At 40.5% G+C, this 57,671-nt stretch carries 66 protein-coding genes and 2 pseudogenes (2 of these 68 running past the window's edge); 25 read left to right on the forward strand and 43 right to left on the reverse strand.

The window, feature by feature from the left end; genetic code table 11:
• Window positions 1-2,700, reverse strand: the 5' portion of a protein-coding gene (locus NQ488_01020; GenBank protein UWN95922.1) for an acyl-CoA dehydratase activase. Its footprint begins 1,311 nt before the window's first position; only the first 2,700 of its 4,011 coding nucleotides appear in the window; it begins with the start codon at window positions 2,698-2,700; the stop codon falls past the left edge of the window.
• Between the two features lie 128 nt (window positions 2,701-2,828).
• On the opposite strand from NQ488_01020, the gene NQ488_01025 reads away from it, so the two are divergent.
• From NQ488_01025 to NQ488_01050, 6 genes are all read left to right on the forward strand, one after another.
• Window positions 2,829-3,542 carry a Crp/Fnr family transcriptional regulator gene (locus tag NQ488_01025; GenBank protein UWN95923.1) on the forward strand — a complete coding sequence of 238 codons (714 nt, stop codon included), beginning with the start codon at window positions 2,829-2,831 and terminating at the stop codon, window positions 3,540-3,542.
• A gap of 362 nt (window positions 3,543-3,904) precedes the next feature.
• Window positions 3,905-5,053, forward strand: coding sequence for an ABC transporter substrate-binding protein (locus NQ488_01030; GenBank protein ID UWN95924.1), 1,149 nt, complete (start codon window positions 3,905-3,907; stop codon window positions 5,051-5,053).
• Window positions 5,054-5,070: 17 nt separating this feature from the next.
• Window positions 5,071-6,099 carry an iron ABC transporter permease gene (locus NQ488_01035; protein ID UWN95925.1) on the forward strand — a complete coding sequence of 343 codons (1,029 nt, stop codon included), beginning with the start codon at window positions 5,071-5,073 and terminating at the stop codon, window positions 6,097-6,099.
• Window positions 6,096-6,884: an ABC transporter ATP-binding protein gene (locus tag NQ488_01040; GenBank protein UWN95926.1), complete on the forward strand. Its 789-nt coding sequence runs from the start codon at window positions 6,096-6,098 to the stop codon at window positions 6,882-6,884. The genes NQ488_01035 and NQ488_01040 overlap by 4 nt, the downstream gene beginning before the upstream one ends.
• A 12-nt stretch (window positions 6,885-6,896) precedes the next feature.
• Window positions 6,897-7,586 carry a cupin domain-containing protein gene (locus NQ488_01045; protein ID UWN95927.1) on the forward strand — a complete coding sequence of 230 codons (690 nt, stop codon included), beginning with the start codon at window positions 6,897-6,899 and terminating at the stop codon, window positions 7,584-7,586.
• Between the two features lie 412 nt (window positions 7,587-7,998).
• Window positions 7,999-9,792, forward strand: a complete 1,794-nt coding sequence (locus NQ488_01050) for a diguanylate cyclase (GenBank protein ID UWN95928.1) — start codon at window positions 7,999-8,001, stop codon at window positions 9,790-9,792.
• On the opposite strand, the gene NQ488_01055 is transcribed toward NQ488_01050, so the two are convergent.
• Window positions 9,771-10,097 (reverse strand): helix-turn-helix transcriptional regulator, encoded by a 327-nt coding sequence (locus NQ488_01055; protein ID UWN95929.1) that lies wholly within the window; start codon window positions 10,095-10,097, stop codon window positions 9,771-9,773. The two genes, NQ488_01050 and NQ488_01055, sit on opposite strands and share 22 nt — an antisense overlap.
• 290 nt (window positions 10,098-10,387) lie before the next feature.
• Between NQ488_01055 and acgA the strand changes: the two genes are divergently transcribed.
• The 10 genes from acgA to NQ488_01105 all read left to right on the forward strand — a co-directional run bounded on the left by acgA (window position 10,388) and on the right by NQ488_01105 (window position 19,848).
• Window positions 10,388-10,522 carry an ACGX-repeat peptide gene (gene acgA, locus NQ488_01060; GenBank protein ID UWN95930.1) on the forward strand — a complete coding sequence of 45 codons (135 nt, stop codon included), beginning with the start codon at window positions 10,388-10,390 and terminating at the stop codon, window positions 10,520-10,522.
• Between the two features lie 41 nt (window positions 10,523-10,563).
• On the forward strand, window positions 10,564-11,616 hold the full coding sequence (acgM, locus tag NQ488_01065) for a radical SAM/SPASM domain protein, ACGX system (GenBank protein UWN95931.1): 1,053 nt from the start codon (window positions 10,564-10,566) through the stop codon (window positions 11,614-11,616).
• Window positions 11,617-11,694: 78 nt separating this feature from the next.
• A complete protein-coding gene (locus NQ488_01070; protein UWN95932.1) occupies window positions 11,695-12,351 on the forward strand; it encodes a 4Fe-4S binding protein in 657 nt (218 codons plus the stop codon).
• A complete protein-coding gene (locus tag NQ488_01075; GenBank protein UWN95933.1) occupies window positions 12,338-13,153 on the forward strand; it encodes a protein-ADP-ribose hydrolase in 816 nt (271 codons plus the stop codon). Before NQ488_01070 ends, NQ488_01075 begins: the two co-directional genes overlap by 14 nt.
• Window position 13,154: 1 nt before the next feature.
• Complete coding sequence (locus tag NQ488_01080; GenBank protein UWN95934.1) at window positions 13,155-14,042, forward strand: Sir2 silent information regulator family NAD-dependent deacetylase; 888 nt, start codon at window positions 13,155-13,157, stop codon at window positions 14,040-14,042.
• Window positions 14,014-14,961 carry a DUF1848 domain-containing protein gene (locus NQ488_01085; protein UWN95935.1) on the forward strand — a complete coding sequence of 316 codons (948 nt, stop codon included), beginning with the start codon at window positions 14,014-14,016 and terminating at the stop codon, window positions 14,959-14,961. Before NQ488_01080 ends, NQ488_01085 begins: the two co-directional genes overlap by 29 nt.
• 22 nt (window positions 14,962-14,983) lie before the next feature.
• The gene (locus NQ488_01090; GenBank protein UWN95936.1) at window positions 14,984-15,757 is read left to right on the forward strand and encodes a hypothetical protein; all 774 of its coding nucleotides are present in this window, start codon (window positions 14,984-14,986) and stop codon (window positions 15,755-15,757) included.
• Between the two features lie 213 nt (window positions 15,758-15,970).
• Window positions 15,971-16,459 (forward strand): MarR family transcriptional regulator, encoded by a 489-nt coding sequence (locus tag NQ488_01095; protein ID UWN95937.1) that lies wholly within the window; start codon window positions 15,971-15,973, stop codon window positions 16,457-16,459.
• Window positions 16,431-18,215 carry an ABC transporter ATP-binding protein/permease gene (locus NQ488_01100; protein UWN95938.1) on the forward strand — a complete coding sequence of 595 codons (1,785 nt, stop codon included), beginning with the start codon at window positions 16,431-16,433 and terminating at the stop codon, window positions 18,213-18,215. Before NQ488_01095 ends, NQ488_01100 begins: the two co-directional genes overlap by 29 nt.
• On the forward strand, window positions 18,205-19,848 hold the full coding sequence (locus NQ488_01105; GenBank protein ID UWN95939.1) for an ABC transporter ATP-binding protein/permease: 1,644 nt from the start codon (window positions 18,205-18,207) through the stop codon (window positions 19,846-19,848). The genes NQ488_01100 and NQ488_01105 overlap by 11 nt, the downstream gene beginning before the upstream one ends.
• Here NQ488_01105 and NQ488_01110 read toward each other — a convergent pair.
• On the reverse strand, window positions 19,819-20,637 hold the full coding sequence (locus tag NQ488_01110) for a LytTR family transcriptional regulator (protein UWN95940.1): 819 nt from the start codon (window positions 20,635-20,637) through the stop codon (window positions 19,819-19,821). The genes NQ488_01105 and NQ488_01110 overlap by 30 nt on opposite strands.
• Before the next feature lie 201 nt (window positions 20,638-20,838).
• Here NQ488_01110 and NQ488_01115 point away from each other — a divergent pair, with 201 nt between their 5' ends.
• Entirely contained in the window at window positions 20,839-23,133 is a 2,295-nt protein-coding gene (locus NQ488_01115; GenBank protein UWN95941.1) for a chitobiase/beta-hexosaminidase C-terminal domain-containing protein, read from the forward strand.
• 5 nt (window positions 23,134-23,138) lie between these two features.
• Window positions 23,139-23,306, forward strand: coding sequence for a hypothetical protein (locus NQ488_01120; GenBank protein UWN95942.1), 168 nt, complete (start codon window positions 23,139-23,141; stop codon window positions 23,304-23,306).
• A gap of 92 nt (window positions 23,307-23,398) precedes the next feature.
• Here NQ488_01120 and NQ488_01125 read toward each other — a convergent pair whose 3' ends face one another.
• The 11 genes from NQ488_01125 to NQ488_01175 all read right to left on the reverse strand — a co-directional run bounded on the left by NQ488_01125 (window position 23,399) and on the right by NQ488_01175 (window position 31,852).
• Complete coding sequence (locus NQ488_01125; GenBank protein ID UWN95943.1) at window positions 23,399-23,647, reverse strand: flavodoxin; 249 nt, start codon at window positions 23,645-23,647, stop codon at window positions 23,399-23,401.
• Window positions 23,648-23,812: 165 nt separating this feature from the next.
• Window positions 23,813-25,393 (reverse strand): recombinase family protein, encoded by a 1,581-nt coding sequence (locus NQ488_01130; GenBank protein UWN95944.1) that lies wholly within the window; start codon window positions 25,391-25,393, stop codon window positions 23,813-23,815.
• Entirely contained in the window at window positions 25,393-27,036 is a 1,644-nt protein-coding gene (locus tag NQ488_01135; protein ID UWN95945.1) for a recombinase family protein, read from the reverse strand. The genes NQ488_01130 and NQ488_01135 overlap by 1 nt, the downstream gene beginning before the upstream one ends.
• Entirely contained in the window at window positions 27,037-28,698 is a 1,662-nt protein-coding gene (locus NQ488_01140) for a recombinase family protein (protein ID UWN95946.1), read from the reverse strand.
• A 159-nt stretch (window positions 28,699-28,857) separates the two neighbouring features.
• Complete coding sequence (locus NQ488_01145) at window positions 28,858-29,106, reverse strand: hypothetical protein (protein ID UWN95947.1); 249 nt, start codon at window positions 29,104-29,106, stop codon at window positions 28,858-28,860.
• Window positions 29,107-29,183: 77 nt separating this feature from the next.
• On the reverse strand, window positions 29,184-29,570 hold the full coding sequence (locus NQ488_01150) for a type II toxin-antitoxin system PemK/MazF family toxin (GenBank protein ID UWN95948.1): 387 nt from the start codon (window positions 29,568-29,570) through the stop codon (window positions 29,184-29,186).
• Window positions 29,563-29,730, reverse strand: coding sequence for a hypothetical protein (locus tag NQ488_01155; protein UWN95949.1), 168 nt, complete (start codon window positions 29,728-29,730; stop codon window positions 29,563-29,565). The genes NQ488_01150 and NQ488_01155 overlap by 8 nt, the downstream gene beginning before the upstream one ends.
• A complete protein-coding gene (locus NQ488_01160; protein ID UWN95950.1) occupies window positions 29,720-30,040 on the reverse strand; it encodes a polysaccharide deacetylase in 321 nt (106 codons plus the stop codon). The genes NQ488_01155 and NQ488_01160 overlap by 11 nt, the downstream gene beginning before the upstream one ends.
• Before the next feature lie 8 nt (window positions 30,041-30,048).
• Window positions 30,049-30,471, reverse strand: coding sequence for a hypothetical protein (locus NQ488_01165; protein UWN95951.1), 423 nt, complete (start codon window positions 30,469-30,471; stop codon window positions 30,049-30,051).
• Between the two features lie 652 nt (window positions 30,472-31,123).
• Entirely contained in the window at window positions 31,124-31,447 is a 324-nt protein-coding gene (locus NQ488_01170) for a helix-turn-helix domain-containing protein (GenBank protein ID UWN95952.1), read from the reverse strand.
• 192 nt (window positions 31,448-31,639) lie between these two features.
• The gene (locus tag NQ488_01175; GenBank protein ID UWN95953.1) at window positions 31,640-31,852 is read right to left on the reverse strand and encodes a helix-turn-helix transcriptional regulator; all 213 of its coding nucleotides are present in this window, start codon (window positions 31,850-31,852) and stop codon (window positions 31,640-31,642) included.
• A gap of 248 nt (window positions 31,853-32,100) precedes the next feature.
• Between NQ488_01175 and NQ488_01180 the strand changes: the two genes are divergently transcribed.
• On the forward strand, window positions 32,101-32,334 hold the full coding sequence (locus tag NQ488_01180; protein UWN95954.1) for a hypothetical protein: 234 nt from the start codon (window positions 32,101-32,103) through the stop codon (window positions 32,332-32,334).
• A 24-nt stretch (window positions 32,335-32,358) separates the two neighbouring features.
• Here NQ488_01180 and NQ488_01185 read toward each other — a convergent pair whose 3' ends face one another.
• The 19 genes and pseudogenes from NQ488_01185 to NQ488_01275 form a co-directional block, all read right to left on the reverse strand.
• On the reverse strand, window positions 32,359-32,703 hold the full coding sequence (locus tag NQ488_01185) for a helix-turn-helix domain-containing protein (GenBank protein ID UWN95955.1): 345 nt from the start codon (window positions 32,701-32,703) through the stop codon (window positions 32,359-32,361).
• A 260-nt stretch (window positions 32,704-32,963) separates the two neighbouring features.
• Entirely contained in the window at window positions 32,964-33,578 is a 615-nt protein-coding gene (locus tag NQ488_01190; GenBank protein UWN95956.1) for a hypothetical protein, read from the reverse strand.
• 6 nt (window positions 33,579-33,584) lie between these two features.
• Window positions 33,585-33,848, reverse strand: coding sequence for a hypothetical protein (locus tag NQ488_01195; protein ID UWN95957.1), 264 nt, complete (start codon window positions 33,846-33,848; stop codon window positions 33,585-33,587).
• Between the two features lie 488 nt (window positions 33,849-34,336).
• Window positions 34,337-35,023 (reverse strand): H-NS histone family protein, encoded by a 687-nt coding sequence (locus NQ488_01200; protein ID UWN95958.1) that lies wholly within the window; start codon window positions 35,021-35,023, stop codon window positions 34,337-34,339.
• Between the two features lie 139 nt (window positions 35,024-35,162).
• The gene (locus NQ488_01205) at window positions 35,163-35,660 is read right to left on the reverse strand and encodes a hypothetical protein (protein UWN97075.1); all 498 of its coding nucleotides are present in this window, start codon (window positions 35,658-35,660) and stop codon (window positions 35,163-35,165) included.
• 107 nt (window positions 35,661-35,767) lie between these two features.
• Window positions 35,768-36,295, reverse strand: coding sequence for a hypothetical protein (locus NQ488_01210; protein ID UWN95959.1), 528 nt, complete (start codon window positions 36,293-36,295; stop codon window positions 35,768-35,770).
• A gap of 52 nt (window positions 36,296-36,347) precedes the next feature.
• Complete coding sequence (locus NQ488_01215) at window positions 36,348-36,644, reverse strand: hypothetical protein (protein UWN95960.1); 297 nt, start codon at window positions 36,642-36,644, stop codon at window positions 36,348-36,350.
• Window positions 36,641-36,883 (reverse strand): hypothetical protein, encoded by a 243-nt coding sequence (locus NQ488_01220; GenBank protein UWN95961.1) that lies wholly within the window; start codon window positions 36,881-36,883, stop codon window positions 36,641-36,643. The genes NQ488_01215 and NQ488_01220 overlap by 4 nt, the downstream gene beginning before the upstream one ends.
• Window positions 36,884-36,980: 97 nt before the next feature.
• A complete protein-coding gene (locus NQ488_01225) occupies window positions 36,981-37,130 on the reverse strand; it encodes a cyclic lactone autoinducer peptide (GenBank protein ID UWN95962.1) in 150 nt (49 codons plus the stop codon).
• On the reverse strand, window positions 37,127-37,708 hold the full coding sequence (locus tag NQ488_01230) for an accessory gene regulator B family protein (GenBank protein ID UWN95963.1): 582 nt from the start codon (window positions 37,706-37,708) through the stop codon (window positions 37,127-37,129). Before NQ488_01230 ends, NQ488_01225 begins: the two co-directional genes overlap by 4 nt.
• A 136-nt stretch (window positions 37,709-37,844) precedes the next feature.
• The gene (locus NQ488_01235; GenBank protein ID UWN95964.1) at window positions 37,845-39,149 is read right to left on the reverse strand and encodes a GHKL domain-containing protein; all 1,305 of its coding nucleotides are present in this window, start codon (window positions 39,147-39,149) and stop codon (window positions 37,845-37,847) included.
• Entirely contained in the window at window positions 39,150-39,908 is a 759-nt protein-coding gene (locus tag NQ488_01240; GenBank protein ID UWN95965.1) for a LytTR family DNA-binding domain-containing protein, read from the reverse strand.
• A gap of 156 nt (window positions 39,909-40,064) precedes the next feature.
• Entirely contained in the window at window positions 40,065-40,649 is a 585-nt protein-coding gene (locus NQ488_01245; protein ID UWN95966.1) for an accessory gene regulator B family protein, read from the reverse strand.
• Window positions 40,650-40,663: 14 nt separating this feature from the next.
• Complete coding sequence (locus NQ488_01250; GenBank protein ID UWN95967.1) at window positions 40,664-40,828, reverse strand: cyclic lactone autoinducer peptide; 165 nt, start codon at window positions 40,826-40,828, stop codon at window positions 40,664-40,666.
• 103 nt (window positions 40,829-40,931) lie between these two features.
• Window positions 40,932-42,218, reverse strand: a complete 1,287-nt coding sequence (locus NQ488_01255; GenBank protein ID UWN95968.1) for a GHKL domain-containing protein — start codon at window positions 42,216-42,218, stop codon at window positions 40,932-40,934.
• Window positions 42,219-42,220: 2 nt separating this feature from the next.
• Window positions 42,221-42,928, reverse strand: a complete 708-nt coding sequence (locus tag NQ488_01260; GenBank protein ID UWN95969.1) for a LytTR family DNA-binding domain-containing protein — start codon at window positions 42,926-42,928, stop codon at window positions 42,221-42,223.
• A 44-nt stretch (window positions 42,929-42,972) separates the two neighbouring features.
• Window positions 42,973-43,242: a helix-turn-helix domain-containing protein gene (locus NQ488_01265; GenBank protein UWN95970.1), complete on the reverse strand. Its 270-nt coding sequence runs from the start codon at window positions 43,240-43,242 to the stop codon at window positions 42,973-42,975.
• Window positions 43,243-43,301: 59 nt separating this feature from the next.
• Window positions 43,302-43,991, reverse strand: a pseudogene (locus NQ488_01270) (MFS transporter).
• Between the two features lie 10 nt (window positions 43,992-44,001).
• Window positions 44,002-44,109: pseudogene (locus tag NQ488_01275) on the reverse strand (MmcQ/YjbR family DNA-binding protein).
• Between the two features lie 339 nt (window positions 44,110-44,448).
• Between NQ488_01275 and NQ488_01280 the strand changes: the two are divergent.
• Window positions 44,449-44,697, forward strand: coding sequence for a transposon-transfer assisting family protein (locus NQ488_01280; GenBank protein ID UWN95971.1), 249 nt, complete (start codon window positions 44,449-44,451; stop codon window positions 44,695-44,697).
• Window positions 44,698-44,779: 82 nt separating this feature from the next.
• Here the strand turns inward: NQ488_01280 and NQ488_01285 are convergent, their stop codons facing one another.
• Window positions 44,780-45,205 carry an ATP-binding protein gene (locus tag NQ488_01285; protein ID UWN95972.1) on the reverse strand — a complete coding sequence of 142 codons (426 nt, stop codon included), beginning with the start codon at window positions 45,203-45,205 and terminating at the stop codon, window positions 44,780-44,782.
• Between the two features lie 15 nt (window positions 45,206-45,220).
• Entirely contained in the window at window positions 45,221-46,330 is a 1,110-nt protein-coding gene (locus tag NQ488_01290) for a hypothetical protein (protein ID UWN95973.1), read from the reverse strand.
• Window positions 46,331-46,771: 441 nt separating this feature from the next.
• Between NQ488_01290 and NQ488_01295 the strand changes: the two genes are divergently transcribed.
• Window positions 46,772-47,305 (forward strand): sigma-70 family RNA polymerase sigma factor, encoded by a 534-nt coding sequence (locus NQ488_01295; protein UWN95974.1) that lies wholly within the window; start codon window positions 46,772-46,774, stop codon window positions 47,303-47,305.
• Between the two features lie 4 nt (window positions 47,306-47,309).
• Window positions 47,310-48,242 carry a DUF4367 domain-containing protein gene (locus NQ488_01300; protein UWN95975.1) on the forward strand — a complete coding sequence of 311 codons (933 nt, stop codon included), beginning with the start codon at window positions 47,310-47,312 and terminating at the stop codon, window positions 48,240-48,242.
• A gap of 288 nt (window positions 48,243-48,530) precedes the next feature.
• Here the strand turns inward: NQ488_01300 and NQ488_01305 are convergent, their stop codons facing one another.
• Window positions 48,531-49,706 carry an IS91 family transposase gene (locus NQ488_01305; protein UWN95976.1) on the reverse strand — a complete coding sequence of 392 codons (1,176 nt, stop codon included), beginning with the start codon at window positions 49,704-49,706 and terminating at the stop codon, window positions 48,531-48,533.
• Entirely contained in the window at window positions 49,703-50,551 is an 849-nt protein-coding gene (locus NQ488_01310) for a site-specific integrase (protein UWN95977.1), read from the reverse strand. The genes NQ488_01305 and NQ488_01310 overlap by 4 nt, the downstream gene beginning before the upstream one ends.
• A gap of 277 nt (window positions 50,552-50,828) precedes the next feature.
• Between NQ488_01310 and NQ488_01315 the strand changes: the two genes are divergently transcribed.
• The 3 genes from NQ488_01315 to NQ488_01325 all read left to right on the forward strand — a co-directional run bounded on the left by NQ488_01315 (window position 50,829) and on the right by NQ488_01325 (window position 52,817).
• Complete coding sequence (locus tag NQ488_01315; GenBank protein ID UWN95978.1) at window positions 50,829-51,440, forward strand: GNAT family N-acetyltransferase; 612 nt, start codon at window positions 50,829-50,831, stop codon at window positions 51,438-51,440.
• A gap of 137 nt (window positions 51,441-51,577) precedes the next feature.
• Window positions 51,578-52,009, forward strand: a complete 432-nt coding sequence (locus NQ488_01320; GenBank protein ID UWN95979.1) for a cell agglutination protein Mam3 — start codon at window positions 51,578-51,580, stop codon at window positions 52,007-52,009.
• 283 nt (window positions 52,010-52,292) lie between these two features.
• Window positions 52,293-52,817, forward strand: a complete 525-nt coding sequence (locus tag NQ488_01325) for a hypothetical protein (protein UWN95980.1) — start codon at window positions 52,293-52,295, stop codon at window positions 52,815-52,817.
• 437 nt (window positions 52,818-53,254) lie between these two features.
• Here the strand turns inward: NQ488_01325 and NQ488_01330 are convergent, their stop codons facing one another.
• The 6 genes from NQ488_01330 to NQ488_01355 all read right to left on the reverse strand — a co-directional run.
• The gene (locus NQ488_01330) at window positions 53,255-53,482 is read right to left on the reverse strand and encodes a DUF6483 family protein (protein UWN95981.1); all 228 of its coding nucleotides are present in this window, start codon (window positions 53,480-53,482) and stop codon (window positions 53,255-53,257) included.
• On the reverse strand, window positions 53,479-53,631 hold the full coding sequence (locus NQ488_01335) for a DUF6483 family protein (GenBank protein UWN95982.1): 153 nt from the start codon (window positions 53,629-53,631) through the stop codon (window positions 53,479-53,481). The genes NQ488_01330 and NQ488_01335 overlap by 4 nt, the downstream gene beginning before the upstream one ends.
• Window positions 53,632-53,719: 88 nt before the next feature.
• On the reverse strand, window positions 53,720-54,025 hold the full coding sequence (locus NQ488_01340; GenBank protein ID UWN95983.1) for a hypothetical protein: 306 nt from the start codon (window positions 54,023-54,025) through the stop codon (window positions 53,720-53,722).
• Window positions 54,026-54,062: 37 nt separating this feature from the next.
• The gene (locus NQ488_01345) at window positions 54,063-55,769 is read right to left on the reverse strand and encodes a methyl-accepting chemotaxis protein (GenBank protein ID UWN95984.1); all 1,707 of its coding nucleotides are present in this window, start codon (window positions 55,767-55,769) and stop codon (window positions 54,063-54,065) included.
• A 445-nt stretch (window positions 55,770-56,214) separates the two neighbouring features.
• Window positions 56,215-57,111 (reverse strand): hypothetical protein, encoded by an 897-nt coding sequence (locus tag NQ488_01350; GenBank protein UWN95985.1) that lies wholly within the window; start codon window positions 57,109-57,111, stop codon window positions 56,215-56,217.
• 51 nt (window positions 57,112-57,162) lie between these two features.
• Window positions 57,163-57,671 carry the 3' portion of a SpoVG family protein gene (locus NQ488_01355; protein UWN95986.1) on the reverse strand. It continues 175 nt past the right edge of the window, so 509 of the gene's 684 nt are visible here — the last part of the coding sequence; the start codon falls outside the window, past its right edge; the stop codon is at window positions 57,163-57,165.

A 57,671-nucleotide genomic window follows, 5' to 3' on the forward strand; every position in this document is an offset into this window, starting at 1 on the left:
CTCCTGTGCAAAGAGGTGGCTTATCACGCTGTCAGGGCCGCAGCCGTGATTGGTAAGGTATACGGCGTACAGGTTAGGATGATTGGCGATAAGCTTTGCACCTGATATTATGTGCTGTCCAAATGGCCAGTACAGGTTAGGATATTCATCGGATATATCCAGCGAATGTCCCGGCAGATGCGAGAGCGTTATGACCTTGTGGCCTCTTTCAAGCAGAAGCTCAGGTATTCCCATATTAAGCACAGGGTCGGATACGCCGTAATTACGTGTTACCAGTACAAGCACCTTATCATCAGGTCGGAGGCTGTCAAGCAAAAGCTTACCCTGCTTCTCAACGGCAGCAGTGTGCTTCCTGACAGCCATTGCACCGGCAAGGAGAGCCTTTGCACAGAAGGGTTTAGGAATGCCGAGAATCCTGCCAAGACCGACCATTGCACCTGCCATTGCTTCTTTTCCGAAATCAAGGTCGAATACCGGACTTAAGAGAGTTATTCCTTTCTCATCAAGCCCCATTGCGCGTCCTACGGATTCGGGAGCAGTCTGCATGTATACGCAGCCGTAATTGTGCTTCACATGGCTCTTTTCATGCTTCATTGTATGAATTGTCGGGAGGAATATATAATCAACCTTCTGGTCAATAAGCTGTTTCATGTGACCGTAAATAAGCTTTACAGGGTAGCATGTCTCGCCACGCGCATATTCCTGTGACAGACGGATTGTTTCCTCATCTGTCGGGTGCGTCAGTACGACATTAAAACCGAGGGATGTGAAAAATGCATTTGCCATAGGAAAGAATTTGTGTATCATGAGCACAAAAGGAACGCCTACAGTCTTTTTTGCAGGGTCACGCACGCCGGTATATCCGTCAAGCAGAAGCTTGTCGGCCTGCCTGTAGAATTCGATATTTTTGCGTACCTCGGCATTGGTAGTATCAATATGCATTGCTTCGCCTGAAAAATCAAAGCCTGCAAATGTACTTTCCCTGTTACCTATATTTTTAAGTGCAAGCAGGGCAACGCCGAAGGCACCGCTTATACCAAAGTACGGATTGACAGTTATCCTGTCACCGTAGAATGCCCTGAATGCGGCTACAACAGCGGGATTATAGGCTACGCCTCCCTGAAGCACGATTTTGCTGCCTACAGGCTTGCTGCCGACAACCTTGTGAAGATAGTTGCGGATTACAGAATAGCACAGACCGGCAGCAATATCAGCCTGTGCAGCGCCTTCAGCGCATGCGGACGCTATGGCTGTCTCGATAAATACCGTGCAGCGCTCACCAAGGTCAACCGGTGCTTCTGAGCTGAGTGCAGCCGTACCAAAATCACCAATCGGAATGCCCATCCTTGCAGCCTGCTCCTCAATAAAGCTTCCCGTTCCGGCGGCACATATCTTATTCATCTGGAAGTCGGTGACATTTCCGTTGCGTATGCTTATATATTTGCTGTCTTGTCCGCCAATCTCAAACACAGTGTCGGCATCGGGAACACAGTGTACGGCTCCCTCAGCCTGTGCGGTAATCTCATCTATTATCGAATCGGCACCAAGCATGCGTCCTACGCGCTCACGTCCGGATCCTGTCACGCCCACGGATGTAAATTTAATCTCGCCAAAACGCTCCCTGATAGAATTAAGTCCGTTGCGGACAGCCGCCTCAGGATTGCCGGCGGTGCGCAGATACTGGTAATCGAGCAGCTCACCGCTGTCAGATATTATTACAAGGTCAGTGCTTGTCGAACCGATATCAATGCCGAGTGAGCAGCGGGAAGAATTCATCCCGTATAAAGAAGAACTGCATGCAGCTGCTGGCGGATTCAGTGCGTAGCGGCTTAACGGTTCAAGCGTCTGAACTCTGTGAAGGTGGGACATTTTACAGGAATCCTTTATTTCTTCAAGTGTAAATGCTCCCGATGCGTTCAGTGCGGCACCGACAGCTCCGGCAAATGAAGCATGCGGCGGAACGATAAGCTCATCTGCTCCAAGGTCAAAGACATCGCGTATTGCCCTTATAACTCCGCTGTTATGCGTAACTCCGCCGCAGAAGGCAACCGGCTTGCTGATTGGAAGCGTGCGGACGATGGTTGCCTTGTAATTGCGGATCATCGCATAGCACAGACCAAGCAGAATGTCAGGCGTAGATACGCCCTCCTGTTGTCTGTGTATAATATCGGTCTTGGCGAATACCGCACATCTTCCGGAAAGGCGTGGTATTGACTCAGCCTTGTCTGCAAGTGCGGAATAGTCCTCAATTGCCAGACCAAGCCTCGACATCTGATCTTCAAAAAAGCTTCCGGTTCCTCCAGCGCAGTGTCCGTTGGTCGCAAACTGCGGAATCTCATGGATATTGGCTATATATCTTGAACCCTGACTGCCAATCTCTATTATGCTTCCGGCATCAGGTGCAATAAACAGCGTACCCTCAACGATTGCCGGGATATTCTCCATAAATACTGAGCCTGAGAGGGCATCATGCAAAAATGCCGCATCACTGCCGGTAATTCCGACAGCAAGGCGCTCTGCATTAATACAATCCGCATTAATACTTTTTATTGCAGAAGCTATTATATCGTTAAGACCATCTGTTAAAACCTCAGACGGGCGGTTATGGTGCGCACACTCCCACGAAGTGCATATTTCCCCGTTATTTATCAGAATTAATTTTACAGTTGACGTTCCCACATCAATACCTAACTGGAACATTTTGACTCTCCATTCCGCAGGCACCGGAGTGCCGCTAATAATTGACTTTAAATAAGAATAAATATATAATATTAGTTAGAAATAACTAACAAATATTATATGCATCTACTTAATGGAGGTCGGTTGCCATGGCAACAAAAAATATATCAAATCTGTCTTTTGACTGGATTCAATACAAAGATTATCTTCACAATTCATGTCTGTTCAGGGGAATACCTGAAGATAAATATACAAATGTCCTGTCATGCCTTCAGGCACGGATGGCTGTCTATAAGGCGGGCAACTCACTTGTGAATGCAGGTGACAGCAACTTCCGTGCAGGAATTTTGCTAGAGGGAAATCTTGAAGAATACATATATGACGAAAACGGAAATCAGGTTGTTATAAGACATCTTATCAGCGGGGGAGTATTTGGCGCGGAGCTTGCGTGCGGAAACTCACTTGCAAGCCAGTTCTATCTTGAAGCTGTTGAGGATTCCAAGGTGCTGCTGCTTGATTTTAAGGCACTTTTATCTGAGAGAACATTTACATGTCCACACAGAATACAGGTTACGGCGAATCTCCTACAGGAGCTGTCCAATCAGATAACATTTTTTAATACAAAGGTGAGAATACTCAGTCAGAAAAAGCTGCGCGATAAGCTTAAGGTATATTTGCAGACGCAGCATATATCTGATGAAGGAATAATAAATCTTCCATACACAAGAAATAAGCTCGCAGAGTTCCTCTATGTCGACAGAAGTGCGCTGTCACGCGAGCTCTGCCGGCTGCGCGATGAGGGAATACTCAGCTTCTCCGGTGCAAAGATAAGAGTGCTGGACAGGGGATTCCTTGCAGGGTAAGGGGAGATTTTTAAAACATATAATGACTAAGTGACGTTGAAAAATCAGCAAATCAACGCAGGGTGCTTCCGCTTGTTAGAGCTGGCAGCGGTACATAATGCGGCATATAACGCCGCATAAGTACCGGCCGCTCTAAAATCCTGCTAATGATTTTGCTGATTTTTCAACTGATATCCTGTGATTCTATAGATATATTATATTTTCCAAAAACTCCCCAATTAAAATATAATAAAAATTTTCAAAAACTTTAAATGTTGCCATAGCAACAGACATAATATGTTTTTGCGGATAGAATAAGCTATCGTAAGTTAGAACAAACTAACTCAAAACGATAACGCTGACACAAGGTAACAGGAGGAGATATGAAAAAATTTTTATCAGCGGTACTTACAGCATGCATGCTTACAGTATTGGTTACAGGCTGCGGAAGCAGCACGGGTACAGGAACAACATCACAGGGAGATGGTTCACAGGCACAGAACTCACAGGCAGCCGTAGACGAGAAGGGTACACATAAGGTAACTGACCAGGCCGGCAATACGGTAGAGGTTCCTAATAAGATAACAAGAGTTGTAATCGACCAGATTCCGATTCTTTCAACGTATATGTCATATTTTAAGGGCTCTGCACCTTATATCGTTGGATATTGCGGTTCATTCAAGGATACAATAACAAAGACGGTTCTTAAGGATATCGCACCAGAGCTTATGAAGTCATCAGATACGGTATATGCACAGAGCGACCTCAACATTGAAGAGATTATGAAGCTTAATCCTGACGTAATCCTTTACAATGCCAATAATGCCAGCCATGCGCAGATCCTTAAGGAAAGCGGAATACCGAGCATTGGCTTTGCGACGGTGGGAGCAAGCACAGATGCAGATCCGATTGACAGATATCAGCAGTGGCTTGAGCTTCTTGAGGATGTATTCAACGAGGACGGCAAGATGAACGATTTTAAGAGCGCCGGTAACGCAATCGTTGCAGATGTTGAGAAGAGAATTGCAGCTGTTCCTCAGGATAAGAGACCGAGTGCTATGATTCTCTGGAAATATTCGGATGGTGTTCCACAGGTATCAGGCAATGGAACATTCGGTACATTCTGGCTCAAGAGACTTGGAGTTAAGGATGTGGTAGTTGATGAGGCAAAGGGCTTTACACAGGTAAATATGGAGCAGGTATACAGATGGGATCCTGACATACTTTTCCTTGACGGACCGGGACTTCTCTCACTCAGGACAGCTGATGTCATTGAAAATAGGGTTCAGGGAACGGATTTTTCAACCTTAAGTGCGGTTAAGAATAAGAGAGTATATGATACAACACTCGGAATGTGGAACTGGTTTACACCTAATCCAGATGCACCGCTTGTATATGCATGGCTTGCATGTAAGACATATCCGGAAGTGTTTGCAGATTATCCCCTTGAGCAGACAATCAAGGATTATTACCAGAAGTGGTACAGCTACACGGTAACGGATGCAGATATGGCAGAGATGCTTCAGTATTAAATTGGAAGCAGGGAATAATGAAAGACAGTTTATTAATAAAAAAGGGGCATTTCACGGTACTTGCAATAGTTCTCATGATTGCACTGCCACTGGTTATAGGAATACTGTGTATGTGTGCGGGAAGAATGAAGGTGCCGGTAAGCGATGTCATTAATGCTCTGGCAAGCCTTATAACAGGCGAAAAAGGAAATATACAGAACTATTCAATAATAGTAAGGCTTCGTCTGCCACGTATTCTTATGGCTATTATCGTTGGTGCAGGGCTTACCTGCGCCGGCGACACATTTCAGGCGCTATTTTCCAATCCGCTTGCGACACCGGATATTCTCGGTGTAACGAGCGGAACGTGTGTGGGAGCAATCCTTGCGATAATTATGTCCTGCGGAATACTTGAGACACAGCTTATTGCGCTTGTATTCGGGCTTGTGTCTGTATTTTTTACAATAAAGGTTGCAGGCAGAAACCAGAGTGGCTCAATGGTATATCTTGTGCTCGCCGGTGTGATTGCATCATCGCTTTTTAATGCGATAGGCTCACTTCTTAAGTATACGGCAGACCCACAGGATAAGCTGCCTGAGATTACTTACTGGCTTATGGGAAGCTTTACAAGTGCAACATATGAGAAGATTCTTATAGGTTCTCCGCTTATAATTATCGGAATAGTTGTTATATACCTTCTGAGATGGAGGCTTAACATCCTTGCACTCAGTGAGGATGAGGCAAAGGCGAGCGGTATTGATATAAAAAAGACGAGAATGACATTTATTCTTGCATCAACGCTTATTACAGCGTCAGCAGTGTCGATGTGCGGTCAGGTAGGCTGGATAGGGCTCCTTATACCGCACTGCGCAAGAATGCTTGTGGGAAGCAACAACAGATATGTTGTTCCGGTCAGCATAAGCCTCGGAGCAAGCTTTATGATAATAATAGACACGTTATCAAGAACAATCAGTGTGATTGAGCTGCCGCTCTCGGTACTTACAGCGATTATCGGAGCACCGGTATTCATTTCACTGCTTAACAGAAACAGGAGTAATTTGCGATGATTCTTGAGGTTGAAAATGGCTGCTTTGGATATCCTAAGCAGGAAGAGATATTGACTGATATTAATATAAAGCTTGAAGAGGGACACATCCTGTCGGTGCTTGGACCTAACGGAATAGGCAAGACAACTCTACTTAAATGCATGATAGGGCTTATGCCGTGGAGCCGCGGACGTTCGCTGCTTACAGGAAAGGATATACGCACGCTTAAGTCTAAGGAGATATGGAACATGATTTCATATATTCCGCAGACACACGGCTTTTCATTCTCATATACCGGACTTGAGATGGTAATGCTCGGACGCAGTTCGCATCTGGGACTGTTCAGTCAGCCCGGTCACAGGGAGATAGAGATGGCTGAGGCAATGATGGAAAAGGTAGGAATTACCAGGCTTGCCGATAAGGACTGCAACCGCATGAGCGGAGGCGAGCTTCAGATGGTGCTTATTGCGAGGGCACTGATAAACGAACCGAAGCTTATAATCCTTGATGAGCCGGAGACAGGACTTGATTTTCATAATCAGATTCTTGTACTCAACATGGTTGAAAAATTAGCCCATGAGGAAAATATAGGAGCTATAATGAATACACATTATCCGACTAACGCAATGAGCATTGCGGACGAAGCACTTATGATGAACCGCAAGGGAGACAGATTCTATGGTCCTACCGGAGATATTTTGAATGAGAGTAATATATCTAAGTCATTTGATGTAAATGTTGTCGTTGACGAGATTATGTATCAGAACAGAACCATAAGAAGCGTTGTGCCGGTATCGCTGGCATAGCAGGGCAGGAGTGTGAGGCAGGAAGCTATGGGAACAGATGTAAGACTGGGTGCAATGGACGGAGTATTCACGGTTGCCGGGGTAAGACCGGCAAGAGACGGAATGACAATATCGAGGGATGCCGGACTTGGCTCGGAGAACACAGTAACATTTTTTGCGCTTGGCGCAGGAACTTCAATAAGCAGGGAACGTTATGACATGACATCCATGTATATTGGGGCATTGGGAGAAGCGGTATTTCTGACTGGAGACGATGCCGGGAGGCAAAGCTTCTTGGATGGGGATATGCTTATTGTACCCGGTGGAACGCTCTGCGGAGTGGAGAGCGGCAGCGGTGCAGTTTATACAGAAATTATTATTAAAAAGGAGATTAATATGAACAATTTAGTAAAAGCAGGAGAAGTAATGAAGCTTAAGAATCTTATCCAGTATGAGGAAGGAAGCATAAGCAACATTGATATTGTAAGCAACCCTACAATGAAGTTTGTGCTTATGGCATTTGACGAGGGTACAGGCCTTCAGCCACACCGCGCACCGGGTAATGCGATTATATTTGCACTTGAGGGCAAGGCTGTAATCGGTTACGAGGGCAAGGATTACACTATCTCGGCAGGCGAGAATTTCCGCTTTGAGAAGAACGGACTTCACAGCGTTACTGCTGCCGGTAAGTTCAAGATGGCATTACTGCTTGTGATTGAGTAACAGTAAGGCTATCGGAGCATGGAAGAATCCGGAAAATTAAAATATTAAAAGATACGCCATACGGTGCAGTGCCGGGGGGCGTATCTTTTTACTTTTTCTGAGATAATGGTTTTCGCATAAGCTGAACAATTACACTGTACCCAAACGATAGTTAAATGCTTGCGGTGTTCCGGCACAGCGGTAATAGAAAGTGGTTTGCTATTATTATGAGTGTAACGGAAGACTTGGACATGCAAGCATGACAACAACACAGAAAACATATCTGCATATTATTCAGGAGTTAGAGAATAAGGATGTGGCTCTGGTAATGCTTACGCTGATATTGTTATTGAAAATTTTTCCAAAAGTAGTAATATGGACATTAAGACACTAAAATAATTTGTTGGGTATATACAGCTTCAGGAGAAAATAATTGAAATATACAGATACATATAATTACGGGAATAACCGGAAAAAAGGCCGGAATATTAAGTGGATGCTGCCGCTGCTTGTACTTATCATCTGCGGGGCTTTGTTATGTGCAGTTATGAAAAAGGCATATGCGTCTGAAAGGGAGCAGATAAGAATGAAGGCTGAGATGAATGCTGTTACTTATGCTGACAGGATGGCAGCAAGCCTTGATGATGGAATTGATATAACTGAACTGCTTAAGCAGATTCTTGTCAGCAGTAATGGGGAGATTGGCAGATTTGATACTGTATCTGAGAGGGTGATGAACAGCTATGTCCAGAGTATACAGCTTGCACCTGATGGGGTTGTTACACAGATATATCCTGAGGAAGATAATGATGGAGGTAAGATTGATCTTGTACATGACAGTGAACGTGGAACAATTGTTAATTATGGTATAGATAACCGGGAAGTTATAATGCAGGGGCCTTTTGAGCTGAAGCAGGGAGGACATGGAATCGCAATACGCAACCCGGTATATCTGTCATCTGACGATGGCACAGAATACTTCTGGGGACTGACGATTGTAATTATACGTGTCCCTGAGATATATCAGGAATCTGTGAGTCCTCTTGCAGATTTTGGATATATGTACAGACTGTATAAGACGGAGTCACCATTGGATACGGAGTTTAAGCTGGTTGACGACAGCTCTGATGGGGAACTGGATGATCCGGTTTCACATTATTTTGAACTTGGAGGGTGCAGATGGCGGCTGGACATTATGCCGGTAGAAGGCTGGATTGACAGGAAGGATATATATATACTGGCAGTGGTGGGGGTTATTATATCTGTACTTATTGAAGCGCTTGTTATTGCATTTCTCTTTATTGATAAGCAGCGGCAATATTTTAGACAGCGTGCTATTACAGATGAACTTACGGGGCTTCTTAACCGTTCGGGCTTCAATGATGAACTTGACAGGTATGCACGTGAGATTGGCAGTAAGCCGTGTGTCGGCATTATGCTTGATGTTGATGATTTCAAATCAATCAATGACATATATGGACACGCAGTCGGAGATGAAGCGCTGAAGAATCTTGCAAGGTCAATGGTCAATGAATTTCCGGATAATTCCATAATCGGCCGCAATGGCGGAGACGAATTCTGTATTGTATTAAAAGAAACAGATGCGGAAACCGCAGGTGATCAGATAGAGCGCTTCTGCCATCAGCAGCGTATGTTCAGATTCCATGGCAGAGAGTATAATTACAGGATTTCTTTGGGCTATGCAGAGTATCCGAAGCATGCAGGGAAGAGATCTGAACTGCTCCGTTGTGCAGATGTGGCATTATATGAGGTTAAGCTTAAAGGCAAGAACGGCTGCATGTGCTATACGGACAGTCTGTGCAAATCTGACAGAACACAGCTTGGTTTCAAGCTTGATGATATATCATATAATCTGCCCGGAGCATTTTTCATATATAAGGCAGACAGGGGCAATGAGCAGCTGCTGTACGCTAATCAGGCACTGATTCATATGACCGGCTGTGATGACCTCAATGACTTTTTGGAATTTACAGGGCAGCAATTTGCAGGACTTGTGCATCCCGATGATTACGACTATGTGGAAGAAGATATATGGAATCAGATTGATATTGATGCAGGGCAGTCATATGATTATGTGAAATACCGTCTCGCAGCAAAGGATGGTACATACAGAAAAGTCATTGACATCGGCCATCTTGTGGACAGCGAACACTACGGGAGAGTGTTCTATGTACTTGTTGTGGATTATGATATGGTGTCTTTGTAAGCATTACCCCAATCGGCCATGGAATCAAGAATCGGCTTAAGGGATTCCCCCAGGCTGCTTAGTGAATATTCGACGCGCGGCGGCACTTCAGGATATACGGTGCGTAGTATCAGACCATCTTCCTCCATTGAGCGGAGATTGTCAGTTAAGACCTTCTGGCTTATGCCATCAAGGTCTTTTTTTAATGCATTAAAACGCCATGGACGGGCTAAAAGGTTTCTTATAATAAGAAGTTTCCATTTGCTTCCGATAAGTGTGACGGTTGTAGCAACCGGACATTCAGGTAATTCTGCTTTTGTTTTCATTGTAATTGTTACCTCATGTATTATGAAAAATTATAGTGGTATCTGTCTTATCGTTTTCAAAATTTAATTATATCATAATATTTAAAGAAATTCATGCACACATAGTATATATAATTTTGATATTTAAGCCGGCAGGAATTGCGAAGGTAACTTTTTTGTAACTATGTAATAAAAAAGTGCGTACTTTTGCGGTTGAGAAAGGATTGTTATTATTAACTTGTAACAAAGATGACGGATTGGAAAAATATAAAAACATCTAATCCGGGCTATGTAGAAAGGAGTGCATGAGTATGGCATTATTAAACATTTTCGGATGGAACGAGAAGGAAAAGAAGCAGGCAGGCACAGCATGCGGAGCAGGAGACAAGCCGGAGGAGAAGCCGTCAGCGTGCGGCACAGCATGCGGAGCAGGAGACAGGCAGTAAGCAGGCAGTAGGCACTTTGTGCCTGCAGAATGGAGGATAGGATGAATTATTTTTCTTTTCAATGGCATATAACAGATGAATGTGACCAGCGCTGTAAGCACTGCTACATTTTTTCGGGAAAGGGCTGCAGCGAGCTTAAGAGCATGACATGGAAGCAGATGCAGGAGGTTGTGGCTAACTGTGAGGATTTTTGCAGGATTTACAATAAGCTGCCATATTTTTATATAACCGGCGGAGATCCTATCCTTCATCCTGACTTCTGGAAGCTGATGGTGCTGCTTAAGAGCAGGGGAATCCCATTTACAATAATGGGAAATCCATTTCATCTGGATGATGAAGTATGTACAATATTAAAGGCGTGCGGCTGTGAAAAATATCAGATGTCGCTTGACGGAATGCGCAGTACGCATGACTGGTTCAGAAAGCCGAGAAGCTTTGACCTTACACTTGAGAAGGTTGGATGCCTGAACCGGGCAGGAATTAAAAGCGTTATTATGAGCACGGTATCAAAGATGAATATGAATGAAATCCTGGATATTATTGATGAGGTTGTAAAAGCGAAGGTTAAGGTGTTTGCATTTTCCCGTTATGTGCCGACCGGCGGAGAGGTCGATACCGGAATGACGGCGCAGGAATACAGGAAGCTGCTTGAAGTGTGTGATGCAAAATACAAGCAATACGAGGCAGCAGGATGCGAAACCTATTTTAATAAAAAAGACCATCTCTGGACGCTGTATGAATATGAGACAGGACAGTTCAGGCTGCCGTACAATGCTAAGAACGGCATGATATATGGTGGCTGTAACTGCGGAAACTGCCATATTACAATATCCTCCAACGGAGATATAATGGCATGCCGGAGAGTCACCGACAGTAAGGTTGCCAACGTATTTGAGGACAGGCTGGCAGATGTGTGGGTATGCCAGATGGAGAAGTACAGAGATTACGATAAATTTGTAAAGTGCAGTAAATGTGAGCTTAAGGCATGGTGCAGGGGCTGTCCGGCAGTGGCAGACGGAACAACGGGCAATTTTTACGGTGCAGACCCGCAGTGCTGGAAGACAAAGAACGATATAACGGGGGAGGTACTCTGATGAAGTATGGGACATTATTGGAACTTATAAAAGCAAGGCACTCAATCAGAAAATTTGACAACAGTGAGGTGAGAATATATGAATCTGGAAACATGTCTTAAAAAAATGCAGCTTGTAGGCGTACTTGCGTTTGCAACGGTAGACGGGCAGGGAGCACCGCAGATCCGCAACATAAGTGCGATTCATTATGAGGCGGATGCATTATATTTTTTCACGGCTAGGGGAAAGGACTTCTGTAGGGAACTGCAGGCTGACGGCAGGGTGCAGATTCTTGCATATACAAAATATAAGGAAATGATACGCCTGTCGGGAAAAGCTTATGCGGTAGATGCTGGCGCACAGATAAAGTGGCGTGATATAATATTTGAAGAGCAGCCGTATCTTGCCAATGTATATCCGGGAGATACGAGAGATATAGGAATTATTTTCTGCATTGATGAGGGTGAGGTTGAATATTTTAACCTCGGTGTAAAGCCTATATTCAGGGAGACATACAGGCTGGGGAAATTGACTGAGACAGCAAAAACAGGAAACCACAAAGGATATCACATAACAGACGCATGTATTGGCTGTGGTACGTGTGTACAGCATTGTCCGCAAAGCTGTATAAGCTGTGTGGAAGATGCGGAAACGGGAAACACGCATTTTTCAATCCGGCAGGAGCATTGTCTGCATTGCGGTGCGTGTTATGAGCATTGTCCGGTCGGAGCGGTGAAGAGATATGAATCAGAGTGAGAGAAGAATTTATTTGATAAAGCATCTGCAGGATAAAATGCGCAGCGGTTATCCGGAATATTATTCAAGATATTATCCGCAGTATACAACAATGAATATCCCATCTGATACTGACGGGCAGAAATTACTGCTGCGTGCGCTTATGAACGTGAGGCTGCCGGGAAGTGCGGACGCTGAATTTGTAAGGATTCAGGATGAGTACCTGCATGAGGAGAACAGCCGGCGCGGGGTGGTAACGCTTGCGGATATGACAGAGGTGCAGCCTGATTTATATATGTGGAAGGGCGATATAACGAGGCTTAAGGCAGGAGCCATTGTAAATGCCGCCAACAGCCAGATGACAGGCTGTTACCGTCCGTGCCATAACTGCATTGATAACTGCATTCATACATTTGCGGGAATTGAGCTGAGGAATTATTGTGATGATATGATGCATAAGCAGGGATATGAGGAACCGACAGGCCGGGCAAAGCTGACTCCGGCGTTCAATCTGCCGTGTGATTATGTCATTCATACGGTGGGACCGGTTGTACAGGGCGTGCTTACGGCTGAGGATGAGCGCTTGCTTGCGTCCTGCTATGAGTCATGCCTTAGTGTGGCAGATGAAAATAATGTCGGTAGTATTGCATTCTGCTGTATTTCGACAGGTGTGTTTATGTTCCCTAATGACAGGGCTGCCGAAATCGCGGTGCAGACGGTAAAGGAATATAAGGAAAAGACAGGTTCAGGGATAAGGGTGATTTTCAATGTTTTTAAAGAAGAGGACGAACAGCTTTACAGAAAGCTGCTTGGACAGGGCTGATATGGATAGAAATACTATGTACAAAGCCGCTTTGGACAGGATTGAGGGCGCAGACGCTGTCGTGATAGGTGCGGGAGCAGGGCTTTCAACATCGGCGGGCTTTACATACAGCGGTGCAAGGTTTGAAAAGTATTTTGCGGACATGGAGCGGGCATACGGCTTTCATGACATGTATTCGGGCGGCTTCTATAATTATGACAGCTCGGAGAAGCTGTGGGGCTTCTGGTGCAGATACATTTACATTAACCGTTATATGGATGCGCCGAAGCCGGTATATCAGGATATATTTGAACGCGTCAAGAACAAGAATTATTTTGTGCTGACAACGAATGTAGACCACTGTTTCCAGAAGGCAGGCTTTGACAAGGAAAGACTTTTCTATACTCAGGGGGATTACGGGCTGTTCCAGTGCAGCCAGCCGTGCCATAAAGAGACCTACGATAACGAAGAGATTATAACAAAAATGGTGTTAAGCGAAGGCTATGAGATAAAGGATGCCAGGCTTGTAAAACCTAAGGGTGCGGTTGTAAGTATGGAGATTCCGCCAGAGCTTGTGCCGGTATGTCCAAAGTGTGGCAGACCGATGAGCATGAATCTGAGATCGGATTGTACATTTGTACAGGATGCAGGATGGTATGCGGCAGCAGAGCGGTATGAGAGATTCTTACGTGAAAACAGGAACACAAAGACAGCATTTGTCGAGCTTGGCGTGGGGTATAATACGCCGGGTATAATTAAATACCCGTTCTGGCAGATGGTGGAGAATAATCCCAAAGCGTCATACATCTGCATTAATAAAGGTGAAGCGTATGCGCCGAGAGAGATAGCTGACAGGTCGGTATGCATTGACGGAGATATATATGATTATACAGACAGGAATGAGGACTGATATTCCGGCATTTTATTCGGAATGGTTTGTTAACAGAATAAAGGGAGGATATGTACTTGTACGCAATCCTTATAACGAAAGTCAGGTGACGAGATATAGTCTGTCGCCTGACTTTGTCGACCTTATTGCATTCTGTACGAAGAATCCGGCACCGATGCTTAGCCGTATGGATGTGCTGAAGGACTACGGACAATACTGGTTTGTGACGATAACTCCATATGGAAGGGATATAGAGCCAAATGTACCGGACAAGCCGGTTGTCATGGAGAATTTTAAAAGGCTTTCGGATATAGTTGGTGTGGACAGTATAGGATGGCGGTATGACCCGGTTATTATTGACAATCATCATACAGTTGAATGGCACATATCGGAGTTTGAACGGATGGCTGCCACGCTTGCAGGCTATACAAAGACATGTGTAATTAGCTATATAGATATTTATAAAAAGGTTGAAAGAAATTTTCCGTCTGCCCGTGAGGTCTCCGGGGCTGACCGGCTGACACTTGGAAATGCTTTTATAAAGACAGCCGGGAAGTATGGAATGACGGTAAGACCATGCGCCGAGGGAGATGAACTGGCAGCGTTCGGAGCGGACTGTTCAGGATGCATGACGGTTAAGACATTTGAGACGGCATTGCATGAGCATCTTGACGTTCCGGGGATTAATACCAATAAGACCAACCAGAGAAATGGTCAGTGTGCGTGTCTGCTGGGAGTTGATATCGGAGCATATGATACCTGCGGGCATATTTGCAAATACTGTTATGCCAATGCCAATACCGCACTTGTGAGGGATAATATGAGAAGGCATGACCCGATGTCCCCATTCCTGATTGGAAGCAGCCGTCAGGGTGATGTTATACATCAGGCAAAGCAGGAAAGCTGGATTGACAGGCAGATGAGGCTTGAGCTGGAATGATGAGGATATATAAGGAGGATATATGTCTAAAAGGTCAAAAAAAGCGTATGCAACAACAATAATACATGGAGAGGATGGACCGACAGCGGTATTTGTTGCAGGCAATTGTGAAGGACGCAGGGAAAAGCTTTCGGTACGGCAGAGCATAAAACATGGGATTAATAGTGTGAAAAATGTGTGCTGGAAAATCAGACGCAGCATTGCAGAGAGAATAATAATGCGTAAAAGACCCGCGCCGCATACAATGGGTGAATTGCAGCAGTATATCGTAAAAAAATATGTCGGCAGATACAGCTTTACCGAAGTAGACAAAAACAGCGGCGAGGCGGCTGAAGAGTATCGTGACATGCGGGCGTCATTTATAATTCAGTATGCACCTGAGCTGTTAAGCAGTGCAGGCAGCGGTGATTGTGTGCCACAGCTAAAGAGCACATCGCAGGAGGATATATTGGAATATATAAGGCTGAATAAGGAGCGCATGGTAAGGGCGGCATCCGTACCGCTTGAGAAGTTCGACATTGATTATCACAAATATGTGTATAATGATATGTATAAGACAGATAAGACAGATGCAAATAATTGCAGTTTGGGTCGGAATAAGCGCAGTTTGGGCAGCATGGACATAATAATAGAAAAGAAATATGGTTACATTGGCGGCGGTGCATCAGGCAGCAAAAAATTCATAAAGAAATACAACAGAATTCTCAGAGACATACATATGTATTATGGTGTGACCACAGAAGATATAGAGACTAAATCACAGAGATACCGCGAATTAGTGAATTCAATGCTGTAAGAGGATATGTTTGATATTTCATTGCTGACTATAACATGGTTCAGAGGGTATAAGAGCACAAAGTCAGAATTTATATCCTGAGTAAGCGAAGCGTGACACAATACAGCACGTCCGTACACACATAAAGTCATCTTGACTTATAAAAAAAGATGTACTATCATCCAAATTAGTTGATAGTACATCTTTTTTAAAAATGAACGGAGATATAAATTTATGGATGATACGGGAAGAAAGATAACTAAGATAGCGCGCGAAGTAAGCAAGTTCACGGTGCAGATGATGAAAGAGGAAGGTATTGGCACGGCGGAGTTTGACTTTATACATCTGATACGGCATAATCCCGGGATTACACAGGCAGAGGTAAGAGAACAGTTAAAGATAGACAAAGGTGCGGCGGCAAGGCGTGCAGCAAGCCTTGAGGCAAAGGGATATCTTATAAGAAAGCCTAATCCTGACGATGGTAGAAGCCGGCTTCTGTATGCTACGGATAAAGCGGAGAATCTTAAGAATTCAAAGGCTAACATAGAATCGATGTTTTATGAGTGGCTTCTTGCAGAACTGCCGGAAGAAGAAAAAGAACAGTTCTGTGAAACACTTGATAAGCTGTATTGGCGTTCTAAGAATGAGAGAAGAGCAGGGTTTGTCAATATATCAGAGGTGGTGAATTTGAAAAATGCAGCAGACGAAAAAGAATATCAGTAAAAAGATAGAGCATCCCGACAGAATAACAGAATACTTCAAAGAGGAATGGGCAGTTCTTCTGGCAGTGACGATATCAGGAATCATATATAATATAGGACTGCTTGCAGGCCCGTGGTTTGAGGGTAAGATGACAGGCTGCCTTGTAAATATTCTCGGAGGCAGTGAGACATTTGCAGACATGCTTATATTAGCTGCATTGTATGTAATTTCAATTGCCGTCGTACAGATATCAAGGTATATCAAGAGATTTTATGTAAGAAGATTTTCCAATAATGTTAATAAAAACATGAAGCAGATATTGTATGGAAGTCTTGTACATAAGAGCTGGGCACAGCTTCTGGAGGAGGGTGCCGGTAATGTCATGACTAAGGCAATCCTTGATGTAGACGACTGTGTCGAAGGAATGAGAAAGTTCACAACAGAAATTTTTGATACGGGAATTGCAATGGCAGCATACATGGGAATGCTTCTGTGGTATGACTGGCGGCTTGCACTGTTATGCATGATATTCCCTCCGGTTTCGTATTATATTGCGGAGAAGATGAAAGACATTGTGCAGAAGACGGGTGCGGCATACAAGGTACAGGCTGGTATTTTAAGTGAGGCAACGCTTGACCGTGCTGACAATGCAGTTACATACAGGGTATTCGGATGTGAGAGTGAGCGCAGGAAATCGTATGAGAAAAACCTTTCAGATTATGAAAAATCTGCAGTCCTCGCTAATATATGGAATTCGTCGCTTCAGCCCATATACAGGATTATCTCAATGGCAGGAGTTATATTCATACTTTACTTCGGCGGGAAAAATGTTCTCGGAACCGGCTGGCGTGAGTGGAGCGTTGCAGCATTTGCAACATTTCTTGCATGCTTTACCAAGCTTGCGGATAAGTCATCAAAAGCTGCCAGGCTGTTCAATGCAGTCCACAAGGCGCAGGTTTCATGGAAGCGCATAAAACCGCTTATGGTGATACCAAAAGATGACGCACCAAAATCAGGACAGCCGGCAGGATGTGCAGATGCCTTGGTATCAGTACCGGCGCTGGCGGTCAACAACATAAGCTTTGCATATCCTGAATCGAAAAATATTTATTCCGATATCTCCTTTAACGCAAAGCCGGGAGAGATAATAGGTGTCACGGGACCGGTTGCATGTGGCAAATCAACGCTAGGCAGGACATTTTTGTGCGAATATCCGTATGATGGAAGCATCAGGCTGTCAGGCAGGGAGCTTAAGGATATGACGGCTTCGGAGAGAACCGGACTTGTGGGGTATCTCGGACATGACCCGGAGCTGTTTAATGACAGTATAGCCAATAACGTAATGATGGGAGATAAAGGCGATTGCAGACAGTACCTTAAGATGGTATGCATTGACGAAGAGGTAAATGCAATGGAAGACGGTACGGATACACTTGTCGGAAGCGGCGGCGTCAGGCTGTCGGGTGGACAGGCACAGAGACTTGCGCTTGCGAGGACGCTGTGCCACATGAAGCCTGTTATGGTGCTGGACGACCCGTTTTCAGCACTTGACAGGAAGACAGAAGTTCAGGTGTTTCATAATCTGAGATCAATGGCGCAGAATAATATTGTAATCCTCATATCACACAGACTTTATCTGTTCCCGCAGATGAGCAGAATAATCTGGATGGATAATGGCAGGGCAATAGCCGGGACCCACGAAGAGCTTATGGAGCAATGTCCTGAGTATGCAGAGCTGTATCTTGAACAGGCAGGAGGCGGCAGCAATGACAAATAATATAAACCAAAATAACAAAAGCAACAGCGTCGCAGAAATAATATTATATACAATAAAAAGCAGACTGCTGTTGTCATTTGCAATAGTATCTGCGGTAGTTATGGCGATAGTCACATCACTTTTTCCACCATTGATTCTTGGTGGTATTATTGATGCCATGACAGCAGGGCAGGCAGTTAATTGGGGAATGATACTTGCATACTTTGGGCTGATTGTGCTTACGGGACTTATGGAGGCTGCAAGAGAGGCACTTCTTACAGTATTCGGACAGAAGATAACGCATGCATTGAGAAGCGGGCTTATGGATAAGTTCACAAGGCTTACGGCAGACTGTCTTAATAAGCAGGAGCCGGGCGCGGTTGTATCAAGATTTGTAGGTGATGTTGATACAGTAGAGGCACTTTTTACATCAGGAATTATCAGTATGTTTGCAGATGTATGCAGAATCATAAGCATACTTGCGGTTATATGGTTCCGTAACAAAGGTCTTGCAATAGTGATTGTAGTGCTGCTTCCGTTTTTATTCTGGTTCACAAGGCACGTACAGAAAAATATGCTCAGCGCTCAGATTGCAAACCGCCGTGCAGTAAGCCGTGCATCAGGCCATGTACCTGAGACACTTCATAATATCCGTACAGTACATACACTTGGCAGGGAAAAGTATATGGAACAAAGATATGATGAGTACATAAGCGAAGGCTACAGGGCGATGGAGAAGACCAATTTCTACGATGCAATATATTCTCCTGTAATTCTTATTTTAAATGCTGTTGTAATTGCGGTAGTCATGTTGTTCTCTGCATCAGGCAGCCCTGTGGTGCTTACACTGTTCGGAATGTCAGCAGGTACGGCAGTAGCCGTAATGAATTACATTTCACAGATATTTTCACCGGTAGAGAGCCTCGGCATGGAGATTCAGACAATACAGTCAGCACTTGCCGGTGTAAAGAGGATAGATGAATTCCTTGCACAGGACGAATTTGCAAAGCAGGATACAAAAGCGCCTGACGGGCCTGTGGTAAGATTTGATAACGTCACATTTGGTTATGATGATAAAAATATTCTTAATGACTTTAGTTTTGAAGTCCGTACCGGCGAGCAGGTAACATTGTCGGGACGTACCGGTGCGGGTAAGAGTACAATATTCAAACTGATACTTGGATTATACAGACCGGACCGGGGCAGTGTCACGATAGGCGGCGTTAATTCGGCAGATATACCGGATAAGGCAAAACGCAGGCTGTTTGGATATGTTGAACAGTCATTCCATATGGTCCCGGGTACTGTAAAGGATCAGATAACGCTTTTTGATGAGTCGGTCACAATGGATGAAGTAAAGAAAGCTGCAGAACTTACGGGACTTGATGATGCAATAATGAGCCTTCCTGACGGTTATGACACAAAATGTACCGCAGATATCTTCTCACAGGGACAGTGGCAGCTTCTGTCAATAGCCCGTGCAGCAGCGGCACAGCCGAAGCTGCTGCTGCTTGATGAGATAACGGCTAACCTTGATGCGGATACAGAGAAGACTGTGCTCAGCGCCCTTAAGAGAGTATCTGAGAATAGAACAGTTATCTCAATATCACACAGGGTCAATGCATCAGCCGGAAGGATAATTACTATTGGATAACAGTGCCTTCTTCACGGCAGTGTATTTTTTCTCGGGGACAGGAAGTATCGTTCCGTCAGACAGTGTGACAGAAAAACGCTCAATTCCGGTGACGTGTTCCGGATTGATGAGATAACTTGCATGAATGCGGAGCAGATACTTTGAATACCTGCTCTCAAAATCAGGCAGTGTTCCATTAATCGTTATCAGGCTGTCTGATGTATGGATACAAAGCTTTGCTGTCCGCTTTATTGTCTCAATATATATAATTTTTCCCGTAGCGATACGGTGAACACTCATGTCGTCCGCTTTAACGGTTATGAAGTTGTCAGGCTTCTCAACTAACCGTATAGGCAGGGCGACATTTTCATAATGTACGGGATAGATGGTATCACGGCTGTCATGCCGCCATGCGTTGCTTATGTGAATCATGACAACCTCCCAATACGGCTCATAACCATTCTCAGTCTTAATCCTCTTTTCACGCCATGTAAATTGAAGTCTCTGGTCATGCAGATCTGTATTGCCGCTTGGATAGTGCGTATAAATGTCATAATGCAGTAAAACTTCACGTGCAGCCTTGCAGGGAGTAACACATACTGCATCTATCGAGCCCATTGTAAATGTCAGCTCATGTATTTCAGATGAAAATGTATCAATAATATTCTGGCGGCCTCTTAAAATCTGTCCTTCCGTCGGACCAAGCCAGAGAACATCATCAGCAAGGCAGTCAAAAAATGGCTGGAGATTATTCATGTAGTATTCGGTTATTATATGAATTGATTCATGGATTAATAAATCGGATTTCATGTTGTACCTCATAAATGTTATCGCAGTCGGGGGCTTTTGACCCCGACATCATTATACACAATTATTACAATAAAACAAGCTATTTGCAATATAAACAAGTTAAATGAACGGAGAGCATTGAAGTGAAAAGTTGCATTTGATAGTATAAATCTATAAAAGCTGAACCTATTAAAATACATAAGAACACGGAGGAGGGCGCATATGAATATATTCAGGAAAAAAGCAAGAACAGGAGCGGCAATTCTGTCTGCGGCAGCATTACTGGCAGGCATTTTTGCGGGCGTGCCGAGAGGAGTCACTGTGGCTAATGCGGCGGATACGGCAGATACAGCGGGTACGGGCAGTGCTGTTGTGTATGCAGGTGATTCAGCCAATGATACTACAGACCAGATAATAACCGGTGATATGCTGGTCTCAGGTATTAACAAACCTGTGCCGGAAGAGGAGTTTGACAGAACCGGATATGTCGAGAATGCATCTGCTGCGGCATTTGAAATTAAATCAATAAATTGGTGTGATAGAATTGGCAGGGAAATAGCAGAAAATGAAGTCGCAGATTATGGAACATATTACTATATAATATTAGAACTTACTGCAAAAGATGGATATATATTCGATAAGCAAAAGGCTGCTTCCCAGGTCGATATAGGGTATTGGGCATCGCCATGGAGATATGATATAAGTGACGATCAAAAAACCCTTGTAATAAAAAGAAAGACCCAGACTGTAAATGACCGTCTTATAAGCATAGAGCCTCCACAGCCGATACAGGTTGAAGCAGGAACTGCATATGAAGATATGAATCTGCCGGAAAAAGTCAATATTACTACGAAGTTCAATACAAGAACAACGGCATCCGTTGAGTGGAATACTGAGTATATTAAAAGCGGAAGCTATGACCCTTCAATACTGACGGAACAGACGGTTACGCTTAGGGGAAGGGTAACGGATGTTTATAGTATAAATGTAGATAATGTCTGGGAATATTTAGAGCTTACTATTAATATAAAAGCTGCTGACGCAGCCGAAGCTCCGACAGCAGACATTACACCGGGAACATATACGGAGAATCAGTCAGTAATACTTACTTCTGCAACAGAGGATGCGGTAATCTATTATACTACAGACGGAAGTGAGCCTGCATTGGCAGACGGCGTTCCATCAGGAACAACTAAGCAGTATACAGCACCTATAGCTGTAAAGGGTGAGGCAGGGCAGAGCGTTGAGACAACAATCAAGGCATTTGCAGTAAAGAGCGGAATGAATAACAGTGCGGTAGAGACATTTACATATACGATAGACATTCCTGCACCTGTTAAAAAGTATACATTGACAGTAGTTGACGGCTTAGGAAGCGGTGAATACGAGGAGAATGAACAGGTAACGATAACAGCAGACGAGTTCTTATACGGAATGCCTTTCTGGGATTGGACAGGGCTTGAAGGAGTTACTATTGTGTCAGGCAGCGAGATTGATCTGTCAGTAACATTCCTTATGCCGGCGAAGGACATTACTGTATATGCTCATTACGATTATCCGTACATTCCGCCAGTCTATATCATAGAGGCATCTGTATCAGGTGCAGGAGGAAGCATATCGCCATCCGGCACAATATATGTAGATGCAGGATGCGACAAGACATTTGTATTCACTCCGGATGAAGGTTTTGAGATTGATAAGCTGTTGGTTGACGGAAAGCAGGTAGATGCGAGTCAGAAATATAGGTTCTGGTATGTTGATGATAATCATAGTATCGAAGTAACATTTAAGAAGAAAGGTGGACAGGAGCCGACGACAAATCAGGAGCCGACAACAAATCAGGAACCGGCAACAAAACAGGAACCGACGACGAAGCAGGAATCAACTACGAATCCGACCTCTACGCAGCTAAGGTATAAGATTCTGGATGGTGCCGACAGCAAGTGGAGTGAGGATACCAACGGCAATCTCATGATAAGAGGTAACGGGGAGTTTTCTAAGTTTACATGTGTAAAGGTTGATGGCAGTATTATTGATGCGTCAAATTACACAGCAAGAGAAGGCTCAACGATAATCACGCTGAAGGCTGAGTATCTTGATACTCTTGCGGAAGGCAGCCACTCATTTGAGCTTGTATGGACAGACGGTTCAGCGTACACAACATTTACAGTTGCCAAAAATGAGGATTCGGATGATAATGATGACAGCAATGATGATAATGATGCAGACGGAGCTGACAACGGAAGCAATACCGGAAACGGCAATGTAACAGGCAATGTCAATAACGGAGCAGGTGCTGGAAACATCAATAACGGAACAGGCACAGCTAACGGAAGCATGGACGCGGGAATTAGTGAGACAAAGGCGGCAGAAGAGAATGCAGCCGCTTCGGCAGATGCATCACCAAAGACGGGTGACGCAAGCCATACCGAGTTCTGGATTATGCTTATGGCAGCCGCACTTGAGGGAATTGCTGAGCTTGTCATGCTGGCAAAGAGAAAAGGTAAAGAGGAATAATCAGGGTGTGCGAAGCATACGGAAGTGAAAGATTTACCGGACTCAGCGGGGGAATAGAGCGTGATGATAAGCGCATAGGCGCATTTTTTACAGATGGTTACACAAGAAAAGAATATCCAAACGATATAACATGTAAGACGGTTGTGTATTCAGGGAAAATAGGGAGAGAGTAAGAGATTAAGCGCATATTTACTTGATTTTAATCAACAAAAAGCCTCATCCTGCATCCGATATATGAATTCGGGTGCAGGGTGAGGCTTTTGTTTTACAGGTTAAGTCCGTCAATCCAGCGCTTGAACTTAGCTTCGTTAAAGCCGTTAACAAGCTTGGCAGGCTTCCAATTAACTGTTGCAGGACAGAGCTTGTGAAGTACTTCATCCATTTTGCCTGTGCCGCTTCCGCCTGATGTGCAGAAAGGAATGACTGTCTTTCCTGAGAAGTCATAGCTTTCAAGAAATGTATTGATTATTGTAGGTGCAACATACCACCAGATTGGGTAGCCTGCATCTGTCAAGACTGGGACAAAAAAAATTTTATTTTTTTCTGTACATATTCTATCAAACCCTTACTGATTTTTAAAGTACAGAATAGTTTATTACTCTTAACCTTTTCGTTACTACCCATAGAAGAAGCCAGCAGCTTTTTCACTACTGGCTTTCTATATTACTCATTTTGTTTACTACACTGCATTTCGGATAAAGTTCTCACCCTTAAACACAACCTCTATGTCTTTGTCGTTGTAAATGAGCACCTTATCAATTATGTTAGAAAGTACATCTCCGTCATACTGCTCCAGCATACTATACTGGGTTAGCTGTTCTATCTTCTCCTCTGCGTCAGGCTCCTGATTTGCAACTTTCTCCTGCAAATCTGATATCTGATTCTCCAGATCAGCTAACAGCTCTTGGTTTGTTTTTCTTAGCTGCACATATTCTTCTTTTGTGTACTTTCCCTCTCTGTATGACTGATAACAAGAAACTGTGCTGTTTGATATTCTGTCATACTCCGCTTTAAGCTCACTAATCAAATACTCATCGCTTGTCACCTTCCTTTTATCCTTTGATGCCTTTTTAAGTTCTTCTTCCTGTATAAGTGTTCTACAGATTTCCTTTGTGATTTCCAGCACCTTGTCCTGTGCTTCTGACTTCAGCATAAAAATCTGCTGACATTCGCCAGTCCTTACCATCCTGCGTTTTGGACAGAGGAGCTTCGGTGTACATACTGCACTGGAATTCATCAGCTTTCTTCCACAATAGGGACAGATAAAAAGATTTTTCTTACGTTTCTTTGTACTCTTTTCAATCCCTCTGGCTTCAACCCGTAGCATTTTATTGACTTCATCAAACATTTCATCGCTTACTATTCTTGGTATTGCACCTTCTACAACAGACCAGTCCTCTTTATTTCGTTTGCGAACCTTCTTATTATCTCCAAAACCAACAGTTTCACATTTATTCTGGATCATTATTCCTTTGTACTGCTCATTCTGGACAATCGCTATAACTTCTGAATTATCCCACATATAATCCCCTTTATTATGAACCGGAACATAATTGATTCCATTCTTCCACTGGTTTTGAACTCTTGTCGGGATTTTTCTCTCATTTAATATGCGGGCAACCTCACTTGCATTATATCCTGCAATGATCAGTGAAAATATCTCCACAACAACCTTTGCAGCTTCTTCATCTATTATCAGCTTATGCTTATCGTCTGGATCTTTCTTGTATCCATAGCAGACAAATGATGCCGTGTATTCGCCGCTCAGATTTCTTGTCCTTCTGGCACTCTTTACCTTTCTTGATAAATCCATACTGTAAAGCTGGTAAATCAGATTCTTATAAGCTACATCCATTCCTCCGGTAACACCAAAGTTTCTGTCACTGTCATAATTATCGTTGACAGAAATAAACCTCATTCCCATTGCAGGGAATACAAACTCCAGATAGTTGCCTACTTCAAGGTAATCCCTTCCAAATCGTGAAAAGTCTTTTACTATGATACATTCAAATCTTCCAAGCTCTGCGTCCTGTATGAGCCTTTGGAATTCTGCCCTGTTATTGAACATTGTTCCCGAATATCCGTCATCAAAGTATTCCAGTACCTCAAAACCTGCAAATTCCTCTGTTTTCTTGATATACGCATACAAGAGTTTTCTCTGTCCTGTAATACTGTTACTTTCGTCTTTTGTTCCTTCTTTTACCTCCTCATCCGCATCCGAGAGACGGATATAAAAGGCTAATTTTCTTTTCTCAGCCATTATCCTGCCTCTCTTTCCATATTCAGTTCTGCGAATTTTTTCAGTTCATCTTCATAGTTCAAAACGATCTCAAGATTCTTGTTTTCGTATATGCGTACCTGTGCAACAAACAAATCGACCATTTCCTGCGTCAACTTGCGTTTTCCTTTAAAACGGAGCATTTCAGCTTTTAACTGGGCAACGGTCTTTTCAGCACTTTCATACTGACTTGCCGCCTGCCTGTATTCATCAGCCTGTATCTTCAATTTCTCAATACGCTGTGAATACTCCCTGTTCAGTTGCAGATATTCCTTTTCATCAAGCAAATCTTCCGTGTAATCAGCATACAGACCGCTCTTTAATTCCATAAGTCTGTCCATTTCCTTGACACACTTATTCACAGCTTCCGTATATACCTGTTCCTGTCTGATTACACTGCTGTCATTGTGATGTTCCTTTAATATTTTTTCCCTGTCAATAAAGACCTGTATCTGCTCCTTTATAACAGCAAGCACCGCTGCATATATATCGTCTACCTTTACAGGCAGGCAGTTGCAACTGTCCTTTCCATATCTTTTTCTATGCGTACACATATAAACCTTTCCATATTTCTCAGGGTGGATATGGATACTGCTTCCACAACAGCCGCAGGTGATTTTGCCTTTCAGCATATTCACGGTCTGCTTTTTTGCTGGCTTTATTACCTTTCTTTTGTTCTTCTGCACCGCATAGAACTGTTCCTTTGTGATAAGTGCAATATGATGATTTTCAAAAACATACCACTCATCTTTATTGGTAGTATGCCTCTTTTCGTGTCTGTACAAGCATACCCTGTCTTTACCTGTCACATATCTTCCAATATAGACTTCATTCTTTAAAATCTGTGACAATGTATCAACAGTCCACTTAACTCCACGCAGCTTTTCAAGTTTCTCTATATTATGCCTTACTTTGTACTGGGCAGGTGTAAGGATATGCTTCGCATTCAGTTCTGCCGCTATCACAGAATGCAGTGTACCTTTTTCTGCCTCATTAAAAATCCACCTTACAACATCTGCGGCTTCCTTATCCTCAACCATTACCCTGACTTTGTTTTCATCAAGAACCACCTTATACCCATAAGTCACTCTGCCAACTGGAATACCTTTTTCCATCGCTTCCTGCTTACTGGAAGATATTTTCTTTGAAATATCCTTAGCATACAGATCATTGGCTATATTCGTGACCGCAACCATAAGGTCTGCGTCTTTCTTTGAGGAATCATAATTATCCGTAATCGCTACAAAGCGGATATTCATCATCGGGAATACACGCTCTACCAGATTGCCCGTTTCAATGTAATCTCTACCCAAGCGGGACAAATCCTTTACGACAATGCAGTTGATCCTTCCTGCCCTCATATCTGACATCATACGCTCAAATTCCGGTCTGTCGAATGTTGTACCGGAAATTTCATCATCCATATAGATGTCATGGATTTCCATATCCATCTGCTGATCCACAAAGTTCTTAATGAGATTTCTCTGATTGATCAGGGTTTTTCTGTCTCTCGTTTCATCTTTTTCCGCAGACAATCTCACATATATGGCAGTTTTATACACTTTGGATAATACATTCAGTGTATCCGGTGATTGTTTCGGCTGTGTTCTTGACTTCCTTGCCATTTAGACCACCAGCCTTTCCGTATCCTGCTGTTTTTCCAGCTCCCCGGCTCTTGCAACGATTTTCCTGTATTCATCGTCACAATCCAGTACGATTTCTATATCACCGCCCTCATATACCTTTACGGACTGTATAAGGCTCACTACCACATTACGGGTAAGAGAAGGCATTGTTTTCCATTTCCTGTGTTCTTCCAGCCACTCGGTATCTCTTTCAATTCCGGCAGCAATGTTTTCTGCTTCTTTCTGTAACCTGTCGATTGCCTTTTCCGCTTCAGACCTTTTTACTTCAAAGCTCTCCTTGATAATCGCAAAGTCTGATTTATCAACGATTCCATCTTTGTAGTCCTCATAAAGTGAAACAAGCATCTGATTATATTTGGTTATCTCTTTCTCTTTTGCACTGATCCTCTCTTTTGTCTTTTTCTGGTCTATTCTGAAATTGGCATTGTTGCCAGCTTCCTTTATCACTTCATCAGCGTCCAGAAGTGTTGCTGTCATTTCCCTCAAGGTATCAAATACACGGCTTTCCAAGTCTGCCTCTTTTATCCTGTGGGAGCTGCACTTCTTATTCTTCTTGTTATTGGAACACATATAGTAAACATACTTTTTCCCATTTACCGTAGACACCTTTCGTGTCATAAGTGCTCCACAATCGGCACATACTGCTATTCCGGATAAAAGATAGATAGAGTCTTTCCCCGGTGCCATTCTCATATCCACTGACAACAGACGCTGTACAATCTGGAATGTTCTTAAAGATACCAGTGCCTCGTGATTGTTGTGGCATACTGCCCATTTCTCCTGTGGCTTTAATATCCTTGTTTTAACCTTATGGTTAGGTGTTGTGATTTTGCCCTGTACAAGCGTTCCTGTATAAATAATATTCGTTGCAATACGCCTTACAGCAACAGGAGTCCACAACAGCTCGTCTTTCTTCTGAAATGCTGTCTTATAATTCTCTCCCTTGCTGAGCTTATATGCCATAGGTGAGAGAATACCAAGAGCATTCAGCTTGTCACTTATGGCATCAAGGCTCATTCCGTTCTTTATCCAGTGGAAAATATCCTGAACCACCGGACCAGCATATTCGTCAGGAACAATCACATTATGGTCAATCTCAGATTTCTTGTAGCCATAGACACAGTAATTTCCTACAAATTCTCCGTTCTGTCTCTTTGTTTCAAGGTGGCTTCGGATTTTTATGGAAATATCCCTGCAATAAGCGTCATTGATAAGATTCTTAAACGGAATGATTATCTCGTTTCCCTGTGCCTGTGTATCTGCACTGTCATAGGCATCATTGATCGCTATAAATCGTATCCCCATTGCAGGAAACATCCGCTCAATGTATCTCCCTGCGTCGATATACTCTCTTGCAAACCTCGAAAGATCTTTTACAACGATACAGTCTATAATACCGTCTTTCACATCCTGCATCATAAGTTTAAATGCCGGACGGTCAAAAGTTGCCCCTGAATAGCCGTCATCCTCACGGATTGATACTATTTCAATATCTTCTTTGTCTTTTAAATAATTAAGTATCAGGGATTTCTGATTTGAGATACTGTTACTTTCAGCTTTTCTCACATCATCAAGATCGCCATCTTCCTTAGATAATCTAACATAGATGGCTGCTCTGTAAATTCTTTTAGAATTGTTCATGTCCACCACTCCTTCGATTTTCTAAGTTAGAAGTCCCAAATCAAGAGGAATGGAAACATAAATATGAAATTGATACCCTTTCGGGTTAGATGTCCTTATTTGTCTGTAATGATATCACAAATCCATCTGAATTTCCACCCCTAATTTTGGCTGACTGCTCTATACATTGGCAAGCATAGCAATATAATTGTCTTTCAGGCTTTCCCCGTTATCAGAAAATGAAATCTTAATTTTGCTCTTTCCTGATCTGCGGAAATACGGATTACCTGTCTTTGCAATCATTCCCGCAACCTTCTTTTCCACAGGCATTCCGTCAGCGTACTTTATGCTGTTTACTTCCACCAATGTATCAATATCCACATCTTCTAATCTCTGTGCCGATATTTTGTCCAACTGTTCAACTGTCATCCTATCCCTCCAATCAAATTAAGCCACCAGATATGCTGACGGCTATGTAACACCGGAGCTTTCGCCCCGGCTGGAATTTATGCGATTGGATTATTATGTTTTGTACTCATACCCAACTGGATCTGCATACCTTTTGTTATCTGTCTTAACTGGTTTTTGCTTACTTTCCCGATTTTTTCTATCAGGTCCGTATCTTTCACATCACATAACTGCTCACACTGAGCGATACTGTTCGTTCTTAATCCAACAGCCTTAAACGAACTGATAAAAATATGTGTTGGCAGATATGTCTTTTTATGAATCTTACTTGTAAGCGGTACTGCATGGAATACCGTGCTATGTCTGTTTGCACTGTCATTGCTCACAATCACTACTGGTCTGATACCGTGCAGCTTGTGGTCATTCTCATCTTCCGGTACTCCAAAATCAACCATCCAGATATCGCCCCGTCTTATTTCACTCATAATATTCACTTCCTTGTCTGTCAACTGGTATTTCCTGCCCACGGATATATTCGACAGCTTCCTGTTCCGTAGGGCAGGCAACAACTCTGTCTCCTTTCCCATCAAACACCACGGTTTCTGATGAAAATGTCACTATGCTTAATTCCTTTTTATCCGGCATTATCCTCCTCAAACGAGATGAGAGCAGGTTCATAGCCCCTGCTCTCGTCATTAATACTGATACCGTGCTCCGCTGCAAGCTCCATAATACCCTTTACCACATCTTTGTCCGATGAAATATCATAGATACTGCTTACCAGAATACTGATAATGGAATCTCTTTCGATATAAAATTTAAGTCTTTCCACAGACTTCGTATCTTTAAAGATTGTTTCTACAATCTCAAAATCCGCTTTCTTAGCATATGCTTCTATCCTGTCTGCGGCTCTGTCGGCATTCCTGCCTACACAGATAACACAACACTTACTCATAAAACCTCCTATCTGTCGGCTCTGAGACGTCTGAAAAATACTGCCATAAAATCAGCAAGTGAAACAATACCGTTATCTTCCTTTTTCCCTGCCTGCTCCATCTTCTGATAATATCCAGCCATATCATCGTTTGCTGTCTCAACCGTAATGCCGTGCTCTCCGAGCATAATGATGTTATCCATAATTGTTTCTTCACAATCACCGACCATATCACTCATAAGAGTAACAACCACATCAACATCTTCCACCTCTGCCATACCGACAAAGGCAAACTTCATAGGAAATGTCATTCCCTCCGGTCTTGCGTTCTCTGAAATGACTGCAACCACCTCATATCCATTCACAGTGCAATACTCCTCAAGAACCTGCATTACCATCTGATCCGCTGCCTCATTTCCTGTTGCTCCAAAATATATAACTGCTTTATTCATTTTAAAATCTCCATTCCTGTTTTTATTTTGATTTGATATCCTGTGCACACTTTATCTCCTCACATAAACTGACCTGCCAATGCTCTCTGCACTTATAAGCCCCGTTGTTGTCTGCTGGTTACTGCAAATCAGTTTGTGTGGGAAGATAAAATACTATCTTCCCGGTTTCTTAACCATCCCCGTATCGGGTAACATATCCTTTGCCAGCCACAAACACTTCGTAGTTTCCTGCCCATCTGGACTTACGAAAGTAGCCACTCTCTGAAAATGCGTTTTGCTGAAATTCAGGTGCACTTATTATCTCATTACCTCCGGCTGCTAACCCGGTAGGCACAACCCTCTGCTCTTATCCTTAAAGGCTCCTGCTGTTACGTTTCTCATAATCGGCTACAGCTCTGAGGATAGTCATCGCACGAAATGGGATTCTGCCACCCTGTCATAGACAAGGCGATATAAGCTCGTGGGATATGCGTGTCCTATTCTGTTTTCAATATTCAACGGTTCTTTTCTCAGAACCTGAACAAAGTATAACTGACACCACGCATCTTCTACAGTAACCGACACTCTTTTGAACTAAGAGTAACACTCCCACCTGTTCCAAATCCTTATAAAAAAAGCCGGACTGCATTATCAAAAATGCAATCCGACTTTTTTATTCTGTCAGAAGTTTCATATTGTCAACGGCATTTAATACCATATTCCGGATAAACTGTACTTCCTTCTCCTTCAGACCAACCAGCAGATCATCGACTTCTGTCTTTCTTTCACACCCACACACAAGATAATCCAACGTTATATGAAACAATTCAGCAATACTAATCAGCGTATCTATTTTTGCTCCATTTACACCAGCTTCAATTTTCCGCAGAGCATCCACTGACAATCCAATCTGCTCGGCAAGCTGCTGTCTTGTCATTCTTCTTGCCGCACGCAACTCTTTTATTCTTTCTCCACTATTAACAATATCGTAGTACACCTTCCACTCTTTTCCGGCACCTTATATATTTGCTTAAGCTGTATTCATTGTACCGTAAGCGAATCTTTTGTAAGAGTGACTAAACCAGCTATTTCAGGTGGAATATTGTACACCTTAATACCAAGAATATAAATATTTGCGGATTAAAAAAGAGATATTTCCAAACTCTCATTACATTTTGGAAATATCTCTTTACTTAATATCCTCATCCGGCACAAACTCCATGATGTCCTCTATCTTACAATCAAGTATGGAACATAATCTGTTAAGGATTACCGTTTTTACGACCATATTCTTTCGCAATCGCTGTAACTGTGCTTTATCTATTCCATAATCTTTAATTAGTGCATACTGGCTAATATTTTTCTTCTTGAGTGTGATCCATAACCTGTCATATACTATCATTACAAAGACCTCCTCCTTGTATTCTACGCAAGAGTGTCCTATAATGATATGGTGCGTGTATGCACCATACTGTATGTATATGATAGAATAGAAAATAGCCATAATCTGCATAGAAAACAGCTCTCAAGGTTATTATGTAATATAGAACGGATTATCTGTTTTACTTTTATGGTATTCAACCGGGACAATTCAAGCACCTGACAATTTGACCGCAAATACCCTTCTCAGAAAGGATTCACAACAACACTATGAATGATAAAAACACATACTCTGTTGATAAATATTTGGAAATCATTGCCGAAAAAGAAGGAATCACAAAAGAAGAAGTCCAACAGGAAATTGGGCGGGCAGTTTCCATTGCTTTAAAAAGCCCTGATCCAAAAATGCAACGCTTCTGGACAGACTTTCCATGTGAAAATGATACTCCCACCATTGAAGAAATCATATACCATCTCGCTGAAAAATTTGCAAAAGAGTCATAGACAAAGGACAGGATAACTACCCGTCTATTCACTCAGATAATCTTCCTGTCCTCTTAATATTTGTTCAATCATATGTAATGCAAATTCTATTTCTCTTTCGTCACATCGATTCATCATAAATGCAAAACGCTCAATGTGTTTTTCTGGGTGCTGCTGGCTCATCAAAACCATAGGCGATGACTCCAATGCATGAACAATATTCAAATATGTATCAAGACTCATTGCCCTTCTGCCATTTTCAACACTTTTGATAGTATCCAATGATACATCTGCCCGTTCTGCAAGCTCTGCCTGTGTAATTCCAAGCCTTCTGCGTTCTTTTCTGATATTCTCTGCAATAATTTCGTATATGTGCTCTCTTTTCCCCATAGCCCCATCATCCTTTCTGACTTATCGCATTATATCAGAAATTATTATGGGTTTTAGGAAACTGTAATCCTTTGACATTTTCGTGTAATACTTTGCATATTCCTTCTAAACACCAATCTACTTTTACACTGAAATTTAAAATTTCAGCAAAATGTATATAACAACATGAGAAAAGCCCGTGGCAGATCCACGAGCTTTATCTCCAGTTTGAAGCATGGATATAGATAGTTCCCTGCTTTTATTTAGTGTAACATACACCTTTACTTAGCTACATGTGTAAAATCCCAGTGCGAAAATACGTCTACATAGCAGGTTTTTGTTTCAACCACATATCTCTCCATGCCGCCTAATGCTTCATTATATCTTTCTTTATATTTTGTCTCAACGACCTTATATGTATAATACATAGGACGATATTTGATTAAATAATGAGATCCTTTTGGAACAGTTACGGAGTATCCGCTACCTAAAGAATATGATTTTGATGCACCTAGTGTAACACCCAACTCACTTCCTATAGTTCCACCATTTGTATATCCACCGGAAACTGAAGCTTTAAAGGAAATATTATAAGAAGTATCTTGAGTGTAATTCAATGATAATTTTGCGCTAGATGTAGAACTACCACCACTCGTGCCATTTCTCCATGCACCACTTTTTAAACTACCTTTGGTATATTGATAACCATATACGGTAACAAAATCAGAAATGCGTTCTTCATTTTCCTCATCAGCTTTAATTTCCGTTTCAAAATAATCAGCTCCATCATGAGGCAAATTTTCAGTGTCATAGTTATGAGTCTCCGCAGCAAACGCTGTTGTCGAGCACCCCAAAATCAATATAAAACTTAAAACCATACTAATTATTTTTTTCATTAGAAGTCACCCCCGCTTTGCTTTAAAAAAACTATAAACCAGATAAATAATTGCCAAAATGATACTAAAAACAAAAAAGCCACCAATATAAATAAGAGGACTTTTAAAAAGATAATCCATGTTATTGGTAAGATATCCATTTCCTGAACTAAATCCAGTTATTGAGTCAATATATTGGACAATAATGGAAAGAAACGGAAGCGTACTTAAACCAAATATGCCAAAAATTATCATTATTATAGCTAAAATCTTCAAATGAAAATCTTTCATCAAAATCACCCCCTATTTTAATATCATTTTGTCGTTATATGCAGATCATTCTATAAGCATATTCATAATTATATTTACTTCTCCTTTCCTCAGTATTCAATGTGCCATATAGAGCAATCTGTTGTATATTCTAAGAATAGCAGGAATCAAAGCAAAAGAAAATATCCTATGCAGAAAGTGACCTGTTTTTGCAGAAAATGACCAACAGAACAAAAATTACTCAGAAATCAAGTAAAAAACACAGCATTGATACTATTTCAAAGCTACAGTTCTACTCTAAAGAATATATTGAGAGTACGCTTTCAACAATATTTCCTAGTCTAAAAACGGTATTAGAAGAATTTTGGTAAAAATTTAGCAGGCAATAATTTGAATATTATTGCCTGCCAAATTAATGATGAAATCATATGATTCTTCTGTCAATCAGAACCAATCTGCTTTCTCCTATCGGAGTCCAAGCATACACACTCTTGCAATATAACGTATCATCAGCTCCGAGCCTGTGCTTTCTGTATATTGTCTGACCAATACTTATTGCTGAAAAAATTCCCATTTCTAGGCAAATTTCTGAACATATCCATAACAATATCATATGATAAGCCTGATGTGTCCACAAACATCTCTTTCCCATCTTTAGATTTAACTGCAATTCCGTTATCACCCACATACGCTACTGTATTGTCATCTAATTTCTGTATTAATCCCGTCATTTCCGCAAATTTCTTTAGCGCAAACTCCCCGGATTCTTCACAAAGTTTTCGGAACTTTTCTGCATCCTCACCTACCATATACGGATATTTTCCATCTCTAATATACCATGAAATTCCCGTTTCTGAATCCGTGTATTTAGGATCAGTTAATGCCCACTCTTCCAAAGGAACACCCTGATACCATACTGTCATTTTTTCACTGGAATCATTGCTTATTTCTGGTTCATCATTTTGAATTTCTTTCTCAGCAATTTCATCCTGCCCCTGTTCATATCCTCTACATGACACGTTACACTTTAGTGCCTCATAAATTTCTTGAACATTTGCATATTTGTTAACTGCTGCAACATCCGGTGTCTCTAACACTTCCTTTTGTTGAAAAGCCTTTGATTGGTTATATTTTGAACCTGATTTTCTTCCTGCGTAAATATTGTTATTTACAGCGGTATTTACCATATTTACCATATTTATAATCCCTCCAGCAGCAATATAATCTAATTTTCTTATTATAGTATGTTGCACTTTATGCCAGATTGCTATAAAATGCAACATACAATGAAAATATTCTGTTGCGCTTGCTTAATATCCCATATTCAAGCAGCTATTATTGTGCATAAGCAGCAGAAGCAATATAGCCTACCTGCGAAGACCCAACAGAATACAACTCATAATGGAAATGGTATCTAACGCCTACCTTAACACCTGTAAATGTCAGTGTCCATGAATCTCCTGAATAGTTAGCAATTTGTACCGGTGCACTTGTTCCGTCATTTCCTACAAGAGTAATTGTTCCCTGAAGATAATCTGTTCCACTTTCATTAGGCATATAAACATTTAAGCACAACTTTGTAACGCTTGAGTTATTAATGGTGTAATAATAATTTCCGTTGAATACACCGCTTCTGGAATTGCTTCTTGTAATGGTTCTATTTGCATCATACTGAATCGTATCTGCAAGAGCAACGGCGTCATCATAAGCAGGTACTACGTCCAAATCGCCACAATCGCTTACTTCTACTGCCTTATTTGCATTAGGGGCAGCCTGTCCCTGAGTGGATACTTCACTTGCAAACGCAGTTGTTCCCATTGCCAAACATAACATCAAACTCAACACCAACGCCTTTAAACTTTTTACTTTCTTCATTTTAAAATCTCCTTTCAAATTAACATCGTATAAATTTTCATTCCAACAGGAATCTATAAACAACTTTATGCTTTTTTCTGTCTTTCCAGATTTAGATAAGTATTCATATTTCGCATATAAAACATCTGCAAATCATACTTTCCTAATTTGTTCATATCCTGAATAACCTTTTCAAAGCTGGATATAAGGTCACATCTTTCATTTAATCCCATGTGACCAGTTTCTTGTGGAAAAGAGCTGAGACTATTACCCCTATCAACATCATAATATGCCTCCAAAGCACTCATTTCGACATAAGAAGCATTTCTCAAATCAATATCGTTAATATTAATCTTTTCTTCAAATTCTTTTCCATTTTCATCAATCCCTTTGGCTATCACTACAGGATTATCATCTGTTGACTCTTCTGCATACTTAATATAAAACGAAAGACCGGTTCCATTTCCGCCTGAAAACAACATATCATCCGTCTTTAAATACACTTTCATTGATGTCTGAGGAAATGCCTCATTTCCGTTAACAGATGTTTTGCTATTGTTTTGTCGCTTTCCAAATAATTCAGATACACTCTGCACTCCCGAACCAATACGCATTTAACCACCTCCATTCGCATTATAATATGTTATTTATATGAATTAACATATATTAGTTTGCACTAAACGTGAATACCGTTGAAAAGGAACGTGTAGTATTAGGGAAGTTTGTTGACCTGAAAGTTGTATTAAATCTATAACTTCCCGCTTGCGTAATCGGACCACAATCATATGTATAATAGAAGCCATCTGCGCCTGTACCAGATATAATAAATGGCTCCTGATGTATCCACGAAATACTTCTTCCATCAAATGTTGTAGTATCGCTGCCATATCCATATACCTTGATCGTAACGCCAAAATTTCCATTTGTAAGCCAGCCATATTTATAAAGTGAAATGCTTGTCACCTGCGGAGCCGGTCCATCTCCAGGCCACCATAGCGGATTAATCCCTTCCTCATTACCACTGCCTTCAATATTGTTCCTTCCTGATCTCCTGCAATATTCACCGTCATTCCACCATCATTGGTTTCAGAATATTCAGGAATACTACTCTCCTTTTCTGCTGCTGACACCATTGTTCCCATACCCATTAACATAGTCAATGCTAATGCAAATGCAATAACTTTCTTAATTTTTTTTAACATATCAGTACCTCCTTTTTATACTTGTCATCTTGGAATAAACAATTAAGTTCCTATAGCATCTATGGCTACAGATATAATAGTAAAACACGCCAGTTAACTATCTTTCACTTTTCTTCTGGATAATCGGACGTTTCGGCTGATGAAATATTCCCATGCATGCAGGTGGGAATCTATCTATTCCATATACAGCTTCATTTCTCATGACATGTTCTACAACCTTCAACACTTTCTTATTAACCTTCTTCATTCTTTCACCTCCTGTTTAAAAATTTTTGCTATACACAGCAAAGCTGCACATAATATAACAGCTATTGCCATATAACTAACGTAAACCATATCTGCATCTAACAGAACACAGCCAAGTATTATGCACCCCTCAAGTAAAACAATAGTCCTCGCAGATTTTTTCGATTCCATCAATTCATCTGATGTCATGTGCATATTAGGATGATTCGCTGTACCAATCAATCCTATCCCTGTTATAGCAAGTAGTACTATTGCAAATAACCATTGTGGATGTTCTGACAATTTTTCACTTATAATCACGATAACTAAATAAGAAACAATGGATGCTAAATAACATCTATAAAACTTGTCCAGATGATATCCGCCAGTTCTCTTTCTTAATTCTAAAAAAAACACAAGAAAAAATATAGTTGGGAGCAGCTTGTGAAACATCAAACTGATTACGATAATACTGCCAACAGTAATAAATTTCTCTATCCAACAGATAAAAACATAAACATATCTTGCTTCCATCTCTTTGTCAATTAACCTTGCTTCAGTCATCTGACCAATTAAATCATCAGCTATTTTTTCAATCATAGTTATGCCTCCTGCCAAATTAAGTATAACTTTATCTGTTTACAAAACAATATCCATTGCAGAAAGTGACCTTTTTTTGCAGAAAATGACAAAAAAAGTGATTTGCTTGCAGCAAATCACTTTTTTAAGGTTCATCTTAGTTTGGCAATATAACTGAGAAGTAGAACTCATTATTATCATTTCGTATAGCATAAGAGCCTTGATATTTTGTTATAACCTCAATTATATTTTTTATTCCAACCCCATGCTCATCCATTTCATATTTCTTTGAGGTCTGTATTTCTCCATCTTTAATATTAAGTTTACCATCATATGTATTCTTTACAGATATAATAATGTTGTCTTTCTCTTTAACCAGTTTCATTTTCATAAATTTTTTGCCTGAGCACTTTTCACAAGCCTCTATTGCATTATTCAAAAGATTCGATAATATAACAACAATATCCTCATCACACATTTTAATTCCTGATAGATCATTGATTTGAAAGATAAATACAATGCCTTTATCCAATGTTTCCTTATATTTGCTATTTAATATAGCATCAATAATCATATTATTTGTTTTAATATAATCTAACTCTGTACTCAAATTTCCGCTTATACTTTTCACATAATCCTTTAGTTCATCATAATTTTCCATCTCTATCAAAGACTCAATGCACATAATCTGGTTCTTATATTCATGTGTTTTTTTCCGTTGTTTAACAAAATTTTCTGAAATAGAACGGTACATGTCTGTCTGATTTCGTGCTTTCAGTTGAAACACTTCATTTTCACGAATCTTAATTTCACGTTTTAATATATCATTTATCATATAGAACACAACTATATTCATCCCTGCTAAACACAATGCTATAACCAAGAATACATTTTCCTGCTTTTGATTCTCAATGTTTCCAGATGTCATGATCAATGCAATAACTGTGAAGATTGTAAAAACTGGGAAAAAAATAAATCGAAGCCAATCTGTACTTCTTAAAACATCCGAGGACTCCCCTCCTACTTTCTTCCTGATAAGCAAAACAACTAGGAAAAGAATTATTTTTCCCAAAACCGTTATTAAACTTCCACCTACAAAATGCAACCTGCTAATTTCTGCTATACTATCAAAAAGAGAAACATTTAACCATAGTGTAAAATAGTCTACAGAAAGCAGCAATGCCTGAAATAATAATGATAAGATTATTGCTTTTCCGAAATGAATTTTAAAATAAAAGCACATAAACACCGCAACAGCAACTATAGCCAATATTTGTTTCAAGATAAACTTATCATAAAATAATGAAGCTATTACATATTCACATACCACAATTCCTAAAATAATACTATAATTTCTATAATTATTTTTTGATCTCTTTTCAGCAAAACTTTCAAAAAATATTTTGCAGCATATTACCTCCAATATTATCATCATAATACTTTGAATGTAACTAATCAGCATCTACAATTCTCCTTTATACGAAACAAATGTTTCTTCAACAAATTTATATCGTGCTTTTGGAATTTCCAACTTAATACCATTGTTCAATAACGCCTCATACCGGCTGACTTTCTCAATATGCTTCATATTAACCAGATAACTTTGATGTATCCGGATAAAATCATTACCTTGCAACTCTTTTTCCAGCTCATCTAGTTTGCCATATATTGAATATTTTTTTAACTTGTCCTCCATAATGTAAAACTCAAGTTTATGCAATCTGCTCTCTATGTATAACAAACGCTCTAATGCTACAATCTTTGTACCCTCATTAAAGTTAAATTTCTTCTTTTGGGCTACATAATTCATATTCAAGCTGATTGCATCCATACACTCAAATATTAGTTCCGGAAAATTTACATTATTTTTCAGAATATATCTTATAGCTCCTACGCTGTATCCTTGAGGGGCACATGTAATAAATGCTGTAACAAAAACTATAAAAACATCATTGCTGACTTTTCTTATTTTCTGCGCAGTTTCCATTCCATCCAGTTCATCCATATTTACATCCAGAAAAACAATATCATACTTTGCTAGATTGATACCTAAACTTATAAAATCCTTTCCTGATTCAAATTCATCAATTTCGTATAATATATCATTTTCATTCATATATTCTATTAAAATATCATGAATGCGTTTTCTAAATTGTCTTTCATCATCACATATAGCAATTCTGAACATATGCTCATCCCCTTCCACACACAAATTTGACATACTTCTTTCATTTGGTTGGATTATTTTTTTTATATTTTCCTATTTTTTATTATATTTCGGCATTTTCATCCAAAATTTTAACCATTACTCTATATTTGTAATATTCCATGTTCGTCTACAAAATTATATATCAATACCTATTTTTAATACATTTTGCTATTGCACATATCGTTTCACTGCAATCTTTCCCATAACCATAAATACTGCTATCAGGACTATACTCACATACCCAGCATAAAAATAATCTTGTAGATCCAAACAAAATAAAATGATAAGAACACATACCTGCAATGCTGTTATGCAATGTGTTACCCTTGCATAATACTTTCTTTCTTCCTCATCAAGAGGTTTATTGATACTTTCCACTGGGGCAAGGACAATAATAATTACCACTGCAAGAACTCCGATCAATAAAATCACGGCATTAGGAACATTTTTCATTACAGGCTCATATGTATAAACCGGAATAAATAAAATTGCCATTGATATCAAAAAACAGCCGATTCTACTCTTACAGTGGCTGCCCCCACTATAGCTTCTCAACGAGGCATAAAATAACAGGAAGACCAGAACAAGTCCCGGTCTCCCCGTCACAATGCCAAATATTCCAGAAGCCAAAAGGTTTCCTGCAACAACAATGCCATTTTCTATCCCATATTGGTACAGTTCTGCATCCTCTTTTTGCACAATCTCCTTTTGTATCAATATTTCATTTATCTTCTTTGCAAATTTAGCAATCATACCCTGTTACCACCTTAAAATTTTCTAAGTTTTTTCGCATTATCCGGTAACTTGTCCTGTCCGAAAATAAACCAGCAGCAACGGTTCATATTGGTTGCAGTTACCGTAAGGGCAAGTGCTGCCACGCTGGTTAATGCTCCATGACTGAGTCGGTTCATCAATCTTCTTAATTTTGACATATATGTATGTCCTCCTTTGCATTTGATGAATGCACTATATCATACTTTACAGGAAAATGCGGCAAAGTGTAACAGATTGACATTTAAGTGTAACGCTTTGCATTTATTCCTTCACTTCAATTCCATAGAGCATTGCTGAAACCTCAAATATATCCCCTTTATCTGTAAAACTTACCGTTCCATTGTATTTTTCTACCACTTTGCGGACACTCTGAACACCATGCCCATGTCGGATATTATCTTTCTTGGTTGTTTTCAGGCTTTTATTTTTCTTTCCTGTTTTGCTGTTTGTTATTACAAGAAGCAAAATCCCCGACTGGTACTTATTTTCAATCTTTACAAAACGCTGTCCCTCCGGCACCTTGCTACAGGCTTCTACCGCATTATCCACAAGATTTCCATACAATACACCTATATCCCCATGATCAAGCTGCATCTTCTTTGGAATACGAATAGATGTTTCTACTTTTATCCCCCTTGCCTTTGCCCTGCCAAATTTAATGCGGAGCACAGAATCTACGATTGGATTATCAGAATACTGCTTTTCATCTATCTGCTCAAATTCTATGCACATCGCACCGATTTTCTCTGAAAGTTCATGCCCATCACTATTTTCCAACAGATGATACAGTTCATGCAATTTATGTTTCATATCGTGCTTTAACTTCTGCACTTCCTTATTCTGTTTTTCTGCTTCTTCATAATAGATGTCTTTATAGTGCATTTCTTCCCTGTACATTGCATCCTCATACTGTTTTTGCACAAGATAATTAAAACGTTCCATCATATACAGCATAAAATAATCTGTCAGGACAATGGAAATTACAATACTGGCACACATAAGCAGGCTTTTTTCACTGCCAGCTTCCAATGACAAAAGAATAACAAAGCAGCAGTTCAACACCGTAAAGGCAAATACCATAACAAGCACACCCAAAATTTCTTTCGGAAAATCAGCAATCTGCATCCCTTTCTTTGAAATCAATTTTGACAGAATATACATCACATTTCCACGAACAAAGCTGCATATTACCATTACAAAATAATATTTATAACTTTCTCCCATATGAAAATTCATAGCATGGAGTAACAGCAAGGCTACAGGTTCAAACAGCATTCCAATACCCATGAATGTCACAATATTTATAATTCTCGTCCACATTCCTGATTCATAATAAAATGATAACAGTATAAGCACAATCAAAAGAGTCGCAAGATTCAGATACGGATTTTTTATGCTACTGACAAATGTCCATATAATTGCAGCAATGGTAAATCCAGCCCATATCCATACCTTTGATACTGGTTTCATTTTCTTATTGGAATGAAAATAATACATAAACACTGCCAGATCAAACAGGCTGATGGCAAAGCGTATCACATATTCCATCCTTAAACCATCCTCCTTACAAACTCCATATGTTTTTCTTTTAAATTCTGCTTATGGGAGCGGGCAATCAGAAGTCTTTCTTCATTGTCCATCACTACTTCATCTCCATCAATCGCCCTGATATGCCCAAGATTGATGATATATGATACATGAATATGGGCAAAGACCTTATCATCAAGCTGTTTCCATATTTCTTCAGTTGTCATATTTGCCTTGAAATTTTCTGAAATCGTATGTATCACTGCCTGACGACCTTTCTTCTCAAAATACACAATATCATCGCAGCTAATACGAAACTGATTTTTTCGGAACTGAAAGACAAAGTCACGCTTTATCATATGAAGATACTGCATGGCTTTTAAAAGAACGGACTCCAGCTTTTCCACTGTAATCGGTTTAGAAATATAGTCAAAGGTAATAACCTCAAAAACATCCATAACATACTGAGTATATCCAGTCAGGAATACAAACAATGCTTTGGCATCTATTTTCCGGATTTCTTTTGCAAGCTGCAAACCATTCATCTCCGGCATTTCAATGTCAAATATATACAGATGATACATTTCTCCATAATCTATAACATGCTTCAGCAACTCCTTCGCTGTAAAATACACTTCATAAGAAAACTGGTACTGTGCTAACTTATCAAAAGCACTTTCCAGCATTTCTACATCTGTTCTGCTGTCATCACAGACCGCAATATTAAGCATAACACTTCCTCCTTTTCGGGCTTGGAAGCAGGAAGCACTTCAATTTATCTAATCAACTTAGATAAATACGCCAGCACACGGTCAAAAAAATCATTTCTCTGCTCTTTTGTGCTGTTCGCAACATAGTAATCCAAATTAAAATCTTTTATGTTGCTGCTCTCGCCTGTTATAAGATATGTAGGATCAATTCCATATTTATGATAGAGTGTCAATACTTTATCTACAGATATTCCAGTTACACCTGCTTCAAGTTTTCGATAATGTTCTACTGTAACACCCAATACATCCGCAATTTCTGACTTTTCAAGGTTCATATTCAGTCTTGCCTCTCTTAGTCTCTTTCCTATCTGTATATTGGCATCTTTTCTTCCTGTGCAACACCAATACCTCCACCGAGCTTTACACCTAATGAAGTACAGGAGAACATGGAACCGTCAATCCGCTTTCCACTCTTTAAATAAGTATGTTCTGAACACTGTGCAATTACTGCACTCATGTCTCCCTGCCACGGTCCTTCTCCGAGGGATGTAAGAACTGTAAATAACAGCATCAGCGGAACACTTCCCAGATAACCTGCCACTGCAACCATCAAACGGCATACTGTAGCAAGCATATAACTATACTTGTTTAACTTATACATTCCTTTCATTTTTGAAACCAGTGCAGGTGTAACGGCAAGTGCAATGATCAAAGGAATATTATTCGCCCATGAAAATACACCGAACAAATTCTTATTCAGCAATACATATGTCATAAAAAAGATTCCTACATTCACCATAGAAGCACGAAGCTGCTGAAGAATATAGATCACACAAATCATTGAAAAATATTTATTACTAAAGAGAAGTTTTATTGTCTGCTTAAAAGAAAGTTTGTCATCTTCCTCTCCTGCCACACTGTCATCTTTTAATTCTTCATCTGACAGCTCTTTTACCGAAAATACAGCAAGTGTATTGGTAATAATACCTATAATACAGTAAATAAATGCGATAGTTCTCCATGCGGCTGCACCGCCACCAAACATTTCTACTGCACCAACAGTAACAGACTGGATGACCAGATTCAATACTTTCCTCGATTCGCCCATCCGTCAAATCATAACTCATATCAAGAAAATCTAATATCTTTGCCTCTTGGACTGTCCCATCCAGAAGAATTATTTTTACTTTTCTGCTTATGTGCAAAATACTACATACAAAATCCAAATAATCTTTAGGAGTTATTCCTGTTTTTATAAATTCTTTGTGAACCGATTCTCTCCATTCGCTCGCTCCTTCACCTGAAAACGTGCTCCATACGCTTCGAACGACTGTAAGCACCTTAACTGCCCAATCAACATACTCTTTCCTATTCACATAATATATATGGGCATCATCAATCCCATCCTAGTTAGTAATTAGAATAGTATATACATTAGCGTCTTTTTCTGTTCACGTTTTTGGGGTATTACCAAATGGAAATAATTTAGTCAAAAAGATTGTGGTTAGATATTTGGTATCAAAAAACGTGATACAAAACAGGTGTTTAAAGCGATTGCACATCAACAAGGTGTTTCCGCATCAGAAGTAAAAGAACGTATTCAATCAACCATCTGCATTTACCACAAGCACGACTGCCGCAGAACGATTGCGGCGATTTCCGACGCACTGCCGGATATGGACGCAGCTATGCGTCCGCTGGCAGAGCAGACGATCCATAAACTGCAAAACATAACCGACGCAGCATTTGAGGAAGCGCAGTTCACCATGACGCTTTCAGACGCAGAGTAAAAGATGACGCGGGCGCGGCAGCCGATGATGACTGCTGCGCCCCGCGTTTTTTGTGCTAAGCTGTTTCCAATCGTAGGGATTGTTAAAAGTCAAGCCGCATCTTAGATAAGTTTGCCCAAACACCAATGATGTCAGAAGATGTAAAATAATAAAAATCAGAAGTTTCAGATTGTAGGTATCCCTTTTTTGTTGCAATACCAATGTAAACAAGTTCGTAATTCGTCCCATCTGAAAGATCAAACACGAATTTTATTGTACTACCGTCGTTAGTAGAATCTGAATTTGCATCTTTCACAGGCAGCTCAGAAAAAAACGTATATAGGTAGTCAATATCCGCTTCTTCTGTTAGCGTTTTTTCCTTGGTGTCTGCCTCTGAGTTAGAATAGTACGTTTCAATTTTCACAACATCTGATGCAGAAAAAGGAAAAACAATATATTCTTTCTTTCCACAACCAGAAATTCCAAATATAATTGCCATTGCGAGAAAAAATGTAAAGACTTTCTTCATACTTAACTTCCTTTTTTAATTTAATACAAACTGTGTACTTGAACCGACTAAACCACCGTCTAATGTGACGTGACTGTAACCAGACCATCCGTAATGGACAATTAGTTTAGTAACAAGCCCGCTTGTTGATGTTCCATAAGCGGTAACTGCATGAAATACTTTTCCACGACTTTGAACTTGCCCAGGAGAATCAGGAAAATATCCGAATACAATTACTGGACGGTTTCGACCAACTTCTGCAAAAATATCGAAATTTGTTACATAGTATGTTGAAGTTGCCGCAACTCCATACTCATTGCAATAGTCGATTAAGACATCTCGAATAGTTAATCCCCAAGAGGAATTCGATTTTCCATAAGAGAGTAACTTGTCTTGCAAAGTGTTTCCAGTAGTTTTTAAATTACCATTAGAATCAAGGAATGAACTGTCAATGACATTTCCCTTAACTTTATGCCAGTAATTCAAAATCAAACACGCTGCTGTATATCCACAGGTGTTATTCTCGTTTGCAGGATAAATTGCATTTTTGATATATTTGTAGTTTGGAATATACTTATTTGTTGCACGTGCTGAAAAATGAGATTGCAGTCTATTAACACTTGCCCTCGAATTTAGATTCGTTTGCATAAGGGCTAATACTTCTGTATCTTTCTGTGTACGAGAGTTTTGTAATGCCGTATCAAATGCAGATTGTAAAGAACGGCATTCAGCAAAAGACATATCGTATTCGTTATGAATTACTGTGTGAACAAATTTATCACCCGACAGTTGATAATAGTTAAGGGGTCCAAAGTAGTATAAGTTTTCTGAAAGTCCCAAATATGGAGAAGGCGAATCTAATGCTTCTTCCAAATACTTGCCTGATTGTGGGTCGAAAATCATATATCCTGTATCACCCACTTCGACAAGTTCAAAATGATTATCACTTAGATCCGACAGAATCTTTGTTGTCAGAGTAACATTTTGACCTGTTTCTGCAGCAATCTTAGCGTTATGAATGATTTGATGCTGATTCGCACTGACCAACCAATTATCTGCATTAGTCTCAGTTTCCATAGCAAAAGCGGTGGCACTTGTCGAAAGCAATAATAAAGAAGCAAGCAAAACACTTAATATCTTTTTCATTATAAGTCTCCTTTCACTTAATTATCTGAAAACATCCTGCTTTGTCTTTCCTAAATATGCGCATAGCAATATTTCATGTATAAACTATGCGCCTATCCTGCTGATTTTAAGTCGCAGCCTCCATAGTGGGCAGGAGAAATAAGCAGCCCCGCGCATAATCCTATGCAGAGTAGTAACCTGTGTCATCGCTTATTTCACCTCCTGTCGTGTCCTTTTACTCATATAACGGTCAAGATCAAAAAAAGGGACAAACTTTTTTGAAATTATTTTTGATTATTTTTGATTCATACCTTGTTAATGGGTTGCCACTTTCCTGCGCAACATTCTTGTGGTATAATTTGAAACAAGCAGACGCTGTAACGAATACCCATAATGTGCAAGAATAAATTTACTTGCTCACTTAGAATGGATGGCTGCAGGGCTATCCATGAGGAAACTTATATGATGATACTCCTATTTAGTGTTTTGAATGATGAACAACGTGCGCTGGTAGAGCGGATATTCCATGAGCATCATATCCACTTCCAGCGCATTTCGTTTAATATTGTGAAGTCAGAGGAAGCCGCAGAGGATGTCGTGTCCACTGCATTTATAAAAATCATGGACAACATCGAAAAAATTTCTGATTTACCCTGTCCCCAAATGACCGCTTTCTGCGTTACCATAGTGAAAAATGCTTCTATTGACGTACTACGTCAATTACAACAGAGTGTTCACATTGATTACTGGGACAATATTTCGGACGAGGACACGGACGATATTGAAGATGAATGTATTCACAATGCAGATGTACATAGGCTGACTGAGGTAATAGATCAGCTTAATCCCGATGATCGGCATTTTATCTATCTTCGCTATACGCTGGAAATGGGATATAGAGAGATTGGTGAATTGCTGAACATTTCGGAGGATGCCGCAAAAAAACGTGGGCAGCGGCTCGTCAAGAAGCTCCAAAAACTGTATGAGGAAAGGTGACGATATGGATATGAATTGGCAAACCATGCTGCATGAAGCAGCAAATGCCAGCTTTGAAAAGGATATAGAAGTTCGCTCTGCCGCCGATAATGACGCCTACTCCTGTGTAGATTTACCGAAAGCAAAGATCCGAGAATTAAGCGAAAAGATTCTGCACTTGCCGCATCAGGGAATTGTTCTATTATTTAGTAGATACTGCTTCCGGCTATCTCCCCAAGAAACTGAAAAGTTTTTCCAAATGAAAAATGCAAAGGGTCGCTTCCGCTTTTACCGTGAACTACTTTCTACAAGCATGGGGCTTAGCTCGGAGCAAGTGATTTCGGATGCTTCTCTCAATCGCGCCTGTAAAATTGCTATGAAAGACTATTTACGCACGGAGCTAAAAGAGGATGCTGCTGTAAGTAGTACCGGAAAGAGCCGAACGCATATTGTGTTCAGACGGTTCGGCAAAGCTGTTGCAGTCGCAGCAATTACCATAACCCTGTTGTTCTCAACGGCTATGGTAACTAATGCAAAGATCAGGGAAAAAGTGATTGCGTGGATAGTCGAGACATTTGAAAAATACAGTATCTTTGAACTGCAAAGCGACGGGGAAAACACAAAGCCCGATTTGCAGAGCTATAAGCCTACCTATCTTCCCGACGGGGCGGAATTGAAGAATACGGTTGAACAGCCGGAAATGCTTGCCTATGAATATGCCATCAACGAATCGAGTTATTTTAATATTCTTCTTAGTAAATCAGATACAAGGATTTACGCCGACGCAGAAAATACAGAAATTGAATCGTTTGACAAGGATGGTGTGATTGGCTACTACTTCAAGAAAGATGATTTGAATTATATTTGCTATGAGCGGGATGGCGATTTCTTTTCTATATATGGCTCTATTGATATGGACGAACTGATAAAAATTGCCGCTGGTATAACAACAGAATGATATACTCATCTTAGCTGAACAAATCGTTAAGGAAAGAATCGAAGGTGGTGCAAACGAAAAAGCAGTATTGAGACTTTTCATTAACTGCCCTTTCGTTTGCATCAATTTCGATTTTTTCTGGTTGAACAAAGCGCGTCAACTCTATATGGACTTTTAATTCTGACACTCTATTTATAATAGGATAGCGTGTACAGATAGAAATACATAGGATTTTTAATTCAGTCCTGTATTACGGCATCAGAAACAAGCCTCCTTAAGGAAGCTAAAAAAACATTCTGTTACGATTCATTAACAGAGCATATGTGGTTTCGGTTTTATGAAATGTTGTTCTGTGGGTAGAGGAATAATCTTACCACCACAGGAAGAGCACTTGCATATATCTTTATTATAAAGAAGACGGATAATGGCAGGTGCATCCATATCTTTCAGCTTGGAAATATATTTTTTGCAACCAAGGATGTTTCTGCACAAGGTAATCTTTTTCTTCTTATTTCTGGATGAAAGAAGACCATAGTGCCTGATACGTACAAAACGTTTTGGAGGAACATGCATTAAAAATCGACGGATAAATTCCTCGCCGGATATGGTGATCTCTTTCCAAAGCCCTTGGTTTTTGTAATCTTTAGCAGAAAATGTAACTGTAGATTCTGTCATGTCTTTGATACGGTAGTTGCTGATAGCAATCCGGTGGGTGTATTTTCCAAGGTATCTGATGACAGATTCGGCACCGTCAAATGGTTTCTTGCAATAAGGAATCCATTCCTTTGCATAGCAGGTATTTAACAATTCCTTGAAAGTATAGTAGTTTTTGTAAGGTGCAGCCGATCCATGAAATTCAAGCCTGTCATTTTCCCAGAGTTGCTTAAGTTCAGCCATATATTTTCCACGAAATATTTTGGAGATCACCTTGATCGGAAGAAAAAACTCTTTCCCGTTGTCTTTCCAATGATTTTTCACATCCAGCCCTCCACCAAGAACAATCGCATGGATATGAGGATGAAAATTCATGGTGCTTCCCCATGTATGGAGGATACAAATATAGCCGATATCAGTCCCAAGATATTTACTATCAGCAGCAAGTTCACTGAGAGTATCTGAAGCCGCATGATAAAGAGCAGTATATAAGAATTTCTGGTTGCTGTAGATAATGGGATTGAGTTCTTCTGGAACTGTAAAAACCACATGGAAATAAGGAGCATCTAGGATATCCTCACGCCGTGCATCTACCCACTTTTCCTTTGGAAACTCCTGACACATAGGACAGCATCTGTCACGGTAGGAGTTATAGTGGACTGATATGCAGCCGCAGTCCTCGCATACGCTTACATTCACACCAAAGGCACCGGTTTTGCAATTCATGATGTGATAAGCGGCCTTTCGCTGAGCGGGAGAAATACTATGTGTGGATTCAAAAGATGGATAAAAACGATGAAAAACATCCTGAATCGTACAATCCTTACTCATGATTCACCACCTTCCGGGTTGTCGAACGGGCTGCGGATTCCAAGAAGTGTCTTGTTGCTCACATGAAGGTAAACATCTGTAGAGCGAGGATCAACATGTCCCAGAAGTGACTGGATATATTTTATATCTGTGCCACTTTCGAATAGGTGGCTGGCAAAACTATGACGGCACGCATGAGAGGAAACATGACGGTTAATGCCGGCGAGTTTAGCACTTTTCTTAAAGAACTGGTTAACACTGGCTATATCCAGATATCCACCGGACCAGGAACTTGGGAAAAGGATATCTTTAGGGCGACCACATTTGAACCAATACTCTGTGAGAAGGTCTAAATTTTTTTGAGACAGAATTGTATACCTGTCAATTCTGCCTTTGGTTTCACGAACATGAATTGTCATGTTGGTACGTGAAATGTCATCATAATGAAGATGAACAACCTCTGATACACGTAATCCGGAAGAATACATAGTTGCAATAATCGCTTTATGCTTCAGATTCGGAGTGGCGTCAATGATTGCATTTATTTCATCGCGTGATAGAACGGCAGGAAGATTTCGCTCTCTTTTCATAGCCGGAACAGTGTCATCATCCCAGACAATCTTCAGCACCTTTTTATATAAGAACTTGATTGCAGACCGATAGTGATTGTGAGTTTCAGGAGACCTTCCTTCCAGACGTTTGGCAGTAAGAAAACTTTCCGCATCTTCAAGTGTAAGATCAGAAACATTTTTTCCAATCCAACGAAGAAAGTAGCTGACATCAGAGCAATACAGTTGAATAGTTCTTTCACGCAGGTTACGTTTTTCCGCCTCATTGCGGATGGATTCAAAAATATCTTTATACATAATAAAACCTCCAGAATAAGTAGTGTTAATAATTACATCTACCTATTCGGAGGTGCATTAGCGTCATAATTCCGATTGCGGAAGAGACTGGAAAATGTTATTCTTATCATAGGCAGTGGAGCTTTCTTAGTTCAGTTGTTTCGTGTGGTAACTTAACAATAATGGATTATGAAAAGTAATTCCACTGCTATTTTAATAAAAATAAAACTGCGCCACAGCCTTGGCAGGCCATCGCGCAGCGATTTTGTTCAATCAAAATTTCAGGAGGTATAATAAAATGTCAGACGTATATGAAAACTGTCCAGCTTTTGAAAATGATAAATTTCTACTGAGGTTTTCGCAACTTGATGATGCCGAGGATCTTGTAAGCGTGTATAGTGATAAAAATGCACTACCGTTTTTCAACAGCGATAATTGTCATGGAGATAATTTCTATTATCCAAATGAAGATCGAATGAGACAAGCTATTAAGTTTTGGCTTAGTTCCTATTCATCCAAATGGTTTGTCAGGTGGACAATTATTGACAAAGAAAAGCATGAAGCTATCGGCACGATTGAAGTGTTTCATCGTAGTGCAAACGACAACTTTAATCATGTGGGTGTTCTTAGACTTGATTTGAAAAGTGAATATGAAACTTCAGAAGAAATTTTTACAATTATGAATCTTATTGTACCACCTACATTTGATTTGTTTGAGTGCGAGGAAATAATTACAAAAGTTCCTGTTTATGCAGTTGAAAGAATTGAAGCAATGAAAAGAGTAGGATTTAAGAAGTCAACGAAGCTGTTGGTTGGGACAATGGACGGTTACGCTTATAAGGATTATTGGACAATTAACAGAGGAGTATATATCCCTCTGGATGATTTGGAAGCAAAAGAAAAGGCGTGACCGAAGTCGCGCCCAATCTTCCCCATTGCGGGAGCATTTGCAAATACTGTTTTATGGGAACACGAAAGCATTGTCCCTTTTTTCCTCCTTGTGCGTTATATGGGTGATACCAATAATGCACAAGGAGGATTTTATTTATGAAGAAAAAAGAAATTGTCACATTGGCACTAACTACCGCTCTACTGATGACCGCTCATGCCGTACCCGCATCGGCGGCATCAAATGCGCCTGAGAGTATGTCGCAAACAGGTTCGATACAAACCATTACTCCCCGATGGGAAAGCACCAATGTTGTTGTCCCGTCTATCTCAATCTCTGGCAAGCAGATTTCTGTGTCGGTATACATTTCACCAAAAAAATCGACGACATCATCCGTAGGTACCCTCTATCTGGAAAAGAAAGTTGGGAATGGTTGGACACCCGTCACCTCATGGTCGATTGATGGAACTGGATCGGTTAGCATTACCAAAACTTACACCGGCACAATGGGTATTACATACCGCACCAGAGTAGTTGTCACAACTGGGGTAGACAAGATTGATGCAACTTCTACCGAACGCACCGTCTAAAAAATTTAGAAAAAGATTGTCCCTTTTTCTGTGTCTGTCCGTTATACAAGTAAATCCACAAAACAGGAGGTGAAATAAGCGATGGCAACGGTAAATACTTTATGGGAGCATTTGTGTGGGTCTGCTTATTTCTCTTGCCCACTATGGAGGCTGCGACTTAAAATCAGCAGGACAAGCGCATAGCTTATATAGTCGATGTTTAGGTTATGCGCTGCCGATGGTTTTATCTACTAATTTTCCATGCTCTCAATGGGCATTGATACCAAACGAAAGGAGTTAATCTATGAAAAAAGCATTATGTGTCCTGTTATCCGTTGTTATGCTACTCTCCATGAGTGTTACCGCCTTTGCCGCAGATACAAAAGGAGCACCGTCGCAAACATTACCATCTTGGCTGCCTGATGATGCACCTGCGCCTGATCCAAACTCCGAGATTTCTATTGTTCACTTTTACATCAATGAGGATGGCGAAACTATTGTTTATGATCCAGAAACGGAAGTCATTCCTTATTCAACAGCATACGGTGATGCAGGAACAGCAGCCATTTATTGGGTTAACCGTTCACAAATTTATTGGGGCATTACTTCTTATACCAAAGGACTTATGACTTTTGCAGGAGATGTTACCACGAATCGTGGAGGATTTTACTTGCTTGGAGATATTGAGTTTGACGGAAGTGCTTCTGGCAACATCATGGGAGTAACAACAAAGCGTGGAACCAATACGGCAACACTCAGCGGTTTTATGATTGATGCTAAAGGAGTTTCTTTTACCGCACCTGATGTATCATCTTCTCTGACTTATTGATTATGTCTGTACTTATTATCGAGGAAAAGCCACCTCATTTTACAGATGTGGAGTTTGAATACAAAGGAATTGAATTTAAAGCACAAATCTGTCTGTTAGACACCGGAAAAGTGATGATTTCTTTTCGTGTACCCAAAAATGAATTAGAGCAAAACCTGTGTAAAGGTTTGCTTAATTCTCGTGGTACAAAATTGGATATAAAAATAAATCATTTACCAATGTGTGCAAACGTAGATACTTGCTCCTTTGCAATTCTCAAAGGCTCATCATTATTCTCCGATTTCAGCATTACTGTCGAGAACAATCTGATTCTCAGAGAGGATAGTATCTGACCTCAAATTTGTAATCTTCCCTCTGGCAGAAAAAGGCTACGCCCGTATCAGCAGTAATGCCGATACGGGCGTTTTTAAAAAGGTGAATTTTTATAATATTACTCATCATTTGAGCAAATAAAGCAAATCGCTATATCCCGACTTCATAAGTAATTGTTTGAAACCAGAAAGCACTTCTTCTTTTGTATAATTGTTGTTTTCCAAAAACTTATTATCTTTTTCACTAAGGTACTGATAAAAAAGAGCCACCTCTATTACCTCGTTATTGTTTGTATAGTCAATGCTATCTAAAAGTATGTTCTCTGCTTCGTTAATTTTTCCTAAATCAATCATATCAAGAAATTTTTTCCCGATACTTCATACTTGTTTTCTTTTTCAAGTTCAACAGAAACATACTCTTTCCCAAAGGCTAATGAAAATAATACTCTAACCATTTCTTTTATCATTCGCATGATGTAATCTTTCTCATCGGTAAAATTCATTTTTCCATCTCCTTAAATGCCATTCTAATTGTTTGGGACATATAAACTAACTGTATTGTAAATATAAGTCGACTTATAAAACTGAAATTTACGAAAATCTCTTTTGAATCTTATACAACCATATCCCAGCGACAACAGCTATAAATAATATAAACACAACCGCAATAGAAATGGCATAATCTTTCGGTAATACAACTGCAATTACTCCAGATAACAAAACACAAATTCCTATCAACAAAACAGGCTTTCCTAATGCTTTCGCATATCCATTTTTGTCATTTGTGGTTTCAAATACTTTACCATGAACAGAAGAGTAATTTCCTTTTAACAGAGAAATACTAAAAAATATGAGAAGAGCAGAACTAAACCACATCATTATACTAAAACCTATCATAATATATTCCTCCATCAATTATTTGTTTCGGGAATTCTTATTGTCTTAATTTAAATACCGAAACCATACCGCTAAGTGTTGTAGCCTGAGCTGTAAGTTCTTCACTCGTCGCTGATGTTTCCTGTGCCGCAGCCGAATTATTCTGAACAACTTCAGCAATTCTTTCTGCGGTTGCCTCTACCTGTTCCATACTGTCTGCCTGTTCAATGGAAATTTCTTTTATCTTTTTCGCACTGTCTGCAATCGCCTGTATGCCATCCACAACTTCTCTCAATGAAGTTGAGGCTTTCTCTGCATACATATTTCCATCTCCAACCTCATGAATAGCCGCTTCAATAAGTGCTTTTGAATCCACCGCTGATTTTGCACTCTGTTCTGCAAGGTTTCTGATCTGATCCGCAACAACAGCAAAACCTTTTCCGGCTTCTCCAGCTCTTGCTGCCTCAATCGAAGCATTTAATGAAAGAAGATTTGTCTGGCTTGCAATATCTTCAATCTGTGTGATAATTGCTCCTATCTTCTCAGAGGTTTCATTTATGCGTGACATAGCCTGCACTAATACTTCCATATCTCCACGACTGCCTTCTGCAATCTCCGCATACTTATAGGCTTCATCGTAAGCTGTTCCTAATTCTTCTGCTGTTGTTTTTATTCCGCTTGTAAGTTCATTGATAGTTGCCTGCATTTCCTCAACCGATGCCGCCTGATCCGTTGCGCCTTCTGCTAAAGACTGTGCCGCTTCTGCAAGGTTTGTGGAACCTGTAAGAACCTGCCCCGATGCATCATCTACCCCTCTTACAGTTGTATCAATCTCCTCATTCATTTTTCTTATGCCTGTCAGCAAATCGGTAAATGCTCCTGTATATACTTCCTCACACTCTGTATCAATCGCAAAATTACCTTCTGACATTTCATTTAACATTCTGCCAGAATCTTTAATTATAACTCTAATTCTGTCTGACATTGCAGATACACCAGATACAAGTTCCTTAATTTCATCCTCAGACTCAACCGTTGGAAGTGGAGAATCTATGTCACCCTCTGCAAATGTAATAAATCTGTCCTTTAATTCATTTAATGGTTTTTCAATGCTCTTTGATATTGCAACGGAAAGACTGTTTGAATAAATCGTTGATACTGCAATTACAATTATTATAATTGTCAATGCAGCTATCATAACCGTTCTCAACTGTGCACGTTTAGCGTTTCCAAGTGAAATATTCAAAGCCATAAGTTTCTGTAAAGCATCATCCAACGCCTGATACTTTGGTGCTGCTTCATCGGTCATCATCCGCTGAGCCTGTAATGATTTCGCAGTATCAGTCGTTGCACCGACCTCAATTACTTTTGCATCCACTTCCTTATACTCTGCCCATGCTTTATCAATAGCGTCCATGCAGGCAGTTCCCTCTTTTGTTATCATTGTTGGGCGTATTTTTTCCAAATATTCCTCAAACGATTTAACAGCCTGTTCATGCTGTTCTTTCATACTTTCAATGAGACTATCTGAATCATAACCTACAATACCTCTTGAGGCAGCCCTTACTTCCGCTGATTCATTCATTGCCATAGCAATGTCTCCCTGTGGATACGCATAATTATCCAGTATCGTTCCATAGTTGTTTATCGTATAAAGCATAATCACTACAACCAGTGCTGATAATATTCCAAAAATGAGAATAATCTGTCTGAAAGATTTTTTCAGTCGTGCACCAATCTTCATTTTGTTAAGTTTCTTAAACATTTGTCTTGTCTCCTTCCTAATGGATAAAATGGTTCTTTGTTGTCCCATCAATATGTATATACAAGTCAATATATGACCGTACATCAAGGTGGTTTCAATATAAAAGGCACATTTCAATTATGCACTAACGCATAACCAAAATGTGCCATATACAATCAGATCATGCCAAAAGAAAACAGACTTATCCTGTCTGTCTGTCTGTCTGTCTGTCGAGATTATATGTATCAGCCTGCATATATGCAACCCCTTTCTGTGTTTTTTCATATAAAATTTGTTACTTGCAAAATTTTATACATAACCACAGTCCATCTATCTTACTCAAAGGATAACTTATTCCTCGATAAATTACTCGCCATTTCTTGCATTTTTTTATATTTTCGCCATTTTTTGCCTGCTATTAAAACAAATAAAAAGGACGCAGGATTTTACTCCCACGCCCCTAAACTTATCTGGCTTTATCTTCTCTGACTTTTGGCAGCTCCTTCCCTGCCGTTTCCTGCTTTGCCTCCGATGTTTTTCTTGCCGCAAAAGCATCTGCATTATACTTGTACTCCTGTGGTTCAGCTACCATCGGTGAGTAGATGATCTCTCTTTCTGTATCCGGTGCTTTCTGTTCCTTATCCTTTGTCTGCTCCATACGCTTTTCCTTATCAAACTGCACATTCATAGCCAGATTATCCAGCTTATCAATCGAGGCATCCAGATGCAGCTCCATTGATACAAGCAGTTTTTTCACTGCTTTCATAGGGGCAAGCACCGCCTTTGTGAAAGGGTGTTTCTGTTCCTTCTGTGAATAATCCACCTCCGGCTTATCTGCAAAGGTATGGAACGCATTGTTTACGATCTGACCAGCTTCACGGAGTCCCTTTGCAAGAAGTGCTATCCTTGCAATATCCCTGTCTGTAGATACAATCATATCTTTTACCGCTGTTCTGACATTGAGAAGTCTTTTCTTAATTCCTACAAATTCTGTCACCCTGTAAAGTGCCGCCCTGCCCTTTGCCTTTGTTTCATCAACAATATTCTTGGCAGTAGATTTTACCTGTACTTTTATCTCAGATACCTGTGACTTTATCTGCTCACATCTGGCATTGAGTCGCTCCTGTGCTTCTGTTAATGCTTTTTTTGCATTATTGATAAGGGTATCTTCCTGCATTTTCTTGATCTGGTCCTGCATACTGGTAAGTTCTTCTGTCATAGACACAATCTTTTTTTCCAGACCATCCACATAGGTGCATATCTCAAATACATCATTTGCCTGTTCTTTCATAGTATTCTTTTTTAATAAATCGAGAAGTTCTCTTATGATCTCCTCATTAGTAAGTGTCTTTTCTGCTTCCATCTGCTTTTCCTCCTTATAAACAGGGCAGCATATGCCGCCCCTTAGCCTTAATTATCGAAAGGGTGTATCCTTTTTATCCCTGTCGGGATTTCCGTGGTTCTGTTCGGCATTCTCCCTTGCTTTTTCGTTGCTCTTATCCTTTGCTTTCTCATATTCTGCAATAATCTCATTATAGAGCTTCTCCCTGAAATCCTTTGTGACCGGATAGCAGACATCCTGATAAATCGGTTTGCCGTGCTCGTCCACCTGCTTTGTTTTATAAGAAGGCATTGATACAAAGATTTTCTCTTTGCCCTGAAGGATGTTTACATTATTTACAATGAAGCTGTTTTCAAAGTAAATACGGGCAAGTCCCTTGATATTACTGCCTTCCCTTTCATAAGGTGTTACCGTCACGGAAAACTCCGGCATTTCCTGAGTTTTTCCCTGTGTCTGTGTTTCTGCTTTCTCCGGCTCCCTGATTTTTGCATAAGCCTCAAGGATATTAGTATAGAGTTCCTCACGAAACTCTGCCGTGATAGGATTGCATACATCCTTATAAATCACGCTGTTTTTCTCAT

It is taken from the genome of [Bacteroides] pectinophilus, from assembly GCA_025146925.1.
GTDB classification, from domain to species: Bacteria; Bacillota; Clostridia; order Lachnospirales; family Lachnospiraceae; genus Bacteroides_F; species Bacteroides_F pectinophilus.

Coding starts and splice junctions, on each gene's coding strand:
- NQ488_01095 (UWN95937.1), top strand. CDS start 15,971: ATGGATGATACGGGAAGAAAGATAACTAAGATAGCGCGCGAAGTAAGC.
- NQ488_01185 (UWN95955.1), bottom strand. CDS start 32,703: ATGGGGAAAAGAGAGCACATATACGAAATTATTGCAGAGAATATCAGA.
- NQ488_01210 (UWN95959.1), bottom strand. CDS start 36,295: ATGCGTATTGGTTCGGGAGTGCAGAGTGTATCTGAATTATTTGGAAAG.
- NQ488_01035 (UWN95925.1), top strand. CDS start 5,071: ATGAAAGACAGTTTATTAATAAAAAAGGGGCATTTCACGGTACTTGCA.
- NQ488_01140 (UWN95946.1), bottom strand. CDS start 28,698: ATGAACAATTCTAAAAGAATTTACAGAGCAGCCATCTATGTTAGATTA.
- NQ488_01230 (UWN95963.1), bottom strand. CDS start 37,708: ATGATTGAAAAAATAGCTGATGATTTAATTGGTCAGATGACTGAAGCA.
- NQ488_01115 (UWN95941.1), top strand. CDS start 20,839: ATGAATATATTCAGGAAAAAAGCAAGAACAGGAGCGGCAATTCTGTCT.
- NQ488_01350 (UWN95985.1), bottom strand. CDS start 57,111: ATGGAAGCAGAAAAGACACTTACTAATGAGGAGATCATAAGAGAACTT.
- NQ488_01235 (UWN95964.1), bottom strand. CDS start 39,149: ATGCTGATTAGTTACATTCAAAGTATTATGATGATAATATTGGAGGTA.
- NQ488_01155 (UWN95949.1), bottom strand. CDS start 29,730: ATGCCGGATAAAAAGGAATTAAGCATAGTGACATTTTCATCAGAAACC.
- NQ488_01345 (UWN95984.1), bottom strand. CDS start 55,769: ATGTTTAAGAAACTTAACAAAATGAAGATTGGTGCACGACTGAAAAAA.
- NQ488_01340 (UWN95983.1), bottom strand. CDS start 54,025: ATGATAGGTTTTAGTATAATGATGTGGTTTAGTTCTGCTCTTCTCATA.
- NQ488_01190 (UWN95956.1), bottom strand. CDS start 33,578: ATGAAAAAAATAATTAGTATGGTTTTAAGTTTTATATTGATTTTGGGG.
- NQ488_01320 (UWN95979.1), top strand. CDS start 51,578: ATGAAGAAAAAAGAAATTGTCACATTGGCACTAACTACCGCTCTACTG.
- NQ488_01220 (UWN95961.1), bottom strand. CDS start 36,883: ATGTTAAAAAAAATTAAGAAAGTTATTGCATTTGCATTAGCATTGACT.
- NQ488_01145 (UWN95947.1), bottom strand. CDS start 29,106: ATGACAGTTGAACAGTTGGACAAAATATCGGCACAGAGATTAGAAGAT.
- NQ488_01175 (UWN95953.1), bottom strand. CDS start 31,852: ATGATAGTATATGACAGGTTATGGATCACACTCAAGAAGAAAAATATT.
- acgA (UWN95930.1), top strand. CDS start 10,388: ATGGCATTATTAAACATTTTCGGATGGAACGAGAAGGAAAAGAAGCAG.
- NQ488_01245 (UWN95966.1), bottom strand. CDS start 40,649: ATGATTGCTAAATTTGCAAAGAAGATAAATGAAATATTGATACAAAAG.
- NQ488_01240 (UWN95965.1), bottom strand. CDS start 39,908: ATGTCAAATTTGTGTGTGGAAGGGGATGAGCATATGTTCAGAATTGCT.
- NQ488_01090 (UWN95936.1), top strand. CDS start 14,984: ATGTCTAAAAGGTCAAAAAAAGCGTATGCAACAACAATAATACATGGA.
- NQ488_01070 (UWN95932.1), top strand. CDS start 11,695: ATGAATCTGGAAACATGTCTTAAAAAAATGCAGCTTGTAGGCGTACTT.
- NQ488_01130 (UWN95944.1), bottom strand. CDS start 25,393: ATGGCTGAGAAAAGAAAATTAGCCTTTTATATCCGTCTCTCGGATGCG.
- NQ488_01165 (UWN95951.1), bottom strand. CDS start 30,471: ATGAATAAAGCAGTTATATATTTTGGAGCAACAGGAAATGAGGCAGCG.
- NQ488_01205 (UWN97075.1), bottom strand. CDS start 35,660: ATGTTATGTTTGGCAATGGGAACAACTGCGTTTGCAAGTGAAGTATCC.
- NQ488_01055 (UWN95929.1), bottom strand. CDS start 10,097: ATGAAAACAAAAGCAGAATTACCTGAATGTCCGGTTGCTACAACCGTC.
- NQ488_01100 (UWN95938.1), top strand. CDS start 16,431: ATGCAGCAGACGAAAAAGAATATCAGTAAAAAGATAGAGCATCCCGAC.
- NQ488_01025 (UWN95923.1), top strand. CDS start 2,829: ATGGCAACAAAAAATATATCAAATCTGTCTTTTGACTGGATTCAATAC.
- NQ488_01300 (UWN95975.1), top strand. CDS start 47,310: ATGGATATGAATTGGCAAACCATGCTGCATGAAGCAGCAAATGCCAGC.
- NQ488_01265 (UWN95970.1), bottom strand. CDS start 43,242: ATGAACCTTGAAAAGTCAGAAATTGCGGATGTATTGGGTGTTACAGTA.
- NQ488_01310 (UWN95977.1), bottom strand. CDS start 50,551: ATGTATAAAGATATTTTTGAATCCATCCGCAATGAGGCGGAAAAACGT.
- NQ488_01285 (UWN95972.1), bottom strand. CDS start 45,205: ATGAAGAAAGTCTTTACATTTTTTCTCGCAATGGCAATTATATTTGGA.
- NQ488_01110 (UWN95940.1), bottom strand. CDS start 20,637: ATGAAATCCGATTTATTAATCCATGAATCAATTCATATAATAACCGAA.
- NQ488_01325 (UWN95980.1), top strand. CDS start 52,293: ATGAAAAAAGCATTATGTGTCCTGTTATCCGTTGTTATGCTACTCTCC.
- NQ488_01080 (UWN95934.1), top strand. CDS start 13,155: ATGGATAGAAATACTATGTACAAAGCCGCTTTGGACAGGATTGAGGGC.
- NQ488_01315 (UWN95978.1), top strand. CDS start 50,829: ATGTCAGACGTATATGAAAACTGTCCAGCTTTTGAAAATGATAAATTT.
- NQ488_01030 (UWN95924.1), top strand. CDS start 3,905: ATGAAAAAATTTTTATCAGCGGTACTTACAGCATGCATGCTTACAGTA.
- NQ488_01290 (UWN95973.1), bottom strand. CDS start 46,330: ATGAAAAAGATATTAAGTGTTTTGCTTGCTTCTTTATTATTGCTTTCG.
- NQ488_01295 (UWN95974.1), top strand. CDS start 46,772: ATGATGATACTCCTATTTAGTGTTTTGAATGATGAACAACGTGCGCTG.
- NQ488_01225 (UWN95962.1), bottom strand. CDS start 37,130: ATGAAGAAGGTTAATAAGAAAGTGTTGAAGGTTGTAGAACATGTCATG.
- NQ488_01335 (UWN95982.1), bottom strand. CDS start 53,631: ATGAATTTTACCGATGAGAAAGATTACATCATGCGAATGATAAAAGAA.
- NQ488_01085 (UWN95935.1), top strand. CDS start 14,014: ATGATTATACAGACAGGAATGAGGACTGATATTCCGGCATTTTATTCG.
- NQ488_01040 (UWN95926.1), top strand. CDS start 6,096: ATGATTCTTGAGGTTGAAAATGGCTGCTTTGGATATCCTAAGCAGGAA.
- NQ488_01180 (UWN95954.1), top strand. CDS start 32,101: ATGAATGATAAAAACACATACTCTGTTGATAAATATTTGGAAATCATT.
- NQ488_01200 (UWN95958.1), bottom strand. CDS start 35,023: ATGGTAAATATGGTAAATACCGCTGTAAATAACAATATTTACGCAGGA.
- NQ488_01075 (UWN95933.1), top strand. CDS start 12,338: ATGAATCAGAGTGAGAGAAGAATTTATTTGATAAAGCATCTGCAGGAT.
- NQ488_01160 (UWN95950.1), bottom strand. CDS start 30,040: ATGAGTAAGTGTTGTGTTATCTGTGTAGGCAGGAATGCCGACAGAGCC.
- NQ488_01105 (UWN95939.1), top strand. CDS start 18,205: ATGACAAATAATATAAACCAAAATAACAAAAGCAACAGCGTCGCAGAA.
- NQ488_01305 (UWN95976.1), bottom strand. CDS start 49,706: ATGAGTAAGGATTGTACGATTCAGGATGTTTTTCATCGTTTTTATCCA.
- NQ488_01250 (UWN95967.1), bottom strand. CDS start 40,828: ATGTCAAAATTAAGAAGATTGATGAACCGACTCAGTCATGGAGCATTA.
- NQ488_01255 (UWN95968.1), bottom strand. CDS start 42,218: ATGGAATATGTGATACGCTTTGCCATCAGCCTGTTTGATCTGGCAGTG.
- acgM (UWN95931.1), top strand. CDS start 10,564: ATGAATTATTTTTCTTTTCAATGGCATATAACAGATGAATGTGACCAG.
- NQ488_01330 (UWN95981.1), bottom strand. CDS start 53,482: ATGATTGATTTAGGAAAAATTAACGAAGCAGAGAACATACTTTTAGAT.
- NQ488_01195 (UWN95957.1), bottom strand. CDS start 33,848: ATGAAAGATTTTCATTTGAAGATTTTAGCTATAATAATGATAATTTTT.
- NQ488_01260 (UWN95969.1), bottom strand. CDS start 42,928: ATGCTTAATATTGCGGTCTGTGATGACAGCAGAACAGATGTAGAAATG.
- NQ488_01150 (UWN95948.1), bottom strand. CDS start 29,570: ATGAGTGAAATAAGACGGGGCGATATCTGGATGGTTGATTTTGGAGTA.
- NQ488_01135 (UWN95945.1), bottom strand. CDS start 27,036: ATGGCAAGGAAGTCAAGAACACAGCCGAAACAATCACCGGATACACTG.